This is a genomic window from Neobacillus nitrireducens (genome assembly GCF_030915405.1).
Classification (GTDB): domain Bacteria; phylum Bacillota; class Bacilli; order Bacillales; family Cytobacillaceae; genus Neobacillus.
Window position 1 is genome coordinate 1,845,483 of the sequence record NZ_CP133262.1, and the last position, 57,671, is coordinate 1,903,153.

Here is a 57,671-nt window from a genome sequence, read left to right on the forward strand (position 1 = left end):
GCAATGTCTCCAGTATAGAGCCATCCGTTTTTCAATACTTGATCCGTATCTCCCGGTCTTCGCCAGTAACCTTTCATGACTTGTGGACCGCGGAGGAGTAACTCTCCCGCCTCTCCAATAGGCACATCAACTAATCCTTCCGGTGTTTCTTTTACAATTCGCGCCTCGGTACCAGGGAGCGGGATCCCTACACTACCCAATTTCTGTGCAAGGAAGGGAGGTGTTGTGATCGCTGATGGTGCCGTTTCTGAGAGTCCGTACCCATCTACCACTCTTGCCCCTACTCTTTTCTCAAATGACTTTATCTGCTCGACAGGCAACGGTGCACCACCACTGTTCAAATAGAAAATTTCCCCAATATTGCTTTCTTCTAATAGTGGGTGGTTGTTTAAAGCAAAAATCATTGTTGGGACAACTGTCATATGGAATGGCTTCTCTCTTTTAATAAGCTCAAGCAGCTCGGTTGCATCGAATCGCGGCAGGATTAATTGATTACAGCCGATCCTGATTGCGGCAAGAGCATTACACGAGAGTCCATATACATGAAACATTGGAAGGACACTGACAAGTTTAAAGTTTTCCGGTTTCTCATCAACAGCATTATAAGTAAAATCACATACTTGAATAGTATTGGCAAGAAGATTGTAGTGAGTAAGCATTACACCTTTAGAAACCCCTGTTGTACCACCAGTGTATTGTAAAAGAGCTACATCTTCATGTATATTAATCGGAATTTCAGGGATAACATTGTCATGGGTAAGGAAGTCTTCAAAATAAATATCCCCAGCTTCAAGTGGTATTCTGTTGCCGCCAAAACCAACGACAATAACCTTTTTCAAAGAGGTTTTTGGCTTTACCTGAATAACTTTTGGATAAAAGGCTTCAAATACAACCATGTACTCTGCTTCTGAATCATTAAGAACATATTCAATTTCTCGCTCTACATACATTGGATTGACTTGAACAGTGATTCCACCCAACCGGAACCCGGCAAATAAACTAAAAATATAATGAGGACAGTTAGGAAGCATTATTGCCAGACGATCACCTTTTTTAAGACCTATCCGATATAAGGAAGCTGCAAACCATTCCGTGATCATTCTAGTTTCTTTGTAGCTCCAAGACCTGTCAAAAAAAGTAAGCGCCGGTTTTTCATTATGAATATTTGCCGCTTGCTTCAATAGGTCAAATAATGAATCGTAATCTACAGAAACTTGTTCACTAATTCGAGGATCATAACACTTCAACCAAGGTTTATTCATATATACCACATGTTTCCCCTCCTTATTTCTCCCTCTAATTTATTTAAAATAAAATTGAAAACTAGTTTGAGAATCAGTCCCATAATAGCCGGGACTGATTTTTTATAGCCTATTCTCCAAAAAATGCCTGGTGGTAAATTTCTTCCAGTTCGCTAATAAACGGTTGTTTCGGATTCGCAATCGTGTCTTGGTCGTCGAATGCAAGTTCAGCAAGAGCTGTTACTTTGCTTTCAAATTCTGTTTTATTGACTCCATTCGCTTCGATACTCATTGGAATTTCCAAGTCTTTAGCCAGCTTAATAATTGCCTGAATTAGGCTTTCAACACCTTCCTCTGTTGTTCCTGCAGGCAGGCCAAGCATTTTGGCAATTTCAGCATAGCGCTCGTCTGCAATAAAACTTTCATATTTAGGATAGGTCATGAATTTATTTGGTTTAGCAGCATTATAACGAATGACATGCGGCAAAAGAATCGCATTGGCACGTCCGTGCGGGATGTTAAATTCTGCACCTAAAACATGGGCAAGGCTATGATTAATCCCAAGGAACGAATTGGCGAAGGCCATCCCAGCGATTGTCGATGCGTTGTGCATTTTTTCGCGTGCAAGCTCATCACTGCCATCCCTATAAGCCATTGGCAAATACTTAAAGACAAGCTGAATTGCTTTCAATGCAAGTCCATCTGTATAGTCATTTGCTAAAACTGAGACGTACGACTCAATTGCATGTGTCAGGACATCCATACCTGTATCAGCAGTAACATGCTTTGGAACGGTCATGACAAACTGTGGATCGATGATTGCGACATCAGGTGTCAATTGGAAATCTGCTAGTGGATATTTCATATTTGACTTTTTATCTGAAATAACAGAAAAAGCGGTAACCTCTGAACCTGTCCCGGAAGTAGTCGGAATCGCAACAAATTTTGCCTTTTCACGAAGAACTGGGAATTTTACCACTCTTTTACTTGGGTCAAAGAATTTTTGTGTTAAACTGTGGAAATCTGTTTCTGGATGCTCGTAGAATAACCACATTGCTTTCGCTGCATCCATAACAGAACCGCCGCCAAGGGCAATAATACAATCCGGCTGAAACTTTCTCATTCTGTCAGCACCTGTCATAACCGTTTCAATGCTCGGTTCCGGTTCAATATCGGAGAAAGTTTCAAATTGGATTTTACTTGGATTCTTATTAAGATAATAAAGAACCTTGTCGACATAACCATTTTTCACAGGGCTTCCACTTGTAACAATAAACGCTTTTGAAATACCTGGGATTGAAGCAAGTGTTTGAATTGAATTTTTCTCAAAGAAAATCTGTGAAGGCACTTTAAACCACTGGGTAAACGTTCTTCTTTTGGCAACCTTTTTAATATTTATCAGATTTTCTGCTCCTACATTTTGCGACACAGAGTTCCCCCATAAGTACCACATCCGATTGTTAATGAAGGCAATGATGTGTTATAGATATCCCCAATCGCCCCATGGGTCGATGGTGTATTAACCATGATTCTGCCGGCTTTCATACGAAGTGCGAACATATCTACTAAATTCTGATCAGCTGTATGAATCGCAGCAGAGTGTCCAAGTCCACCGTATTCTAGCGTTTCCTCAGCAATTAGCATACCCTCTGCAAAACTATTAACCTTGTAACAAGCAAGAAGAGGACTTAGTTTTTCACATGAAAGCGGATATTTTGGACCTACTCCCTCTAATTCGGCTATGAGAATCTTGGTATTAACCGGGACGTTTACTCCAGCCAGTTTAGCAATCATCGCAGCTGGCAACCCGACGATTAAGTGATTGATTGAATTGGTTTTTTCAAAAACTGCAACCTTTTCCACCATTAATCTTTCTTCTTCATTAAGAAAATAACAATTATTTGCTATCATTTCTTGCTTAACTTCTTCATAAATTTCTTGATCGATAATAAGAGCTTGTTCGGAAGCACAGATCATTCCGTTATCAAATGTTTTGGACAAGATAACATCATTGACTGCCCTTTTAATGTTGGCGGTTTTTTCAATATAACAAGGCACATTTCCAGCGCCAACTCCAAGTGCCGGTTTACCGGAGCTGTAAGCTGCCTTGACCAAATTTGGTCCACCTGTTGCTAGGATCAAGGATACCTTCGGATGTTTCATTAAGGCCTGAAAGGCTTCGTGGGAGGGGACTTCGATCCATTGAATACAATTCTCTGGAGCACCCGCCTTAATGGCAGCTTCCTTAAGTAATTTTGCTGTCTCAGTGCAGCATTTTTGCCCAAACTGTGGGAATGCAAAAATAATTGGATTCCTCGTTTTAAGTGAAATCAGTGATTTAAAGATAACAGTAGACGTTGGATTTGTAATCGGGATGACCGCTGCGATCACACCAACTGGTTCAGCAATCTCTACCATTCCTTCATTTTGATTTTCACGAATAACACCCACAGTTTTCATATCTCGAATATTGTTGTAAATGAATTCTGTGGCAAACATATTCTTGAAAACTTTATCTTCATAAACTCCTCTTCTTGTTTCTTTAACTGCAAGTTTTGCTAAATTCTTATGATTTTGAAGGGCCGTAAGAGCCATTTGTTTGACGATTTCGTCGATCATTTCCTGGTTGAAACATCGAAAATCTTCGAGCGCCTCTGCAGCATTATTAGCTAATATATCAATCATCGAAGCAATCATTTGTTTTTCTTGTACTGCCTTTTCTTCAACTGCCATTTTATATCCCTCCGTATTCATTACTACTTTAGAAATTTGACTAGAATCAGGCTTGTTTACTAAGCAAATGGGTTTAAACTCACTCCCTTTTCTCTAATGGCTAAAATATATCACGATAGATAAATCGAAATTTGTCGAAGTGTGCAAAGAAATGAATGAGTAGCCATTCATTTTTAAAAAGTTCATAAAATGTTCATAATTATTCGGATCACTTAGTTATTCAATTCCGTTTCAGGCATGTTGGAATGAAAAAAAGCCATAAACTCCTTATTGGGAAGAGTTTATGGCTTTATCCTTATTATCAACCAGTATTTCGTAGCCCTGCAGAGATCCCACTAATTGTCAGCAATACTTCCGTTAGCAAGTCTTCATTAGGTTCGTCTTGATTTCGTAATTCTTTTATTAATTCTACTTGTAAAAAGTTAAGCGGATCGACATATGGATTTCTTCTATAGACCGATTCCTTAATATTCGGTGTGTGATCTAGCAATTCTTTATCGCCAGTAATGCTAAGAAGTATTTCTTTTGTTCTTTCATACTCTTCAAGAATATTCGTAAATATCCGTTCTGCAATTCTCTGATCCTCAACAAGCAATAAATATTCTCTAGCCGTTGTTATGTCTGCTTTCATTAATGCCATTTGCAGATTATCAATGGTTGATTGGAAAAACGGCCATTTTTCATACATTTCCTGTAGAAGTTGCAAATTTTGTTTTTCATTTGCTGCATAACCTGCTAAACCAGTACCGGCAGCGTACCATGCAGGCAGCAGCTGACGGCTTTGTGTCCAGGCAAATACCCATGGGATTGCCCGTAAATCTTCGAAACGGCCTTGGTTTTTTCTGCTCATCGGCCTTGAACCAATATTTAAATCCCCGAGTTCTCTGAGTGGTGTCGCTTCTGAGAAGTAGGTAAGGAAATCTGGATCTCCAAACACAAGTGATTGATATTTAGTCAACGCTAGGCTTGAGATTTCTTCTATCGCCTCTACCCACAAAGAGTCACGTGTCTGTCTTTGCTCCGCTTCTTTTGATAAATGTGTGGCTGCTAAAAGGAGTGTGGAAGTTGCCTGTTCTAAACTGCGATAGGCAATATCCTCGAGTAAATACCGTGATGATAAAACTTCTCCTTGCTCAGTGATTTTTACCCCGTCGCCAATAGTCTCTGGCGGTTGGGAGAGGATACTTTTGTTCAACGGACCACCACCACGTCCTAGCGAACCACCACGGCCATGGAAGAACTTCAGTCCGATTTTGTACCGATTCGCCATTTCATGGATTTCAATTTGAGCCTTATAAAGTTTCCAGTTAGCTGTCAATGTCCCCCCATCTTTGCTTCCGTCTGAGTAACCGAGCATAATTTCCTGCCGGTCGCCCATAATTTGCAAATGATTTCGATAGACAGGCATCTCAAATAGTGTTTCCATAATTTTTGGTCCGGCGGATAAATCGTCAATTGTTTCTAGCAATGGCGCCACATGTAGATGGCTTTCTAAGGTTCCATTTGCATGAAGGCGATAAATTCCTGCCTCTTTCGCAAAAACCAGTACTTCAAGCAAATCACTTGGTGATTTTGTCATGCTCACAAGATAAACGGATATAGCTCGTTTGCCGAATTCCTCATGTGCCTTCTTGATCATTTGAAACACTTTAATCATTTCTTGTGTTTGCTCCGAATAATCTTCATTTAATAATAGTAGTGGGCGAGGATCATTTAGAATATTTTGCAGTATTTTTAGTTTTTCTTCTTCGGTTAGCTCCGCATAATTTTCTGAGATACTAACTTTGCGCAAGATTTCCGTCATAGCTGCCTCATGTTCACCGCTATGATTCCGAATATCGAGTGTGGCTAAATGAAAACCAAACAATTGTACTTGTCGGATTAGCTTTTGAATCGTCCTTAATTCATGTGCAGCTGGATGATGCTTTTTCAAGCTCTTTCTAATAATAAATAGGTCTTCTAATAATTCATCGGAAGAATGATAACCCAAGTCAGTTTTCCCCACTTGTTTTACCCTTTCAATAATAATTGCAAATGCGCGGCGGTACACTTCCCCTTGTATTGGCCATTTTTTCTCTTCTGTTAAATAAGTATCTTCTTGTTCAATCAAATGAAGTAGCTCTGTACTTACCTCCACTCTTGAAGTGGAATGACTGTATCGTTTCATTAGATCTACCAGAACATTTTTATATTTTTTTAAGACGAGTCTTCTCTGCCTGTTTAGTGTCTCCCAAGTAACATCGTGTGTAACATGGGGATTACCATCGCGATCGCCACCGATCCATGAACCAAAACTTAAGAAATTCGGAACTTCCCATTGTGTTTGAGTGAAGTTTTTCTCTAAGCAATCTGCGACTTCTTGATGGATTTCAGGAAGAACCTCGAAAAGTGTCTGATCAAAATAATACAAACCATTTCGAACTTCGTCTAAAACAGTCGGTTTCGATTGCCTTAATTCATCCGTTTGCCAAAGAATGGAAACCTCATTAAACAAACTTTCTTCAAGTTTTTTTCTCTCTCTGCTTGTTAATAACGGGTGATTGAGGCTTTTTAGGATAACAGCAATTCTCTGCTGAATTTCAAGAATGGAGCGCTTAGTTGCCTCAGTTGGATGGGCTGTAATAACAAGTTCAAGTGACAATGTATTAAGGATATCTTGAATGACATCTTCCTTAATATTATTTTCTTTAAGCGAAAGGATTGCACTTTCTATTGATGAGGGTTGGACAATATTTTCATCCTCGAGTTGGTATTGTCTCCGTCTTCGGATACGATGATTCTGCTCAGCGGCATTAATCAGATGAAAATACATAGAGAACGCCCGAATAACTTGTTTCCTCATCGGTGCACTAAGACTAGTAATTTCTTCCTTCAAGGCATCATAGATAGCTTGGTCGAAATGTTCTCTTAATGTCTTACACATTAATCGAATTCTTTCCACTTTATCAAGTAAATCGGAACCACCATGATTGAGCAGAATTTCACCTAGCATTTTGCCAAGTAATTTTACATCCTGTCGCAACGGAAGACTGCTGTCAGTTAATTTCAATTCTGTAGTCATACGGCCACCTTCCTTTAATCGAAAAATTCGCTAAATTTTTATTTATTAATATAACATAATTTTTTACTTGATGTTAAAAAATAAATGTTCTTTTTTTAAAATAAAGTTTTTCTATTCAAAAAAACCTGCCAGGGCAGGTTTTTATAAAGTTATAAAAAATATATATTTTAAGATTCTTTATCAAACACAAGCACGTACGTTTTTCGATCATCACCGTTCGATACAACAATTGAAATAATTGTTTTCGAATCGTTTTCTACCTTAATCGTTTGACTAGTGCTGCCTTCAATCAAAATTTCTGAACTGCTGTATTCTGCAATTGGTTTTAGTGTTACTGCGTCCACATCATTTGAAACTTTTACATGGTAGGTAAACTCATCATTCGTAAAAGTGCTATCCCATGATCCTTCAGAAACTGACAGTGAAGAAAGCATAGCTTTACTTGTTTTTTCCTCGGGTGAATAACTCACTGGTTGTGTTGTTGAGTTGGAAGAATTCGTGCGATTATTTGGTTGTGTTGTTGGCTGAGTGGGACTCGGTTTAGGATTATTTATGGGATTCGTAGTTACCTCCGCAGCAGCTTTTGTCATGTGCAAGGTATAGGTTTTTTTCTCCCCATTTTCTGCCGTTACTACGATAATAGTATCTGACTTACCGACGGAAATTTCTACTACAACTCCATCTTTTGTGGCTGTTCTTTCATTCACCTTTATCGTTGATGTGTCTGCAACAGTTGTAGGTTTAATAGTAATTGCTTGAACGTCCTTTGGAACATCCACTTTATATTCCGTTACTTCAGAAGAAAATTTTGGTGATAACTGTCCCTTTGATAAATTGATACTTTGCAAGAGACTATTGGTGTTTTCCTCTCTCTTAATAGTCAGTGTATAAATATTTGTAGTGCCACTTCCATCATTTATAGATATAAGAAATTTATTCTCACCTGTTTGAATCGAATATTCCCCCGCAACTCCACTTAAAACCAGCTGTCCATTTATGGTTATCGATGAGTTGGTATTACTGCTTTCTACTACTAGCTTTATTGCTTGAACCTCATTTTTAACTGTTGCAGAGTATTCCTTTAAATTGGTAGAAAACAGCTGGTCCAGCTTAATCCCTTCTATTTCTAATTTTGATAGTGTATTTTCAAGTTGGTTTTCCTGGTTTGGAGCCGTATTAGTTTCCGCATATGCAGTGGATATGTAAGCCCCTCCCCCAATCCAAACCATTGAAATAACAAGCATCACATTTAGGGCTTTGTTTTGCATCGATTGTTTCATAGTCAATCCTCCTGTCTACTATCTCCTAAGGATAGTGGAATTTGGACTAACTTTATCAATCCTAGCTTAAGTTTAACTTAAGTTTATTTTTTACTTGCGATGAAATTCTTCCAACTTTGAAGAAATAACTGATGCTACCTCTTCATCCGATTTTTGGAGTGCTTTTTTGAAAAGAGAATTCGCTAATGTACCCATTGGCCCCGTTGCATTAATTTCAAGAAAGCCTGTCACACGTGTTTTATTTTTATTTAAAGCTTTTGCTTCAAAGTAACCTTCACCCAAATACTTTTCATTGGACCGTTTTAATTCAAAACTTACTCGGGCAGGTTCATTCCATTCTTTAATATCAATTAATAAACTTACCTTCTTTTTCATAACGCCGAGGTCACTTTTAAATTCCCAACAGATTTGACTGTCATTTATTTTTTCATGTTGAATATAACCAGGTACAAGTGGTGCCCAATTGTTTTCGTCTCGGATAAAGTCCCAAATTACTTCAATCGGGATATCTAATTCTAGATGTTGTAAATCGCTTAACATTTGTATCCCTCTTTCGTATTCAATATAAAAGACCTTCGAGTGGCAGAAGGTCCTTTCAAAAAATATATGTAGATTAACCATTGATTATTACCGAGCAATACCTTAGAATCTTATGATAGATTATAATATTCAGAAAATACATAAGAAGGGGGGGTACCTAAGGTTGAAAATCTTTCAATATTTCTTATTTTTTGGGGGTTTAACCTTTTTCGGATTAGGAAATGCAATTGCCGTAAAAGTAAAATATGTAGGGTTACACCCATGGGAAGTACTAAATGTAGCTCTATATGAACATTTTGGTTTAACTATTGGTACTTGGGGAGTGATTTGCGGGTTAATCCTGATTCTTATCTCTTTTTTGCTGCCCGGAGTTATATAAGCATCGGTACCGTCCTAAACGCCCTTTGTATTGGACCAATCATGGACTTTTTCCTCTGGTTAGATATTCTTCCAAAAGCAACGGGTACTTGGGTGGACTACCTCATTCTCTTCAGTGGGATTATCATTACAGGGATCGGTGGCGGAATGTATGTAGCAGCAGGAATTGGTGCTGGACCACGTGATGGTTTTATGCTATCCATTTCTGATAAAACAAAGCTGTCAGTAAGCCAAGCACGTATCATTGTCGAAAGCATGGTATTAATAATCGGTTTAATATTAGGTGGTCCTGTATTTATTGCAACTTTTCTATATACATTCATTCAAAGTCCAATTTTCCAGCATTCTCTTAAGCTATTTAAAATATTAGTGGAAACAGTCAAAAGGAAAAAAAGCAAAACTCAAGAAAGTATGGTTATCTAAATAAACAGAAGATGCCGGTGGCATCTTCTGTAATAAACTTTAGTCTGTTATTTTTTGCGAATTGCAATAATAATTGATGCTAAAGAAAGTAACGCAGCTATTCCTGATAAAATTAGCGATAAAGAATTGGAAGTTTCTGTTGTCTTCTTAGTTACTTCTGTTTTTGCTTTTTCAGTTTCTTGCTTCTGAGTCTTATCACTATCTTCTGTATTTTGAGTGGCATGGTGATCCATGGTTGTTGCCGTTACAATATCTGTAATCGAATGAGGTGCATCTGATCCTTCGTCACCTGTCCACTCGACAACACTGCCATCCTTGTAATATTGAAACGCATCCCACGCAGCTTTTGCGGCCTTTTCAGGGTTTTTCCCGACAAACACAAATTGTTGAAATTGACCAGCTTGAATTCCTTCCCCTGTCGCCTCAAATGTGAAGGTTTTAACTTTTCCACTAGCATCCTTTTCAGAAGAATAAGTCCATCCGGGAACAGGCTGATAGGACATAATCTCTACTCCTTGAGGAGCCTTGATGGTCACTTTCGTTGTAGCCGCTTCTTTTTCAACTGGCACTTTTAGAGTATAGGTTTCCCAAGCACCTGTTGTAGAAGTTTTTGGTATGACGGTAACATGAGCACTTGCCAAACTTGAAAAGAAAAATAAACTTACTACTGCTGGAATAAATAATTTTGAAATCTTAATCATCATTTTGTTCAATTGAATTCCCCTCAATTTTTTATTGACTTCCCACTAAAACTTTAAAATCCGTATCGATACTTTCTAGCGACTTTGTTAGCACATGGACATGTACATTCCATCGACCTGCCATGCTAAAATGCAAACCTTTTACTTCATATTTGCCTTCAGCAATTTTTGTTAAATTAACGGTTTCTTTTCCCATGTCCATTTCAAGCATGGTAAAGGTTAAGTGAATTTGTTCAATCTCCTTGATTGGCTTCCCTTCTCGGTCTTTTAAGGTAACCAAGAATAAATTCATTCCGATAATATTAGGCGTTGCTTTCAATGAAACTTGCATATCTTGATTTACTTTTTTGGTTTCATTGAAAGGTCCCGGTGACTGCATTGCCGTTGGCAAATTGGTTAAAACAACTGAAAGGACTAGGATGATCAATCCAAGTAAAAGTTCTCCCTTTAGTGTTGCCCATAGGCCTCCAGCTCTTCCGCTTTTTCCTTTAATAAAATTCAAGGCTGCCAGTATCAACATTAGCAAAAATAGGCTTACTTTGCACAATAACACCTGCCCATAGTTCGTTTGGAAAAGTGCCGAAAAGTTTGGAATATATAAAAAGCTGCCATACAATCCTGTTAACGTTAGAATAAGAACGAGCAAGATTCCCCATTTGGAGAAACTTTTGACCATTTTTAGATACTCCTGCTTTAATTCTGGCTTCTTACTGAATGATAGCAATCCGACAAAACCAATTAAACTTCCTATCCAAATCGATGCGGCAAGTAAATGGAGAAAATCCATTGCTGTCGCTAATACCTGATTGGTTTGCCCAGATGCATGACTTGTCACTGCTTTTGTCAAAACCATAGCTGCCCCTAAACAAAAGCAGGCCCACAATATGATTCGTTTTGTGCTGTCGGCCAAACCAATAAAAGAGGTGAGTAGGGTAAGAGTTAAAAGAAGGGCTATCTGTATAAGCCACGATTGACCATAATTTGTGTTCATTAGCATATTTTCGAAGGTTGAGAAGGTAAACACTTCACTCCAAGGAAGACCAATTTCAATCGTCGCCTGTAATGGCAGGCCAAGCAGTATAATAATGAATAAAAGTATCAAACCTGCGCTAATCAGTTTACGGAACCGCTTATCAACTAAACCTGTTTCCCTTAGTTCCTTAGGCAAAATAACCATATAAAAAAAAATGAGCCCGACGTAGCACGCATTGCTTAAATATTGCAACCAACGAATAATAATTAAATCTGCTTTCGGTGTGTAGCCTTTCGTTTCATTTCCTATCGCAGTAGAGTCTTGTCCTTTTTCACCAATTTGAAAAGGAATAACTCCTTCAACGGGATGACCGTCGCTTGAAACCACCTTCCACTTTATTCGATAAGAGCCATTGGGGAGATTCTTTTTTAAATCACTCTTTAAGATAAAAGGTTGCTTCGGATCAATCCGCCCATTTTTTTTATCGACTCGATTACCTTCTGAATCAAAAACCTTTATGGAGTTAAAGGAAGGCTGGATTGATTCATCAAATTTAATCGTTACTTTGGTTGGCACTTTTTCTACCGTCTCATTTTCTAATGGTGTAGATTTTTTAATATAAGCGTGTGCTGATGAAATAGACGGAAATAAAAATAAAAACAGCGATAGGATAACAAGCAATGAACTGGCTTTTTCTTTAATATGCAATCCATCACTCCCTTTACTTTCGAATCGTTATAGTGGTTCATAAATACATTAAATGTAATAAAATTTTCACTATCGATACTATGATAATGATAAATAAGAATATTAACAATATCTTTATAAGAACAACCTGTGAATAATTGTTGAACTTTCATCATTATAAGAAGGAGTAATCACTCTTATATAATAAATCTTCATAAGATTAACATAGAATCTCCCAAGTTTCTGCAAATTTTTGATTTATGATTAACTAAGAAAAGAAGGGAGTTGGAGAATAATGAAAAAATTTGTTGTTGGAACTCTTAGTGCTGCACTTATTCTTGGAGCTGGGACGGCTGTATTTGCAGCCGGAAATAGCCATTCTAGTGATCGTGTAAATTTTGAAAAGATGTTGCCGTTTATGCAAAAAATGCATCCAGATTCTTCGAAGGCTGAATTAAAAGACATGTACAAAGCTTGTCATGAAGGAGAAGGGATGATGGGTGATACAAAGGGAAAGGAAAATATGATGAATAGTTTTTAAATCCTTTATTAATTCATCTATACTATCTTCGAGGTTTGGTATTATTACCAGGCCTTTTTTGCATAGTATCTAATCCCTCAAAAAAACCCGTATAGAATTAATAATTCTACACAGGCTTTGGAAAATATATGAGTATAAAAAAAATCAGTGATTATTCAATTGATAATCACCTTTTTTTTACGTTTATTTTAATTTTCCAGTTGTAATAATTGGATCCCAATTCTTTCTTTCGTCTTTCGTTTCATATAAAGATGTGGCAAAAGTGGAGACCGCTATTGGTTTTTCATCCTTTTGATTAACTGCAATAGTCTAGGATTTCATGCCAATCCCTATTTTATTAAATAACTTCTTTAAAAAGTCTTGTGGTTGATTCTTTGCTTTTAATGTTGCCTTTCTTTCCCTCTCCATTTGGTGCAGAGTAAATTTCATCGGTTTCTGACACATAAAGAGCCTCCTCAGTAGTCCTTGGTAAATTCCTACAGCCTATCTTTTATCTGCTTTGAGTGTATTAAATAAGTTTGCAGAAAGTAACAAGAATCTATTACAATTTTTAAAACGGAGGGTTTTCAAAAAAGCCTAATTTATAGTTACTTGTAAACAAAAAAAACAACGTCATTCTAACGGGTTCCGTTTCCTATCGCAAAACGTCAATTTGCACAGTGAAATGCAAACCAAAATGTAATCCTTTTTGCACTATAAAATGTAGGGCAATTTGTAAGGCTAGAGGGATTAAAAAACATTGAAATAGCAAGGGTTTCTATCCTTGCCATTTTACTTTTAATGGCTAATTCATCGGATTGTGTATTACGAAGAAGTTGGCAAACCATTTCCTCCTTCTCGTATCGATTTTTCGTAGGTATGAGAATTCATAGGCGGAAAATTTCCGCCTAATGTTTATGGAGGAGGCTAAAGAAGCAGATATAAGCGGAGATATTCCGGTTAACTCCTCTAAATAAGACAAAATCTAAAGATTTGGATCATATAAGCGGAAAAACTCCCCTTATTTTTAAGGGAATATGGGTATTTCCCAATTTAGCAGGATTTTCTCCGTTTATTTTTCAAACACAATGAAATCAACATTCAGTTATAGCAGAGCCTAACCAATATCCTCTGTAAATAAATTTGTAAGTAAAAATGAAGTGTATTTTTCTGAGGTACACTGGCTATTGTACCCCCACATTTTAATATACAAATTCTCCCGAAATAATTATCGAAATCCCTTTTTATCAACAAAAATAGACCTCCAAATTACCATACAATTTGAAGGTCATTTTGTATTACATTTTTAATGTTTGCAGTAGTTAACGGAACCAGTTAACTTCATTCGTTGTTTTTTTTATCATTGTTATAAAGTCCAATAAGTTAATGTATCAAAAATTCCTAATAGTAACATCAGCACCCCAGCAATCCTTTGAACCACTATCCCAAACTTTCTCCCTATTTTCATTATCACTCCACTAGCGCCGAGGTACCAAATGATAAAAATAAAAATCAATAGTGGAATAGCCGTTCCAATGGCAAATATAGGTGGCAATATAAACCCATAGGCACTAGACAATACGACTGGCATTAAGGTGACAAAGAAAAGTATAAACATAGTAGGACAGAATGCTAGTGAAAAACTAAATCCTAACATAAAAGAACCCAGAGGATTATCACTCTTGTATTCTTTTGATCCTTTTAATAAATTTATTGTTCCTTTTAATTTGATAAAACCCAACATAAACAACCCAACAATAACTAATAAAGGTCCCATAATCTTCCGTAGCCATGGAAAATATAAAGTAAGATTTTGTTCAAATCCCCTTCCGAGCAGCCATACCAAAACACCTAACAAAGAAAATGCTACTACCTTCCCTAAAGTGAAAAAGAAAACATCTTTCCAAGCAATTTTCTTTTGAATAGAACGGTTACCATAAAGTGTTACAGCACTTATATTACCTGTGAGCTGACATGGTGCAAGAGCTCCTATTAGGCCTAGAATAAACGCAAAGACTATTGGCCATGATTCTAAGCTATAGGCTATATTGGTAAATGGTTTACTTACAACTGAGCTAAATTGACTTAAAATACCGTACATTTAATCACCTTAAATCATTAATTGATAGACAAAAGCTTAACATAAAGTGATGCAGAAATTATGAAGAACAACCTAAAAATCATCAATATTCTGTTGAATCAATTCTCACAAAAGGATCTAGATTTATTTATACCATTTTTATTTAGGCCCAAACCTCTTCAAGAACTTCTCGGAATAAATCATCCAAAAGTGGTGTCATATCCTCTTTGGACACTTTAAGCGTTTTGGTGTATTCCTCGAGCCGGTTGATTTCTTTTTCTAAAAAATCATTAATTACCGTCACCTTTGGCTCGAGATCTAACTCCTCCCCGCTGATTTTCCTCTCAAGCAAAGTATGGATTTCCTCCTTTAGCTGACCCTGTTCTAGAAGTTCTTCTACCAATGTTTGAAATTCAATCGGCGGAACCGAATTATACCTTTCAATCCAAATACATGCTAAAACTGGTCGAAGGACATAGAAGTACTTTTTAATCTTCACAGAATCACCACGGAGATAATCACGAAAATTACCTTTTGCCATATTTAAATAATGATAGAGTGCTGATTGCGGTAAAAACACTTGATTTTGGATGGCTTTCAATTTATCTGTTAATGAAAAAGCTTGATAATAAACAATGCCTGAATGGAGCCATTCCATTAGCGGCGGATTGGATTTGCGGAATAACTTGAGTGCTTTTCGTAATTCCCAGCCATTAATGTCAAGAAGGTTATTTATCGGAAGTTCAATGACATCACGCTTTTGATCAATGCTTAAATACCAGTCCTTTTTGTGGACATAAATAAACCGAACATCGTAATCACTATCCTTGGATGGAAAGCCCCATGCTCTGCTCCCAGACTCGACTGCGAGACAAATTTTCACATCAAACTGTTCTTCGATTTTTTTAATTTCTGTGAGGATTTTTTCTTTCATAGGTATTCACTCCCTAAACAATGCCTTGACCAAAGACTTTTACAATAATAGCGATAGTCATGATGGAGCTGTTGAACAATAGGTCCCTTTTTGCCAGGCAATTTATGCCCTTCAAAAGAAGTAATTGGTACGATTTCTTGAATGGAATTGGTGACAAACAGTTCATCTGCCTGAAAGGCGTTCTCAACGGTATAAAACCCCTCTGCCACACTTAAATTATGTTTCTTCCCTAATTCAATGACAAACTGACGCGTAATTCCATTTAATATACCGGTCTCTACTGCCGGGGTAAATATGACATTTCCTTTTAACCAAAAGATATTTGAGACAATCCCTTCAGCCAGATATCCATCTTTGGTTAAGAAAACTCCTTCCACGTCAGCGGCATTTCCGATTTCTCTTTTTGCCAGGATATTATTCATAAAATGATGGGACTTTATTCGTTCCTTACCTTCTGGGCTGTTTCGTCTTAGCTTCAATAAAACAGCCCTTTTTTCCACTAAGTCCCCAGCAGGTGGTAACGGCTTAGGAAAAATAAGGATGTTCGGTTTCATGTAAGGTTCCACCTGCAAACCAACGTCACCAATTCCTGCAGAAACATTTAAGCGGATATAGGCATTGGTTAAATTGTTTATTTCTAGTAACTCCTGCAAGTTTGAATACACTTCTTCTCTATCAAACCGGAAGTTAATGTTCAGCACCTCTAACCCCTTATTTAGACGCTCTAGATGATCATCTAATAAAAAGGGATGCCCTTCATATACTCTAAACGTCTCAAATAATCCCATCCCATATAAAAAACCATGATCAAAAGGTGAGATTTTTACCTCTTCTTTTTTTACCAATTGACCGTTAAAGTAGATATGCATTTTTAATACCCCTGATGAATGGGTGCCGGTTTATAGTGATGGACAAAGTTCTGCAAAAGCACTTTCCCTGAAGTAGTCATAATCGATTCCGGATGAAATTGAACTCCTTCAATAGGTAATTCCTTATGACGGATCGCCATAATCTCCCCTTCTTTTGTCCAGGCAGAAATCTCAAAGCAATCTGGCAGAGTCTCAGTTTTGACAATCAATGAGTGATATCGTGTTGCCGGAAAAGGATTCGGTAAACCTTGAAAGATCGTCTTTCCATCATGATACATATCAGATGTTTTACCATGCATAAGCCGTTCTGCTTGGACTACCTCACCTTGGAAAGCTTGGGCAATCGCCTGATGACCAAGGCAAACGCCAAATATAGGTATTTTTCCTTTGAATGCTTTAATTGCCTCAAGGCTGATTCCCGCTTCATTTGGACTGCAAGGGCCTGGAGACACCATTAAGAAATCAGGCCGCAGTTTCGAAATTTCCTCAATTGATGTTTGATTATTCCGTTTCACCACCAAATCTTCTCCTAGTTCCCCTAAATATTGAACTAGGTTAAAGGTAAAGGAATCATAATTATCTATCATAAAAATCATCGCTGCTACTCCTCTGCCATTTCTTTTGCCTTCCATAATGCGGCCGCTTTTTTCATCGATTCTTTATATTCATGCTTTGGATTAGAATCAATGACAATTCCAGCCCCTGCTTGAACATGTGCCATTCCATCTTTAACTAGCATCGTTCGGATAATAATATTTAATTCCAGATCACCGCTGAAATCAATCCAGCCAAGTGAACCTGTATAAATTCCGCGTTGGACAGGTTCAAGTTCCTCTATTATCTCCATTGTCCGGACTTTAGGGGCACCTGTGATTGTTCCACCTGGGAAAGCAGCATTAATAATATCAGAGTTTGATTTATCATCCGCCAATTCCCCTCTTACATTAGAAACGATATGCATCACATGGGAATATTTTTCAATCACCATAAATTCATTGACCTCAACGGTCCCATACTTACATACCCTGCCAAGGTCATTGCGCTCTAAATCCACCAACATGACATGTTCCGCTTGTTCCTTTTCATTTTCAATTAATTCATTCGCAAGCATCGTATCTTCTTGGTCGTCCTTACCTCTAGAACGAGTTCCAGCGATTGGACGTGTACTTACTTCCTGTCCGTTCTTTTTAACTAGAAGTTCTGGTGATGCACTTACGAGTTGAAATTCTGGTGTATGGAAATAGGACATGTAAGGTGATGGATTCAGGGACCTTAAGTGTTCATATACTTGAAGTGCCTTTACTTCTATCGGTTTTGATTGGCGAACAGCAAGGTTCACTTGGAACACATCACCTTGAGAAATCTATTGTTGAATTTTTATTACTGCTTGTTTAAATTCCGCTTCCGTTAATGATACCTCTAAATGGTCAGAAGTTATTTCTGTTGTCTTTGGCTGTTTATATTCGACTGGTTCTTTAAGCCAGCATTGTTCCCAATAAGATAACCGCTGATCAATATCGTGTTCATTTTCAGCCAAAATCATTATCCATAATTGTTCTTGGTCATGGTCATAAATAAACCATTCCTTCACAATAAAAAAGTAAATTTCCGGCATGCCTAAATCATCTTTTGCTATTTCAGGAAGTTCTTCTACGTATCTTGCATAATCATAGCTTATGTAACCAATCCCACCACCGAGGAAACTAGGCAAACCTTCTATTTTATCTACATGATACTGGCTTAGCCAATCTGTTAGTAAGTGAAGCGGATTACCAATTAACTGTTCCGTCTTATTTAAAGTATTAATTTCAAGCTGATTGTTTTTCCCTTTAATAATCGTTTCGGGTTGAAAGGCAGCAATACTATAACGCCCCCCACGCCCACTCTCCAATAACACAAAATGTGTACTATTCTCACTAAGCGAGCGGAACTGACTAAAGAACCTTGAATAAGAATAAGAAATTTTTTTACTGTACAAATGAAGTTGACGCAAACAATCCACCCCTTACTGTTTCTCTTTATCCATCATACTTGAAATGGGTGTCAGGCACCACTGAAGATTGGTGTCTGACACCGTGGAGTGAATTATTTTTTCGGTCATTAATGAAGGATTAATTGTACTAGCTGTGGAAATTGGTAAATGAATTATTTGAATTTTCTGGAGGTTCACTTATGAAGAAGGATTCCATTTTGATTGTTGAAGACGAAGAAAAGATTGCAAGGTTACTGGAACTAGAACTTGAATACGTAGGTTATCATGTTACGAAAGTAATGGACGGATTGGAGGCTTTTGCGGCCTATAAGAACGGAAACTGGGATTTAATTTTGCTGGATGTTATGCTTCCCGGCATAAGTGGGATTGAACTCCTTCGCCGTATTCGGCTAACTAACAAGTCTACACCGGTTCTTTTACTGACTGCTAAGAGTTCTGTAGAGGATAAAGTTTCCGGTCTGGATTATGGGGCAAATGATTATATAACTAAGCCATTTCAAATTGAAGAGGTACTGGCTCGAATCCGTGCTGCTTTACGGGTTAAAGTAGTCGAACAAACAGAAGAAGATGGCATTAATTTGACATTCGCAGACTTAAAAATCAATCCAAAAACAAGAGAAGTCTTTAGAGGTGAAGAATCAATTGATTTAACCCCTAGGGAATTCGATTTGTTGGTCTATTTAATGATGAATAAACGCCAGGTACTAAACAGAGATCAAATTTTAGAAGCTGTCTGGGGTTATGACTTTATTGGAGACACAAATGTAGTTGATGTCTATATCCGTTATGTCAGAAAAAAAATGGAACAGCCGAATAAACCGGCATTAATTCATACGGTCCGTGGTGTTGGATATGTCTTGAAGGAAGCAAAATGAAACTGAGCAATAAAATAAATTTGTACACTGCTGTATTATTTACCGCCCTATTAATTATCATGAATATTTCTGTTTATTTCACCTTTAGCAAATTAATTCTCGATAGTGAGCTAAACACCGCAACAAAGGAAATGGAAAAAACCGCGAATGATATTGGGAAATCACTAGGTTCCATTTCTGAAGGTGAACTTTTACGTTCTTACGTACCCCTTAATGGGATGATTCAATTTGTCACCACTGAGAACAAGCCCATATCAACAGTCACAAGTCCGACCGAAAAAAATTTAGTTGAACGAAAAGTGAAGTTTTCTAAAGGAGAAGTTAGTAACTTTATCGTTTTTCAAAAAAAGGATTATACCTTTGAGTCCGTGCCGATTATATTATTAGACGGAAGTGTAGCAAATCTTCAAATTACAAAAAGTATTAAATCGACAACCGATAACTTAGAAATTTTGCGGCTGGTCCTGGTTTTAGTGACACTTCTCGCGATAGTTCCAGTGGTTATTTCAAGCCGGATTCTTAGTAAACTGATAACTAACCCCGTTACTTCGATGATTAGGACAATGACAGAAATTAAACACAGCGGCCATTTTAAGCGTTTAACTCTTGAAAGAAAATCCAAAGATGAACTGAATCAAATGAGCGAAACCTTTAACCATATGATTGAATTACTTGAAACAAATTACGAAAAACAAAAACAGTTTGTTTCTAATGCATCCCATGAATTTAAAACCCCACTAACAATTATTGAGAGCTATGCAAGTCTTTTAAAGCGGCGTGGTTTAGCTGAACCAGAGCTTTTCAACGAGTCAATTGAAGCTATCCATTCGGAAGCAATTCGCATGAAAGAAATGACCGAGCAATTGTTACTGTTGGCCAAACATCAGGAGCAGTGGAATATCCAAAGAGCTCCCATACATCTTGGTGATTTCCTACTTCAAACCATAAAGGACTTCCAAAGTGCATATAAAAGAGAAATCCAATTTCAACCAGGAAACATTCTCCATAAAACTGTTGTTACCGATGAAAAAAAACTAAAGCAACTATTGTATATCCTGCTAGATAATGCCCGGAAATATAGTGATAAAGCTATAACAGTCAGTTCTGACCTGGAACAAGGTGAGGCTTTTATTAAGGTAACCGACAAAGGAATCGGCATCAGTAATGATGAAATCCCCAAGGTCTTTGATCGATTTTATCGTGTTGATCAGGCGAGAACCAGGAAAAAAAGCGGTTCGGGGCTTGGCTTATCATTGGCAAAGGAAATTGCCGATGCGATTGGTATCCGGATTCAACTTGAAAGTGAGGTGGGAGTTGGAACCACGGCAACTCTTTTTTTTAAAACAGATAAAAATTAATCCATTTCTTAGCATTTTCTAATCTTTATATTAGAAAATAAATGTACTAATCGTGGTGGGATGTGAAAAAATGAACAACAAAACAGGGATCTGGATTCTGTTAGCCTCTCTATTTATTGTTGTCCTTCTCTTTATAAGTTGGCAAAAATTCGGAAATACCAATGTATCTGCTCAAATTTTAACCAAAGAGGAAGCACAAAAACTGGTCCAAGACCGCTATCAGGGAACAGTTACACAAATAAAGCGAACCGACGAGCAATATGATATTGAATTAGAAAAAGGAGATAATTTATATCATATCAGTATTGATCCATTAAGTGGAAAAGTCTTACTGTTTTCAAAAAAAGGAACAAAGTCACAATCTCCTGTTCCTTCGACAACTACGCCCCGCAATGATTCTTCTAAAAAACTTACTGAGGAAGAAGTTAAAGAAATTGCAAAAAAACAAGTGGATGGCGCCGTCGATCATGTTTGGCTCGAGACAAAAGGGGAACAAACCTATTATCTTGTACAAATTAAAACCAAAGATGACCGAGAAGCCATTGTTCAAATACATGCGATTACCGGCAATGTTATGTCTGTTACATGGGATGATCATAGCAGAGATGATGATCATAAAAAGGATGACTCTAAAAATCGGAGCGAGGATGATAAAAAAGAAGATTGATGACTAATTAATCATAGAGTTGAAAGTTATACACAACAATAATTCTCACTAATTTCTAATGTTTCTCCCCTATTTGCTCTAATCTTCAGTGGATATTCTGTAAGTGTAGGAACAAATACAAAGGAGGAATTATTAATGAAAAACAAACTTATTGTTGGTGCTTTATCAGGGTTACTTATATTGGGTGGAGCATTGGGTGTGGGAGCTTCAAAAAATGATACACGAGTAGAGGACTCGATTCATAAAGAGGACAAAAACAGCAACACTAGGGATGATGCTAAGGCTGTTGATGGTGCTCATCAAAACAGACACAGCGGCTATGCCTATAACAAGGCCGCTGACGGCACTCATCAAAACAGACACAGCAGCGATGACGATAACAAAATCGATGACGGTGCTCATCAAAACAGACACAGCGGTGATGACGATACAAAAGCAGATGATGATAAATAAACAATGAAAAACTTGGGGAACATACCTCGGAATCTTTTTTAATAATGAAGGAGCCCATCCAATTGGATAGAGCTCCTTTTTTCACTTATTACATGTGTAAAAATTAAGATTTTAAAATTTTCCGTGCTTCCAATAATCGTTGGATTCCCGTTGTAATTTCAACACCAATAAAAATGATTGTCCAAAATACGAGATGGGATTGAAAAAGTACCAATAAGGAAAATAGGATAAAACCTTCTGTTCGTTCGGCTAAACCGGGCTGATAATAAAAAGATTTATAGCTTTCTTTTTCAGACAATGCCCCCACCGTAAGGAAAATGGTCATCGTAAAAATAATCGAAATAGCTAACAAGAGAAACAGGATTAGTACATTTGGTTCGGGGTGTCGAAGTGCTAAGGCAACTAGGATCCCTGCTTCAACTACACGGTCAAATGTGACATCAAGGACTGTTCCCCAGGAAGATGAAGTTTTGCTCTGCCTTGCCATACTCCCATCCACTGCATCAAGGAAACCAGATAACCAAAGCACTGCAACCCCCACAATCGGCTGTCCTAAATAGATTAGAACGCTCGCGATGATTCCAATAAAAAATGCAATATAGGTTACATGATTGGCACTTAAGCCAACTTTTAATAGGTTGTGAGCAGTTTTTGAAATAATAGGTTGAACGGCTGCACGTCCATGAGTATCAAGCATAATAATCCTCCCCCTTCCAAATTATTCAGTATACCAATGAATTTTCTCAAATGGCACGATAATGCTAATCTTCTCGTCTAGTTTAGGAATTTTATTCCACCCCAACGTATTAACATCAAGCAAATTGTTTTCCGATGTTACTTGGATTGAAAAGCCCTCCCTGTTAGGTCTTACTTTTGTGACGATACCTGATATGATGCACGATGAAACTTCTTTATTTATATCACTCAACTGGCAGCCTCTATCTATTACTTGTAGATGATTGGGGTCAATCCATCCTCTATTTTGTGTTGTCGGTAGATTTAATTCACTTTGAAACCATTTATTCCATTGTTTTCTGGAGATTCGATTTGGCAGCGATAAGAACTGTGCGATTTTTTCAGTGGCAGGATTTTGAAAAAGTGCAGCAGGTGCAGCTATTTGTTGAATTGCCCCTTCAAACATAATCCCGATACGGTCAGCAACCGAAAGTGCTTCATCTAGATAATGTGTTACCCATAATATTGAAAAACCTAGTCTTCTCTGCAGTTTAGATAACCACTCAATTAAATCTTGTCTAAGTGATGTATCCAAGGATGCAAACGGCTCATCCAACAAAAGCAGGTCAGGTTTTAAAATCAGCGCACGCCCTAAGGCAACACGCTGTTGCTGGCCTCCTGATAACTGATGAGGATAACGACTTTCCAAACTTTCCAACTGCAGATTTTTCAAGAAATCAAGTGCTTGGATTCTTCTTTCCTTTACTGGAATACCTTTGACTCTTAACCCAAACGCAATATTTTCCAATACAGTCAGATGAGGAAAAAGCCTGGGTTCTTGAAAGACAATTCCCGTAGTTCCATATTTATCTTCCCATCTTAGTTTCCCTGAGGTAAATGGGATAAGTCCTGCAATCCCCTTTAAAAGGGTCGTTTTACCACTTCCGGAAGGACCCATTAACACAAAAATTTCCCCTGAATTAATTTGCAAATCTATCGAACTAATAATTATAGATTGGTTTATTTGAATCTTTATTCGCTCTAACTGCACTCTTCCTCACCCCCTTTTCATGAATTGTTTTCTTGAATTTATCCGCAATAGAAGATAATAAACCAATAACAGAAACAAGATGGGGATAAAAAACATAAGACTATAGGCTGCAACAATCGATGAATTACCACTGTTGGCAAACGGAAAAATGACCAAGGGAATGGTCTGCAAAGTACCCCCGCTCATAATCCATGTCGGTAAATACTGACTAAAGGAAATGACAATGACTAAAAAACTCCCTAATAAGACCGACGGAATAAGCAATGGGGCTTCAATCCAGATAAAGACTTTCCATTCACTTGCACCAAGACTGAGAGCAGCTTCTTGAAGTTTGTTTCCAATTAAACGAAATTGAAACCAGATAGTCGCAATAAAATATGGCAGTGTTACTAAAAGATGGGCAAAGGCCACACTTACATACTCATTTAAAAAATCAAACTGAATCGCTAAATCATGCATGCCAATGATAGAAACGGTATAGGGAATGAACAAGGGGGCGAGTAGAATCGCAAAGATTACTCTCTTCCCTTTAAATTCATTCTGTGCCAAGCCTCTCGAAGCAGGAATTCCTAATAGTAAGTTTCCGATTAGTGTTAAAATAGCCACGATCCAACTGTTTAATAGACCTTCTCCTGCCCTGCCTGAAACGGAAAACAGGTAATTCCATGAATCCAAACTCCATTTTTCAGGTAGAAGTAAAGGCCAAGGCCACTGCTTCGTAAAACTCCAAATTACAAGGGGAATAAAGGGAAGAAAGAGAAAAAGTGATAACATCGATATGAAAAGAACTTTGGCTATCAAACTAGATTTTAGACTTTTCACCATACTCTCCTCCCCTGCTTGTACCATCGCAGTTGTAAAAATATTAATATACTGCCAACCAAGAAAGAAATGACAGCCAGTACCATATTCATTGCAATTGCAATCGGTTGGCGTTCCAAGCCAAATTGAGAATACTCCTGAAACGCTTCTACGGGAATGGAGCCGAACGATGTACTAGCTAACAGTGCGGGAATTTCATATGCGCCTAACGTGAAGGCAAATACTACCCACATCCCTCCAACCCACATCGGCAAAAGAATCGGCACGATGACCCAGCGGACGGTCTGTGAAAATGATCCTCCTAATGCGATTGATTGCTCTCTCCAGTCAGAGAGCAGTTTCAATATAAACGGACTTATTAATAAAATAATAAACGGAACTTCCTTCCACATATAAGCTAATATTACGCCAACACCCCACTCATCGTGGACCAGAACGGGAAATGCTTCGATTGAATCAATCCAGCCTATTTGATAAGCAAATCTAGAATACCAACCGCTTTGCATTAATACTTGCATGAAGAGATATGCGGATAATAAATGTGGAATACCGACCGGCGCTTGAAAAATAATATTTAGCCACTTCCAATGACGTGAACGTTCAACAAGGAATAATGACGCAATTAACCCGGTTACACCGGATAATACTGATACAGCCGCCGCAATCCCAATCGTGACACCGATTGATTGAAGAAATGTGACATTAAACAATTCTTTATATGCCCAAAATTTTCCCTCTTGCGAATCCAAAGAGAAAGTTTCCTGACTTTCAAAACTTAACGAAAGTGAATGCAATGTTCCACCTAGAAAAAAGATTAGCATAAACAAAAGGGCCGGCAGAATTCCCAGCAGCCCCTTATATTTATTTAATTGATTGCTAATTTTAGTCGTTCGCGACATTTTTCATCCATCCTCGTTCCAGCCATTGGACATATTCAGCACCAATCTCCGGTATCCGATGACTAGACAATTCCTGCTGGGTTAGGGTAGCAGGCCCTCTATCAATTGCATCCATTGTTTTTTTATCTTTTTCAGACAAGCGATCCACTGAAAGAGACATATTTTCTCCCCAATACTCCAGTTCCATTTTCTTCATTTGAGCAGAAGGTGAAAGCAGGGTATTAATGAGAATTAATGCGCCATTTGGATTAGGTGCATTATATGGAATAGCAAGAAAATGGGTATTCGACAGCGTTCCCTGGTCAAAGACAAAGGTATTAGTTGAAGCAGGAAATTCACCACTCTTGATTAAGTTAGAGGCATTGGCTTCATCGTATCCCATCGTCATCCAAACTTCACCATTCTTATATAATTGCTCTAACTGAGAAATGGATTGAGGATAAGATTTGCCTTCCCTCCACAAAAATGGTTCTAACTCGTTCAATGCATTCCAAACTTGGTCCGCATCCGCTTTAATCAATGCTTCATTGTACCCATTTAAATACGCATTATAGTCTTTACTTTCTTCATGGAGAACATGGCGAATAAATGCACTTCCCGTAAAATCCGGTGGAGCAGGATACGTAAATTTACCTGGATTTTTCTTTACCCATTCTTTTAATTCAGCAATCGATTTTGGAGGGTTTGAGATTTTGTTACCATCATAGGCAAAGACAAACTGTACCTTTCCCCATGGAGCTTCATAGCCTTCTGTGGGAAACCCAAAGTCGTAATTAATATCATTGCTTTTGGTATCAACAAATTGGTTAAAGTTAGGAAGCTTCGAAGTAAATGGTCCAAGGAGTAATTCTTGTTGCTTGGCAATTTTAAAATTCTCTCCATTCACCCATAAAACATCCATTTCTCCTGAATTTTTATTAGCACGCTTTTCAGTCATTAATTTATTGATAAATTCTGTTGCATCCATTGGATAGCGTTTAACTTCAACCCCATATTGCTCTTTTACAAGCGGTGCAACCCATTCGTCTATATAGCGATTAATGCCTTCATCCCCGCCCCACATAAAGAAATTAACCTTCGACCCTTTTGCCTGAGCAGTAATTTCTTTCCAATCACTTTTTAAACTGGTTTCTCCTGCTTGTTTGGTATTATTCTTTGCATCAGAACTACATCCTGATAAATTCAATAGAAACAATAAAACTACAATCATTAATTTTTTCATAAACATCCCTTTCTAGATTTTACAGCTAGAAATGCAGTTAAAATATCGTTCCCACATTCCTACGAAAAAGTATAATGCACTAACTAAACCATTGATAGGAAGAAATGATGACATTTCGAAGGCAAAATTCAAGCAATACAGATTATAAATCATAAGTCCGGTTAGAAGCAGCCACCGAAAATGCCAGAGGTTCTTTTGAACTAATTTTGCTGTTTTAACTTTCATTGTTTACCCTTCCCTTTCCATTTATAAGGAAGCTTCACGATCGTTTCCGGGGAATGAATCTCGCTTAAATAGTGAATCGCATCTTGGAGGATTTGAGTCTGCAAATGGTGTTCCCCTGCTCTTCCAAAGCTTCTTCCCAGCGGAAAACGTAAATGTAATGTCCTTGGAACCCTTACCTTTTTAGTTAAATCTGCTAAATGAGTAATTGAGATTGTCGGAATTCCTGCTTTTTCGATTGCATATTGAATCAATCCCACGGATTGATGGCAGATATATCAGCCTGGATTCAAAATAACGGCATCTACCTTGTCTTCGAGCAATTGTTTAAGAATTAACGGAATCGTCTCTTCAACCAGCGGTGTCGTATTAGGAATATAACCCATTAGTCCATAATGATGTCGAGCAACACCACCGATACTACCTTTAAGTGCTAGTTCTTTGAGGCGGAATAAAGGAAAGACACAATTAATGTCTTGGTCTGCATCCATTCGGTCAAAATGCGTATGGCTGATCATTAAATCCTTTTCTTGGATTGATGATGGAATAAACCGGACTGAGGAATCACCAGCTTCAACCTCAAAAACAGGCTGTATTTTCATATGGACACCAGCAGTTGTGATAAGGGCAAACACTGCTTCCTTTGCTGGCTTTGTGAAAGGTACTAAAGGAATAATCCCATGAATTGGGCTAACCATATGCTTTGCCTTTAGACTAACGAGTGATTCAATGAACCGATTTCCAGCTAGTTTCACTCTGTTTCCCCCTCTCTGCGATCCAAAATAAACCACCGGCTAAACTTGATATTGAAACAAAAATAAAAAATAATAGTGAAATAGTTAAGGCAATCTCAGCAGGTACACCCATCCCTTTAAAAAATAATACATAACACCCTTCGCGAACCCCTAAACCATTTACACTGATTGGCAGCATAGTGATCACTGAAATAAGTGTAATAATCATTAACAATTGAATCCACGGGATATTAATACCTATAGACAAAAAAAGTAAATCATTAATCCAAGCAAGACCGACCTGAAAAAAGATGGAGAGGATGGTAATCTTTAAACACCACTTATAATCTTCTTTTCGATAATTCAAGGCAATTTGACTTGTTTTAACAAGCGTGTTTTTAATTTTTAGGACCCAACGATTGGTACCAGAGTCAGTCATTTTCTTTTTATCTACTTTACACTTTTTTCTACGTTTGACCACTATACAAATTAGGTAAAACAATAGCAAAAGCATCCCTAAAACAAACAGGATTGGTAAAAGAAATGGTCTCGCATCTTCCACAAACAAGGATGAAAAAACGGCAATTACTACTAGTGCAGCCCCACTTGTTATCCGTTCGAATGCTACAGATGCGGTGGCGATGGGAACTCCTGTGATTCTTCCTAAATAGTAAACACGGACAACATCTCCACCCACACTGCCTGGTAAAAAATTATTGAAAAATAGACCTATATAGTAGAAACGCCCCAATTTAGATAATGAGGCGTCTCGCTTTATTTCTTCATTTAATGATGAATCGACAAGCAGTTTCCATTTTAAGATACTCGAGACAACGGTAATTTGAATAGCAATAAATGCTGCAATAAAATAAATGAACGAGCCCTCTTTTGCAACCTCAATAACCTTACTCCACTCAATTTTTAGTAGAATCCAATAAATTAAACAAGTGCTACCCAAAACCCTTATAATTAGATCTTTATTTTTCAAGATAGAGGCCATTACCCTTTTGCTCCTTGTTTTCCTTTACCCCAGGTTTGTAATTTTGGGCGCAGTATCATACCTAATACTGCTAATGCAATCACAATTGTAAAAACAAAGAACAATATTTTTACGGTGCTTGTTGCATTTTGACCAAGATAGGAATAAAGAAGGGTTGCAGGTAATTGACCAAGGCCTGTCGACCAGAAAAATTGCCAAAAAGAGATGGATGTTACACCTGCAGCGTAGCTAACTAAGTCAAAGGATACAATTGGTACAAGTCTGGCTATAAAAACCGCATGCTTTCCATATTTATCAAAAAATTGATCCCACCAGGTTAATGCTTTTTTCGTGACGATTTTTTCAACGACTGGTCTACCTAAAATTTTGGCTAAATAAAAACATAGGACTGCTCCTGCCATTGCGCTGCTCCAGGAGAGAATAGCTCCCCCAACCCAGCCAAATAATAATCCATTCGCAAAGGTAATTACAAATGCCGGGAGAGGTGCGATGATGGATTGGAAGACCATCAATAATCCAGAAACAACTGCAGCTAGAGAACCAAATGATAGAAGGTAATCACGGAAGCCCTCAACATCTGCCTCTTTTAAATATTGAATCGACTGGTTAAGCGAATTCTGAATTTCACCCTGGGCTAGATAGATTAGCAAAAACAAAGCAATGAGTCCATATAAAAACATCATTCCAAACTTTTGATACCTTGATAATAAATTCCAGCCTGTGTCGGACGCCATTTCGGGATTCCTCTTTTTCAAAAGAGTGATGACCATAATGGCAATACTAATTGGAAAAACAACTAGGAAAATCTGATTCATTTCGCTTAGAGTAAAAATTCCTTCTAAAAACAATGATTTCCTTACTACATAGGCGGGTAGAATTGCTAGACTCCCCTTAGTAATTGTAAAGTAGGCGATAATTGCCATGCTTGAGATTACAATTGCGGCTGTTGCCTTTGCAGACTCCCAGAGCGCAAGTTTTTTTGCGCCCATAAACGTCCTTAAAAAGTAAAACCATGCTCCAGTTAGAATTGAAATCGTTACAAAGTATTCACTATTAAAACGCATATCTAGCCATGAATTCTGAATCAACAGAATAGCAATCGCAAATCCCATAAGGAAGAAGAGGAATAACGACGCAATTAATTGACCGAAGGCACGAATGACGTTTTTCATTTTCTCACCCCTATTATTGTACGATTGAATAAGTTAAAACTAGCGGTGTGCCGTCCTCAGGCAGTACATCCGGATTACCATGGAATTCAGCATGACCACCTTCAAATGTTCCAACAGGGTGGGTAGAATTACTTGTAATACCAGCCGGGCAGCTATCGAAGCACATATAACAACCAGTCATTTTTGCTTCCTGAGTATCGTAGTTTCCACCAAATTTATAAACGATTTTTTTCCCTGAGCTATCAACCATTACATCATTAATGTCATACTCCTTACCCGCATTTTCCCAAGTCACTGTAACTTTTACTTCATCACCTAAGATATATTTTCCGTCAGCCTTAGCTTCAAACTCTTTACTTACATCGCCGCCTTTTGCAACAGCTGGCACTCCGCCAATTTCCAATAAAGCTTCATTGAATTTAAGAGGATTCGCATAAGCTTTCAAGACTGCTTGATCGCCATATTTTCCTTCTATCCAGTTTAGCCCATGGCGTGTTGGGCTTACTAAATACTTCCCATTCACAGTTGCATATACCTTTACAACTTTATTTTCTTTATCAACAAAAATAGGGTTTTCTTTGGATACTTCATTTTGGACCTTTTGTTCTGTCTTTTTCTCGTTTTTTGATGCTTTCGCAGTGGTATCGCTATTGGATTTTGAACTACATGCTGATAACACAAGCATTGTAAGTGTTGCTAGAATAATGAATTTTAATAAAATTGATGATCTACGTTTCATTGCCTATCTCCCTTAAAATAATGATTTCGATGAATAATGATGCGTTTAAACAAACTAATATTGCCCAATATTGTAAGTTTTTAACTTTACTAAGAGTAATATGATAATAACACTCCAATAAAAGGAATAGTTTAATTGCTGAATTTGTTCGAATTTTTGACAAAAACTTATTACAATATTGTTAAAACCTAATGCTCTATCAGTTAACCAATTAAAAACTTTTGAATCAAATCCAGCTATATCTTGAAAAAAGTAACACTTACATCTATCTGGGCTAATATATTATATTGAATTACTATGCTAAGATAAAATCATATTATCTATTTATCCGTTAGTGTGTAATCGCCTTTTTCGATATTTAAATTTCGGCTTGAGGACAGAAAGAAGCCCATCCAAGGTTTGGATAGGGCTTCTTTTTTAATAGTAATAAGTTCGCTAGGAAATGAGTTAGGAAATTTTCTTTAGTTCTTCTGTTAGCTTCAGGAATAATTCTTTATCCCCATGTTGTAAAGTGTGGTCGATTTCCTTGCGGATTTTCTCCCTCTTAAATTCTAGCAGGGCATTGTTTAGAAACATCTCAGCAACGACAGCATCTGTATTCTCATCCGAATGTTGTGGTGAATTAAGTAATTTCTTTTCCATGGAAATCAACTCCTTACGTTTTTTCTAATTATACAAGGAGTTTTCTAAAAATTCAAACACTTTATTTCAAAAATCAAAAAATAATTTTACAATATATTCAAAAACACAAAAATATAGTGTCAGGCACCACTTTTTTGGGAACATTATACTCATCTATTTTATTACAGAGCAGGTGACGGTTTTGATGGAACAAGCACCATTTGCAGGTGTTCAACCAATTAATAACATTAATGTTTATTATGAATTTTATCCCAATCAAGCATCGGAAGAAACGTTTGTTTTATTACACGGCTTTCTTTCGTCCACCTTCACTTTTCGCCACCTTATATCATTATTAAAAAAGAATTACCAAGTATTATCGATTGATCTTCCCCCGTTTGGGAAAAGTGCAAAATGTAACCGTTATGTTTATTCCTACAAGAATATAGCCCAAACAGTCATTAAACTTACAGAGTCTTTGGGGTTAAAAAAAATGACCTTTATCGGTCATTCTATGGGCGGACAAATTGTGTTAAATATCCTTCATATGACGCCTGAACTCGCAGACAAAGCTATTCTACTCTGCAGTTCCTCCTATCTTAAACGATCGAAATTGCCCTTAATCTTAACTAGTTACCTGCCCTATTTCCATCTCTTCGTAAAATATTGGTTTGCACGAACCGGTGTTAAAAAGAATCTTCAAGATGCACTTTTTAATCATACGATTATTAACGAGGAAATGATTAATGGATACTTACAACCCTTTTTAGAGGACGAGATTTTCGTCGCGCTTACAAGAATGATTCGTGACCGAGAGGGCGACTTACCCGTTGAAATCCTTAATGAAATCAAAACACCTTGTTTATTACTATGGGGGGACCATGATAAATCGATGCCGCTTAATGTGGGTGAAAAGCTAAATAAAGACCTGGTTAATTCTGAGCTGATTGTATTAAAAGATACTGGTCATGCCCTTCCGGAAGAGCGCCCAATGGAGGTGTTTGAATATATTAAGGGATTTATTGAACATTACAAAACGGCAGCTGAATCCTAGCTGCCGTTTTTGTGTTGGTATCCCTGAAGTATATTAGTAACGGTGCCTGACACCGTTAAAACATTCTTTATTTAAACCAGCCCTTTTCTTTAGATTGGGTGATAGCCTCAATTCGGTTTTTAACTTCGAGTTTGTCGAGGATAATGGAGATATAATTTCTGACTGTTCCTGTTTTGATGCTTAGCTCTTCAGCGATTTCTTTTGTGTTTTTACCATCTGCAACGAGTTCCAACACTTCTTTTTCTCTGTCGGTTAACGGATTTTCTTCCCCATATACATCGTCCATTAATTCCGGTGCATAAATTCGTCTTCCGGACATCACACTTCGGATGGAATTTGCCAACTCTTCACTAGGACTATCCTTCAACAAATAGCCGCTTACACCAGCCTTTATTGCCCGTTGGAAATAACCGGTTCGGGCAAATGTGGTTAAAATGATTACTTTGCAGCCCAAACCCTTTAACTCTTCAGCTGCCTCAAGTCCGCTCTTACCCGGCATTTCAATATCCATAATACAAACATCCGGTTGAAGCCTTTTTACCAGAGAAACCGCCTCTTCCCCATTTGATGCCTTACCGACAACTTCCATGTCATCTTCCAAATTTAGCAGCGAACCAAAGGCTCCCAAAAGCATTTGCTGGTCTTCAGCAATTACAATCTTAATCATTTTTTATCCCCCTGTTCTTGGCTTGACATCATTCGGTACACTAATAATTAATGTTGTTCCACCTTTTGTCAAAATGTCTATTCTTCCATTTATAAATTCCAGCCGTTCTTTCATGCCAATCAGCCCATGCCCTTCAGCTAACTTTTCCATCTCACCCTTAAAAATGCCATCATCATTAATTTTCATAACCAATTCCTTCAACGATTGCTCAATGGTTATGGAACACAATTTTGCTTCACTATGTTTAACGACATTATTTACAGCCTCTTTTAAACACATGCTTAGAATATTCTCTGTTAATAGCGAGACACAGGTTGGTGAAAAATCTCCATCCTTGAAAAAATTAATCTGTGCTGCCTTAAGGATTTGTTCCACCCGAAGGATTTCATCTTTCAAGCGGATCCCTCGCATCGAAGAAACCATCTTTCTAACCTCACTTAAAGCCGTTCGAGCGGTTTGCTGAACATCCCTCAATTCATTCCTTGCCTGTTCAGGGTCTTTTGAGATTAATTTTCGTGCTAAATCTGATTTCAACCCTATAAGTGAAAGTTTTTGTCCAAGTGTATCATGAAGGTCCCTTGCTATTCGCTGCCTCTCTTCTATTTTGCCAAGTTCCGAAATCCGCTTATTTGCATCACTTAACTTTTCTTCAAGCTGTCCTCTCTCCTTGCGATTATGAATGCTAAACGGGAGAAGGATCACACTAATCCAGATAATAATAACAAAGGGTAATTGTTGTAGAAATAATTTTTCATGCATGACGATGCTGAAGTTGATTGAAACAGATGTGCTAAACAAATGAATAAAATACAAGGTCAAAAAGGCAACCCTGTCTTTTATATTTCCTATAAAGTAGGCAAGGAAAAAGGCAAAATAAACGTAATTGAAAAGGCTGTTTGCAGTGATCGAAATTCCAATCAAAATCAACGTCCATAAATAAACCGGCCATCCTTTGGAAATAAACGCAATCCGGTAAAAGATAAAGAATAGCAGTGTCAGTAAAATCCCAACGACTATTTCAATCGTAGAAGGTGATTGAAAAATAAAGTAAAACGGCAAAATACCAAGAATCGTCCATATATACGGTGCAATCCCATTATTTTTTTGAAATGTCATATACTTTTTTATCATGAACGAAACCCCATTTTCACCTTTAATCCTTCATTCTCATATCATAACTCAAAGTAGCAATGGAATGAAAATTTGTTCTACCTAGCTCATTCCATATATGTTGTTTACACCCATATGTAATATTTTCCCACAGATAATTATATAATACACTAATCAGAACTTTATACCCGTTTAGACCGTTCGAATATTGGAAATAAAGGTTGTTATAAAACAACTAGGAGGAATGGATGTTGAGAGATGTATTCAAATGTTGCTCCGAAATCCCTTATTTGCGTCTTGGTGCCGGTGAACCATTAGTTTTTCTTCACGGACTTGGTGAAGTGAAGGAGGGGTGGGGAAATCAGTTTGAATTTGCAAATCAGTATGACTTAATTATCCCTGATTTACGAGGTCATGGAGAGTATATTACACCTGGAGAGATATCAATAAAAAACTTTGCTTATGATGTTATTAGCCTATTGAAAGGACTTGGGATTGAAAGCGCGCACATTTGTGGGTTATCCATGGGTGGAATCGTAGCGCAGGAAATCTATCGCCAAGCACCCGAAATGTGTCGTTCCTTAATGCTGGTAAGCACGTTACATTTTGCTCCGCATCATCTTGGCAAACTATTTTCAAACTTTCGGAAAAATCGATCAGAAAATAAATCTCTTGAGGATATAGCAGAAAGGTCTGCGAAGGTTTGCCTCTATTCTTGGACAAAAGAAAATATCGACAGCTTTTCTCAATTTTACAAACCAAATAAAGAATTCTTCTATAAATCCGCGGATGCCTGTCTAAAAGTAAATAATATCACATTACTACCAACAATAAAGGTTCCCACCCTAATTATCGGCGGCCAGTATGATTCGGTGATCCCTGTTTGGGTACAATTCATGATGCACAAACAAATTCGCCACTCCGAATTTGTTATTTTTAGGAATACCGGCCATATTGCAAAGTTAGAGGCGAAGGATGAATTCAATCAAGTTCTAAGGACATTTTTGAACAAACATAGAATGGCAAGTTAAAGGGGAAGGTTAACCTTCCTCTTCTCTTTGCCTCTACTTATTATATATTTCCTTGTACCATACTTTAGTACAAAATCATTTTGAGACCTGTTTTGAGCGACTGGATGCCCATTGATCAACAATGCCCGCAAACATGCCGGATAATGCAAGTCCAACATGCCCTGATTCCACGCAAAGATATGTTTTATCCTTACTTGATACTAAATCCATAATTGGCTTACTTTGATTTTCTAAAACTAAATTATCTCTAGAACCAGAGATAACAAATAGATTGGCATCAATATTACTTAAATCCGCCTTTTTATTTCCAACTAAAAATTCCCCTTTTACGAGCTTGTTATCTCTAACTAGGTCATTACCTAATTGTTTATAAGCCTCCCCCGTAAAAGAAACCTGATCAAGCGTCCACTTATTCATTCGACGCCATTTATCCACATAACGCTGATCGTGGGCTCGATTTAAAAGCATGGTATAGTTAGTAAAATAGATAGGTGATCCAACCGCTCTAAACATCATCTCAACATATTTAGGTGGGACAACTCCATAAATATCGAGGAGATGTTCTATCGCAAAATCCCCATTCCTGAAGCCCTCGGCCCATTTCTCCGGACCGATTATCGTGGAGAAATCGATTGGTACAGTAGCTACAATTAAATTTTTAATTGGTTCTTCCGCAATCGATGCATAGATAGATGCAATCGTACCGCCTAAACAGTAGCCAACTAATGTAATTTCTTCAACATCAGAATGGCGTATCGCGCGCTTAACAGCTATTTTTAAATATTTCTCAATATAGGTATCGAGACCGATTTTTTTATCCTCATAGCCTGGTGTACCCCAATCCAATAAATACACGTCATAACCCATATCCGTTAGTTTTTTAATAACGCTCGACTTTGGATCAATATCTAGAATATAGGGTTTATTAAAAAGTGAGTACACGAAAAACAATGGAATTTCATATTTTTTCTGTTTGGCAGGATAATACCATAACACTGATTTATTTTTTCTCCAAACTTCAGTTCTTGGAGTCTGACCTATCTTGGGCTCTGGTTCACTTAATAGCTTAAAGACATTAGCCCAACGTTCCATTTCTTTCTGGTAATCCACATCGGGAATTAGCCCTTTGAAAGGTGTTTCAGTTGCCACTATCCTACCTCCATTTCAATTTTATTTTGAAACTCCTGAACTGGTTAGCTCACGTTCCACACCTTTGTCTTTATTGATAAGAGATTTTAAACTCTCAAATTCCTCTTTGAAATTTGATAATTTAGAAAGTTCAAACCTCACTTCTTGAAGTTCTGCATGTAGTTTTTTTGATTCTACTTGCTCTTTTTTCGATTTAACTAACTCTGTTTTAAGCTGCTTTGTCAGTTTAATAATTTCTTTGGAAATTTCTACAACACTTTCAATTTCTTTACTTTGTGTTTTCATGGAATCCTGCAAGTTCCAAATTTGTTCCTCAAGAGCTTCAATTTTCTCTTCTGCTTGAATGGTTAGGTTTGCCACATTAGAGACATCATTTTTGGTTGGCAGATTTAACACATTAGCAAGTGCTTCATGATTCTTTTTAATTGCATCTAGATAACGGGATTTAAGTTCTGTTCCTACATTGGATATTTTTACGAAATCCTTGTTATCCGTCAAAAGATAGAAAAACTCATTCATCTGTTTTTCCCATAATAAACTAAGCTTATGAATGGATTCATATGGATCGTAAGGTTTATTACCCGACATTACTTCCACTCCTATGATGAAATTATTTAGATTGATTGTTTGTAGTTTTCATATAGTTTTGAAATGGGAGCATCGCACTTTTCACTTGCTTTGTAAACATATTCACAAATACTTTTTGATTTTCATATAGAACATTGCTAGTTTTCTTCACACTTTCAATATATTTTTCTCGGCCATTTTTTCGATAGGCAATATATTGTTCAACTGTTTCTACAAACTTATCTAGAGCTTCCAATTGACCCGTTATTAATGATTGGGTAGGGGTTAACAATAGATGAGCTGTTTTATTTTGAATGTCTTCCACTACTTTGTTAATTTCTTCATATGATTTCACTGGAAATAAATTCTGTAGGGAAGTTGTTGTTACAAGTAATTCTTCGCGAGCTGATTTTTCCCACTCCTTGAGTTCCATTCCAAATTGTGCCGAAACCGTGATAGCATTTTCCTGATTCTGTTTAAGCTTTTCCACATAGTTCTTTACATTTTCTAAGAAAAGTTCATCCCGTCTGTTAAAACGTTCTGTCATAGCATCTAATTCATTAAATCCAAGCTTCCATAGAAGGTCCAAACTTGTTAAATCCTTCTCCCCATCAACCTTCGTTTCTTGATTTTCAACCTCTAGTACAGCTTCAGTTTTTTTCGTCATTGTTTTTCTCCTCCATTTTCATGTGATCTGAATGAAATAATTGTTTTAAATCTAATAACTCGGATTCTAAGCTTTTTATCTTGCAGTCGTGGATATCCCTTGCCTCCATTTCTAAAACAGATAGCAGGGCTTCACATGACATCCGAACCATACTTAACTGGAGATTATTCTTTTGTTGGCTTTGTTTAATCTCATAGATTGTTTCATCAAGAAAATCTAATTTCCCCTCATAATCTACGATTCTTACAGAAATAGCACTTATTTCATCTTTATTCGGAAGGTCTAAATGCTTTAACCATCTTGTTGTTAACCTTCTGTGAATTCTTAATCGTTTCACGTGTGCATCCAGTGCCCTCCCAAGAGCCAATGTAAAGCTGCGTGTATTGGTATGGGCATGAATTTGTTCATTCCATTTTTTTTCTAACTTTTTATAAAAAGCATCCATTTCTTGGTGGGTGGACTTCATCTAAACCCCTCTTAACTAACTGGTCATTCTCTACTTATTACTGTACACTGGCAGTTGTGCCTCCGTCAACGACAAGTACATGACCATAAACATAGTTGGAGGCATCCGAAGCTAAGAAAAGTGCAGGACCTTTCATATCATCATCGGAACCAAAACGTCCCGCTGGTGTCCTCTCAAGAATTTTCTCACCTGAGTAATCCAGGATGGCTTTTGCCATTTTTGTTGGAAAAAATCCCGGGGCAATTGCATTCACATGAACATTAAAAGGAGCCAATTTAACAGCTAAATCCTTTGTTAATGTTATGACAGCACCCTTGCTTACAGCATAACCTATTGCATCCATGACTAGTGGATCTTGACCACCCATACCGGCAATCGATGCAATGTTGATAATCTTACCTGATTTTTGCTCTACCATAATTTTACCAACCGCTTGGGAAAATAAGAAGACTGCCTTAAGGTTAATATCCATTACCTTATCCCACTTTTCTTCAGGCATATCTAATGCAGGGGCTCCCCAGCTAGTACCACTGTTATTAACCAAAATATCAATCCGGCCAAACTCCTTCATGGTTTCGTCAACAACAAGTTGGATATCGGCGGGGTTAGCAACGTTACATTTTACTGCAAGTGAACGAACCCCTTTTTCTTTGAGCGCTTCGCAAAATTGTTGACAAGCATCGAGATTTCTCGAACAAACGACCACATTCGCTCCTGCTTCCGCATAAGCGACAGCGATTTGCTGGCCTAGACCTCTTCCTCCGCCTGTAATAATAGCAGTTTTACCTTTTAAACTAAAAAGTTCTTGAATATTCATCGGTTTCTCCCTTCCATTAAGCTTTAAGCTTTAACCTTTAATTTCTCTTGGTCTCTTAATACTCTTCTGAGTAGTTTTCCCACAGATGATTTTGGCAGTTCTTCAAGTATTTCTACTTGTTTTGGAGCCTTGTAGGGTGCAATGTTTTCTTTACCAAACTGCAGGATTTCCTCTGCGGTAAGGGAGAATCCCCCCTTTAGTTTAACGAAGGCTTTTACCGTTTCCCCACGGTAGGAATCAGGAACTCCAATGACAAGTGCTTCTTCAATACCTTCAAGCTGATATAGCACATCCTCAATTTCTCTCGGATATACATTGTATCCGCTTGCAATAATCATATCCTTCTTGCGGTCAACAATATAAAAATAGCCGTCCTCATCCATTTTGGCGATATCACCTGTAAACAGCCAGCCATCCTTTAATACATCGGCTGTATCTTCCGGACGGTTCCAATAGCCTTTCATAACCTGTGGGCCTTGAATAATTAATTCTCCTGCTTCTCCTATTGGAGCATCGACATACCCATTGGCTGTTTCATGAACGATTCTTGCAACCGTACTTTGAACAGGAATCCCAATACTCCCAAATTTTCTTGGTACGAACGGCGGACTAAAAATTGCCGTTGGGGCTGCTTCAGAAAGACCATATCCATCAAGCAGTTTTGCACCTGTTTTCTTTTCAAACATTTTTACTTGTTCTACAGGTAGTGGAGCACCTCCGCTGCTTAAGTAATACATGTCCTTAAAACTACAAGTAGCTAAATCCGATAAGCTATTTAATGCAAAGTACATGGTTGGTACAGCTGACATTTGGAACGGCTTTTCACGATTAACCGTTTCGATTACTTCCCTTGCATCAAATCGAGGTAAGACAATCTGATTTGCCCCTTCCCTTATTCCACATAGCGCGACACTTGATAATCCATACACATGGAACATTGGCAAAACGGTTATCATCTTTAAATTTTCCGGTTTATTCTCACAAGCTTTATAAGCAAAATCACAAACTTGATTGAAATTAGCTAGGAGATTACGATGAGTAAGCATGACACCTTTAGATACACCAGTTGTTCCACCAGTATATTGTAAAAGGGCAACGTCTTCGGATGGCTTTATCTCTACCTCTGGAATATTTACATCCTCTTCTAAAAATTCATCAAAATAATGATCTCCTTCTACAAGGTCGACTTTTGCACCACCGAAACTTACTGCGATTATCTTCTTCAAGGATGTATTGGATTGTAATTCCTTTATTCTTGGATAAAATGCATCAAACGCTACTATGTACTCAGAGCCAGAATCATTTAAAACATGTTCTATTTCTTTTTCTACATACATTGGATTAACTTGAACAGCTATTCCTCCTAAACGAAAGGTACCGAATAGCGTGAATATGTAATGCGGGGAATTAGGAAGCATAATCGAAAGTCGATCACCCTTAGTAAATCCTGCTCGATGTAAAGCTGCAGCAAATTTATCGGTAATCGCTTTTGTATCGTTGTAAGTCCAAACCTTTCCATAGAAGGTAAAGGCAGGATTAGTTTTATAACGATTGACAGAATCATGTAAAAAGTCATAAAGAGAATTATGTTCAATATTCACATGCTCGGTAATTCTTGGATCATAAATTTTTAACCACGGCTTTTGCTGATAAACCATTAGATACGATGCCTCCTCAGGAATACTAAAATTCAATAGTAATTATTCCATTTAAAAATGGTGCAATAACTTTGAAGCGTTCGTCTATATCAGTAATTAGAATATTAATATAGTTACGATTATTGTTGTAAAATGGGAATTTGTAAACCTTCCTCTTTCGACAAAATTCCGCAAAAAGTCTGTGATTCCTAAATAAATAAAAATACCAATCTCCATAAATTAACTATCAGTTTTATAGGCATTTCCAAAAGCATAAGAAAAATGACGAAAAGTGTCGGAATATTTTTTCAATCCAGCACACTCCCAAGAATAAAAATTCAATTAAATAAACAAACATACCTATTCCTAACCTCCTTCCAAATTAATACATACATAGAAAGTAGTATCTTTCTATAACATTCCAACTAGGTGTCAGGCACCAGAGGAATACATTTGTCCGCATAGAGAGGACATCAACAGAATGGCTCTTTTGTATTATTCTGAATTTTATGACAACAATTACTTTACAAATAGTGGTAACCCCCTTTATAGTAAAAATCAATAGGAGGGGTTAATTTTGAGTGAAATGATAATTCGTTACTCTGAAATTCCTTACTTACGTTTTGGTAAAGGTGAACCTCTGGTCTTTATTCACGGTCTAGGAGAGGTAAAGGAGGGCTGGAACAATCAGTTTGAATTTGCAGATCAGTATGACTTGATTATTCCTGATTTAAGGGGACATGGTGAGCATATCACTACTGAAAAGATTTCTATACCACACTTTGCTCGTGATATTATTAATCTATTGAAGAAACTCCAAATTGAAAGCGCACACATCTGTGGTTTATCCATGGGAGGAATGGTGGCGCAGGAGATTTATCGTCAAGCACCTCAGATGTGTCTCTCTTTAATGCTCGTAAGTACATTTCATTTTGTGCCAAAACCCTTAGCAAAGCTAATAATAAACTATCGAAGGGTTCGATCACTTTCGAATAACCCCAGTCTCCCAAAAGAAACGGCAGCACGTATTTCACTTAATTCATGGAAGGGCAAAGTTTATGAGGATTTCCTTAAATTTTACAAGCCTAATCATGAGGTTTTTCTTAAATCAGTAAAAGCATGTCTCGAAGTAAATAATTTAAAACTACTTCCTAAAATTAAGGTCCCCACATTAATCATGGGCTCACAATATGATTCAGTCATCCCTGTATGGATGCAACTTTTAATGCATAAAAAAATTCGTCATTCTGAGTTTGTTATTATCAGGAATACAGGCCATATAGCCAAGTTAGAGCAAAAAGATGCATTTAACAGGGTTCTCCGCAACTTCTTAAAGAAACACTCAAAAGTAAGTTAAGGGAAGAATTCTTTCTTCCCTTCTTCTAAGTTCTTTCCTACTACTAATAATCATATAATTTACCGTATCTTTAAAGAGGAGGATTATATTAAATGCCACAAACTACTGGGAATGGTATAAATCTCTATTATGAGGTTCATGGAGAGGGGGAACCCTTACTATTAATAATGGGGTTGTCGCTTAATTCAAAATCTTGGTTCAGAACTCTCCCTGCTCTAAGTGAGCATTATAAAGTAATTATTTTTGATAATCGCGGTACAGGTCTTAGTGACAAGCCTAATACCCCTTATTCAATCGCGCAAATGGCAGAAGATGCTAAGTGCGTCATGGATGCTGCCGGTGTCGAGTCTGCCCATGTTTATGGTATTTCCATGGGTGGGATGATTGCACAAAGATTAGCGCTTATGTATCCCGAAAGAGTCCGATCCCTTATTTTAGGTTGTACAACCTCTGGAGGGGTCAATCATGTACAGCCTGGTGCAGATGTCTCGATGTTAATGCTTTCGAGGGGTTCTTCTGTTGCAACACCGGAAGAAATGGCCTGGGCAACTGTTCCAATCCTTTACAGTCATGAATTTATAGAGAATCAGCGGGACTTAGTTGCAGAGGACATACAAAAAAGAATAGAGATCCCTGTGCTTCCCTATGCCTATGTGCTTCAGCTTCAAGCCTGCTTAGCTCATGATACCTACAACAAGATAGACCAAATTAAGGCTCCAACCTTAGTTATCCATGGCGATGAAGATAAATTAGTTCCCTACCAAAATGGGGTAACCCTTGCAGAAAAAATTCCAAATGCGGAATTTTTGACGATTCAAGGTGCAGGGCATATCTATGTAACCGAAGCCAATGATTTAGTAAATGAAAGAGTGTTAGAATTTTTAAAGAAACTCTAGTTTCTTTAAAAAATGCCCGGTCTCAAAGTGGATCGGGCATTTTCGTATAATAAGATGAGATTTTCCTGCTTTCTTTTAAGCTTTAACCTTCGAAATCGCTTCATCTCTAAGTACTCTTCTTAACAATTTACCCACTGACGATTTTGGTAATTCAGCAAGAATTTCAACTTCCTTTGGTGCCTTATACGGCGCAAGGTTATCCATTGCAAACTGTATGATTTTGTCCACAGAAAGTGTATAGCCTTGTTTAGGTTTTATATACGCCTTCACGGTTTCCCCGCGGTAGGTATCCGGAACACCAATGACAATGGCCTCTTCGACCCCTTCTAACATGTAGAGGACTTCCTCAACCTCACGTGGATAAACATTGTATCCGCTCGCAATAATCATATCCTTCTGGCGGTCAAGGATGTAAAAATAGCCGTCTTCACCCATCTTGGCAATATCGCCAGTAAATAACCAGCCATCTTTTAATACCTCTTCTGTATCCTTTGGCCGATTCCAGTACCCCTTCATTACTTGAGGACCACTGACGATTAGCTCACCAGATTCACCAACGGGAACATCAATATATTCACCGTCTTCTGTCTCGCGAACAATCCTTACCACCGTGCTTGGAACAGGGATCCCTATACTGCCGTATTTTCTTGGGACAAACGGTGGATTAAACGCCACTGTTGGTGCTGCCTCAGAAAGGCCATACCCATCAAATAGTGTTGCCCCAGTTAATTTTTCAAATGTTTTTGCTTGTTCAACTGGTAATGGAGCACCACCACTGCCAACATACCACATTTTATCTAACCAAGAATTCTTTATTAATTCCGGCTGGCTATTTAACGCAAAATACATAGTCGGGACGCCTGCAAAAAGGAATGGTTTTTCCCGATTAATCGTTTCAACTACTTCTTGTACATCAAACCGTGGTAAGACAATCTGATTGGCACCTTCTCGAATTCCACAAAGGGCCACACTCGAAAGTCCATAAACATGAAACATAGGCAGAACAGTAATTATTTTAAAAGATTCTGGGATATCTTCACATGTGTTATAGATAAAGTCGCAGACCTGATTAAAATTAGCTAATAGATTATAATGTGTCAGCATCACTCCTTTAGGAACACCCGTTGTTCCACCGGTATATTGTAAAACGGCTACATCTTCATGCGGGTCAATCTCAACTACTGGAATATCGATGTCCACCTGTAGTACCTCTTCAAAATATTGGTCGCCTTCTCCTAGTTCTTTTCTTTCCCCTCCAAAACTAACAACAATAACTTTTTTCAAAGTTGTGTCTGATTGAACTCTTTTGACTTTAGGATAAAATGAATCTAACGCTACCAAGAACTTGGCTCCTGAATCGTCCAAAACATAGGCAATTTCCCTTTCCACGGACATCGGATTCACTTGTACTGCAATTCCCCCTAACTGGAAAATAGCAAATAACGTGAAAATATAATGAGGACTATTGGGAAGCATAATCGCTACCCGGTCACCTTTTTTAAAGCCTTGCTTATGTAATGATGATGAGAACCGATCGACAATGATTTTTGTTTCTGTGAAACTAAAAACTTTTCCATAAAAAGTAAATGCCGGTTTATCTCCAAAACGTTGTACTGCGCCTTCTAAGAAATCATACAACGACTCATGCTTTACACATACATTCTCAGATACTCTTGGATCATACAATTTTAACCAGGGCTTTTGCTGATATACCATAAACAAATCCTCCTCAGGTATTCAAATTTTTAAATCCATTTAAATTATTGTTTCAATCGAGAATTTTGTAAACGTGACATTCTCGACAATATTCCTCAATAACTTCAGGGTTTTATAAAAATAAGAATACCGCTCAGTCTACTTCCCCGTTTTCCAAAGCGCATCTGTCGAACAATGCCAGAATTGTATCAATTGTTCACAAAATCATAACAATTATTTGTGAAATTTATTTGAATACCGACCGAATCGAATTTGTAAAAACTTCGTTAAATAAAGTGGAAATACTACCCGAACTAGTGAGCCTGAATCGTAATATCAATCGTCTTAAACGCAATCAGATAGGTTGCCAATGAGTATATTGCCTCAGTTAAACCAAGGATGGTAATGGAGAAAATAAAGATAAATAAGTTAAAGAATAAAATAAATTGTCCAATCGAAAAAGTGCTGCGTTTACTAAAAAGAATTGCTAAAACTTCCGTACCATCTAAACAGCCTCCACACCGAATCGTTATTCCGACCCCCAATCCCAAGCTAATTCCTCCAAAAATAATCACTAAAAAAGGGTTATGTGTAATGACAGGAAAATTCTCTAATAGGTGTGTTCCAAAGGATAAAACAAGAATGGCAAAAAGACTCAACATTAGAAATCTTCTTCCTAGAAATGAATAGGCTATTAAGAAAAAGGGAGTATTTAATAGTAATAGATATAATCCAATTTCTTGATTTGTAATATGGGAAAGAAGGATGCTAATTCCAATAATCCCTCCATCTATAACGAAATTTTCCACTAGAAATAATTGCAGTGAAATTGCAACAAGTGATACCCCGCATAAAATAAACCATAGCCGTTTAAAAAGAGAAGTTTCACTTGATCTAGAAAAGTCAGAATAATATTTTATGCGTTTCCTATTCATATTTACTTGTCCCCTTTTTGCCCTTAAATGAAGTGACACGTGTATTAAATATATTCGGTAAAAATATAATCATTCGCTATGACTTCAATTGTAAAAATAAAAGAGCCGCTAGGAACAAACTTTACATTTGTTACTAACTGCTCTTTAGGTGAATTTTTATGAAACAGATTCTAGTATAATGACTCTATCCAACTATTGAAACAACAAAAGGACGAGCCCTTTATCGACTTGTCCTTTTATGTGTGATTACTAATTTAGCATCTTAAATACTTGCTCCACATCTTTATCGCCACGACCTGATAGGTTAACAATCAATATATCGTCGGTAGCTAATTCTTTAGCCAGCTTTATCGCATATGCTACAGCATGAGAACTTTCTAGAGCAGGAATAATGCCTTCCGTCTTACTTAACACTTGAAAGGCCTCTAGTGCTTCCTGCCCTGTTACGGTTACATATTCAGCACGCCCGCTTGTTTTCAAATGGCTGTGCTCTGGTCCGACACCAGGATAATCAAGTCCTGCAGCAATTGAATACGTTGGTTTAGGCTCGCCCTTTTCATCTAGTAATGTTAAACATCTAAAACCATGGATTACACCTGGCACACCTTCAGTCAGAGTTGGTGCCTCCGCGGGTTCTACCCCAATTAAACGCACGTCTTTTTCATCAATATAATGGGCAAAGGCCCCAATGGCATTACTTCCGCCTCCCGCACAGGCAATCACCGCTGTCGGAAGCCTGCCTTCTTTTTCAAGAACCTGGCGCTTCGACTCTTCACTAATAATTGATTGAAAATGTTTGACCATCGATGGATATGGGTGTGGACCCACAGCTGAACCTAATAGGTAAAAGGTATTTTTATAGTTTTGGACCAAGTCGCCTAATGCTTCATCAACCGCATCCTTTAAGCGGGCCTGCCCTTTTTCTACTGGTACAACTTTCGCTCCTAATAATTCCATTCGAAAGACGTTAAGCGCTTGACGTTCCGTATCCAGCTTGCCCATATAAATGATGCATTCCATCCCGAACATGGCACATGCGGTTGCAGTTGCCACACCGTGCTGACCTGCTCCCGTTTCAGCAATAATTCGCTTCGCTCCCATTCGTTTGGCTAAAAGAATCTGACCGATGGCATTATTAATTTTGTGTGCCCCCGTATGATTTAAATCTTCTCGTTTCAGATAGATTTTTGCCCCTTGATTTTGTTTCGTTAAATTTTCAGCAAAGGTTAACGGATTTTCTCTGCCTATATATTCCTTTAAGTAATACTTAAATTCCTCAATAAATTCCGGGTCATCCTTATAACGGAAAAATTGTTCTTCTAATTCGTTCATTACAAGTTGTAGCTCCTCAGGTACAAAACTCCCGCCAAACTCTCCAAAATACCCTTTCTTCTCTACACTAACTCTTTCCATGCTCATCTCGACTCCTTCTAAACTATTATTTGAACTAGTCTCTAACTAATTAACTGAATATTCCTTTAATTATTTTACCATACTGTCTATTTTCTGCAACCAATAACTTTCCTGATCTAATTGAAAAAGCCTGCAAAGTAATATTTGCAGGCTTTTTCACTAGATTCTTGCATTTTCTCTTTATTCATATCTCAAGGAATCAATAGGATCTAGTTTAGATGCCTTATTTGCTGGAAGCAGCCCAAACAACACCCCAATGACCATCGAAAATAGCACTCCGCCTAGCACTACTTGCCAAGATACCAAGGCTGGCCAGCCTGCAAAGAAACTCACTATTGTTGACGTTCCCCAGCCAAGTAAGATTCCGAGGATTCCCCCAATAAAAGTAAGTGTCATCGATTCAATTAAAAATTGTGTTAACACCTGACCTCGTGTGGCCCCCAGTGCCATCCGGATTCCTATTTCTCTTGTTCTTTCGGTCACTGATACGAGCATAATATTCATGACGCCAATCCCGCCAACAAATAAAGATATCCCCGCAATACTGCCGATAATTAAGGTCATAATTTTTGTGATTTGTCCTACTCCTTGAGCGATTTCTTCCATATTGATAACCTGGTAAGATTTTTCCGTATTATGCAGGTTATTTAAAAGCTTTGCTGCCTTTTTACCTGCCACCTGCAATTGGTCAGCCGAAGCAACTTGCAGGGTTACTTGGGTAAAATCGCTGCTACCGTATATAGTTTTCCAGGTTTGGAATGGGATATAAACCTCCATTGAACCAAAGGAAAAGAGACCGGTTGGTTTTTCCAGGACCCCAATAATTTCGATTGGCTGGTTAGCAACCATAACAACATTACCAACTGGATTTTTCCCTTTAAATATTTCCTCTTGTAATTTATTACTAACTAGCCCTGCCCTCCGGCCGCCTAAAAAATCAGAAACAGAAAAATTCCTTCCCTTGTCAACCTTCAGCTCATTTAATTTAAGATATGCTTGATTAATACCCGTTGTCGATACATCCCCTGTTTCCTTTTGGAATCGAATGGCTGACAATTTAGTGCTGGATGCAACTACACTCTTTATTTCCGGAATTTGTTCAAGCGCCCTGATATCTTCCTGTTTGAAAGGAGCTTGTTGAAATATATTAGGGTTTGCTCGAATTTCCTCATCTGAAGGCTGATAAAACAATTGAATTGTATTTCCCGGACCTGTAATCTGTGTTTTTAACATCGCCTCTCCGCCCTGCCCGATAGCTACCACGATGATGACAGCACCGACACCAATAATAATTCCAAGCATCGTCAGAATACTGCGCATTTTATGAGCCTTAAGGGAGCTTAATGCCATAAACAGATTTTCCATAAAACTCATTTACTTTGCCCCCTTCCACCCTCAGAAGGAGACAGAATCCTTCCGTCTCTAACCATAATCGTTCTGTTTGCGTATTCCGCCACTTCAGATTCATGGGTAACAACGATAATGGTTACACCTTCCTCATTCAGTTCCTTAAATTGTTCCATTATGTCCTTACTGGTTTTTGAATCAAGAGCACCCGTTGGCTCATCAGCTAAAATTAGTTTAGGTGTATTGACAATCGCTCTAGCAATCGCAACCCGCTGCTTTTGTCCCCCTGATAGGGCATTAGGAAGATGGTTCATTCGATCGATAAGTCCGACTTTTATTAATGCTTCTTCCGCACGGGCCTGGCGCTCTTTTTTGAGATTCCGGCATAAATCATTGGTAGTTCGACATTTTTTAAAGCTGACAAACGTGGCAGTAAATGGAACTGTTGAAAGACAAATCCTATTGATTGATTTCTAACCCGTGCCAATTCCTTGTCATTATAATGCGATACATTTTCACCGCCAAGTAAATACTCTCCTTCAGTCGGTTTATCCAGACAGCCGATAATATTCATTAAGGTTGATTTACCTGAACCAGATGGACCCATAATGGCAGCAAATTCACCTTCGTGAATCATGAGATCGATACCGTTTAAGACAGGGACACTTTCTTTACCAAGCAAAAACGATCTAGTGATGGATTCTAGCCGGATCATTTGACTGTCACTTCCAACCCATCCTTAATAATATCAGGTCCATTAACAATGACTTGGTCTCCTTTTGAAACACCTTCAAGGATTTCAATCTTCTTCCCTGATGTAATGCCGGTTTTGACATTCTGCTTTCGGGCTTTTCCATCCTTTACAAGATATACATATGGCTTATCCCCATCGTCAAATAATGTATCTAGCGGCAGGACCATCGCTGTTTTTTTATCTGTTTCAATCTCCATGATGACTTGGAAGCCTGGTTTTAACGTTTTGGTATCACCAGAAATTTTTACGGTGACGGGATACTGAACGGCCTGGGTGCCATTTTGCAAACTCGTTTGGCTTTGATCAGGTAAAATAGCAGTCTTGGTAATAACACCTTGCCACTCTTTGCCAGGGACTGCATCCGATCGAAGAATCACTTTTTGTTCACTGCTAACTTTTAGTGTGTCGTATTCTGACAAAAGCCCCGATGCTGTCATTCCTTCTAACTTACCAATATGTATAATAGGCTCATTTGCTGCTTCGATCGAAGATGATGATGGCTTCTTTGCGGTTAATACGATACCTGCGATTGTACTCTTAATCTTTAATTCATCTTGTTTTTTACTTATCAGGTCTTTTTGAAGTTCTGTTTGCTCTAGTTCGATGTTAGCTAACTTTTTTTCCATCTCAAGCTGTTCAAATTCAGGAGCTAGCTGTTTCTTTGCTTCCTTTTTTCCTACTCCTACTTGCTCACTTAACGTCTTTTCTTTATCTTTCAATTGATCAAGTTTCTTATCTATTTGGTCGATCTTTAAATTTGCAGATTCGACAGATAATTTATTTTGCTCAATTTCAAGCTCAAGCTGTGCGTTTTGCAGTTTGGCCAGGACAGTGCCTTTCTTTACTGTCTGGCCTTCTTTGACTAGTAGTTCCTTGACTTCCCCTTTTTCAGGTGTTGCATATACCATTTGCTCCTCCGGAAGTTTCACCGTTCCAGGAATCATTAATAGTGAAGAGATTTCCTCTTGACTGATTTCTGTGGTTTTAACGGAAGGTCCTTTTGCAAAAACCTGCCGGTAGACACTAACGGAAATCATAGAAATGACCAAAATAATTACACCAAGCGCAATCCAAGTTTTCTTTTTCATTATAACTTCGACGCTCCTTGTAGGAGAGTTCCAATCAAACCAAAACCAATACTTATGAGGAAGAATATGATGGCTATCGTCCATGCGAGCCCTTTAGAAAATTGTGCTGTTTTATTAAGTCCAAGTGCAGTCAACACCACGGACCAAATCCCAAATACCTCGATGGAACCTAGTACACCAGCTTTTTCCTGATTCAGCACCCCTGCTAAACTAGTAATATATATTTCCGGATTTCCACCAATTGCATAGCTAATGGCCATATTTAAAATTAAACCAGTTGCCCCGATAATCATAATATACGTATTCATCGAGAGTAATTGTTTAAAAGAAACCGTTGAACTTGCAATTCTTGCAATCGCTAATTGAATAGCACAGCTGATTAACACTCCAATAATCGGCGTAATAATCCCTGTTACCATAACTGTTACTTTAGTAATTGTTAAAACCAAATCTATCTGGTCTTTTGGCACTCCCTGTTCAATTAAAGTATCTGCATCCAAAGACAGTGCCATAAAAGCCATACCTATCACATAGAGGAAACTAATTATAATAAGCGGTACCCATATTTTCGGGCTTTGCTTAATCCTCTCAAACTGCAAACCGGGACTTGTAAACATTCCCAATAACTTCGGGTTCTCATTCAAAATATTCACTTCTTTTTGCAATTCCATGTTTAACACCCCTATTCCACTTATGTAAAATATTCCTATTAAGTATACGATAAAATGAGACGAAAGTTTCATTTTTTTCTAGTGGTGCCTGACACCAAAAATGATTTCAAAAATATACTATAGTTTGGCTTCTATTCCATGTTTTTGATATAATTTTAGCTATTAAAAGTAAAAGGGGAATATAATGTCAAAAAGAAAATTTCAGTACGGGTTAATCCAAATACTTTTGATTTTAACAATCATCTTTGTTTCAACAAAGATATCATTCTTATTCATGCCCATTGGCATCTTTTTCTCGACTATTTTTTTTCCTATACTGATTACAGGATTTCTTTTTTTCTTACTAAATCCTGTCGTTAATCTCCTTCATCGTCACAAAGTGCCCAGACTACTTGCTATCCTCATTATTTATGTCGTGTTTATAGGCATTCTGGTATTAGCAATTGTCAATTTGGTCCCTGCCATTACAGAGCAATTTACCGCCCTTGCCAATGCGCTTCCTGACTATGCCAACAAAACAATGCAGTATTTTGACAAGTTATCACGAAGCACTGAATTCAAATGGGTCATGAACGAGCAAAACGACCTTTTAGAAACTGGGAAACAAAAACTGATTGCCTACGCAAACACCTTACCAGACAGAATTACCGGCGGTATTACAAATATTCTCGGTGTGATCTCTAATATTGCAATCATTTTAGCAACCGTACCTTTTTTATTGTTCTATATGTTTAAGGATGGACATAAGTTCCCTAAGGCAGTCACTAAATTCCTGCCTGCAACTTATAGAGAAGCCGGGTTGATGATGTTAAAAGAGACAGGTGAAACACTTTCTTCCTATATTCAAGGACAAGTCATTGTAGCCCTGTCAGTAGGAACACTTGCTTTTGTTGGTTACCTGATTATTGACTTGCCATTTGCGTTAGTTATGGCTTTGATTGTAGCGTTTACGAACATAATTCCTTATGTCGGGCCCATTCTCGGTGGTGCCCCGGCGGTGATTGTTGCTCTTTTTGATTCTCCTACCAAAGCCTTATTGGTTATCGTGATTATCGTTATTGCACAGCAAGTTGAAGGCAATGTTTTATCTCCGCTCATCCTCGGAAAATCATTGGATACCCACCCTGCGACAATCATTATTGTCTTGCTGGCCGCCGGAAATTTGGCTGGTATCTTGGGAATGGTTTTGGCTGTACCGTTTTATGCAGTAGTTAAGACGATTGTTTTGAACGTATTAAAGTTTTTAAAAGCTCGAAAAATGGCAACGATCACTGACCAACCCTAAGAATACAAAAAACTGTTAAGAGAAATGTCTCCTAACAGTTTTTTTACGAATTTCCAGCTAAGATGTTACCATCCCCGGCCTGCACCACCGCCACCGGACGAACCTCCTCCGCCCCCTCGAGAACCACCACCGCCTCCTCTGCCCCCACCTCTGGAGATAATAGACAAGAGAAGATAGGTGAGTGTACCTCCAAAAAACTTGAAATCTAAAAATACAACGCCAATAATAACAATGACCATTAACCAACCGGGAATACCTAATCCTTTTTCACCAGCTGCCTCTGTCTGCTTATTAACGTCTCCTTCTTTGCCATACTCAGCAAGGACTTCCTTTGCTAAAGCTTTATAGGTTTCAACAATAGCTGTGTTCGGTTGTTGATTTTTTAAATATGGAATGGCATATTCATCAAGAATCCGGCCTGCTTTTCCATCTGGAATTCTTCCTTCAAGTCCATAGCCTACTTCAATTCTCACTTTGCGTTCTTGCAAGGATATGACGAGCAATACACCATTGTTTTTCTCATTGTTTCCGATTCCATATTGACGAAAAGCAGCATTCGCAAACTCTTCCATCGGTCGATTCCCGATCGTACTTACAGTTAGAACAGCGATTTGTGCCGTTGTTTGGTCTTCAATGTTTCTGCCTAAATTGATTAATTCCGTTCTTTCTGTTTGGTTTAATACATTAGCAAAATCCTGTACATATATGTCTCCAACTGGAGCTGGAATTTGGACTTCTTCAGCATGTGTATTTACAGCACTTATAAAAAAAGTGAAAAACACCAATAAAAGGCTGAAGACCCGTTTCGCTTTCATTATTCATTGCCCCCAAAGTCAACTTTTGGCGCTTCTTGCGCACTAGGGTCGGCTTTAAAATATTCTTTTTCATCAAATCCAGTAATACCTGCAATCAAAGCACCTGGAAAGCTCTTTATTTTCTTATTATAAACAGCCACTTGATCATTGTAATCTTTGCGTGCGACTGAAATTCTGTTCTCCGTCCCTGCCAGTTCATCCATTAATTGAGTAAATTGTTGATTGGCTTTTAGATCTGGATAATTCTCAACTACGACAAGCAATCGGCTTAAAGCACCTGATAATTCTGAGTTTGCTGTCGCTTGTTCCTTTGGCGTATTCGCACCAGCCAGTCGGGCGCGGGCATCCGATATCGATGCAATCACTTCTTTTTCATGAGAGGCAAAACCTTTAACTGTATTTACTAAGTTCGGAATCAAATCAAGTCTTCTTTGCAGTTGATTTTCAATTTGTGCATAGGACTGATCTACATTTTCTTCTAAATTGACAAAAGAGTTATAGCTGGAAATAATCATGGCACCAAAAATAACAATAACCGCGACAATGATTCCAATCACCATATATCCTTTTTTCAAATTCATCACGTCCCTTCCTACTTAGTATATTTCAAAATTAAATATTATTCATTTATCAACACATATCATTTATACTTTATTTTACATTTCATTCGTAGATAACGAGAAATAGAGCCCAATCCAGTTAGAAATGGGCTCATTATTTTCAACCAATCATTCATATTTCGTTGGGTCAACAAAGGCGACATAGACCAAATAAATAACCATACAGATTGCTGTTGTAATAAATCCCCAGCCAAGTGTGATTTGTTCAATGATTAAATAGTTGTTACATAGTTGCACAGGGGAATCGATATATAACCAGCCCATTCCAAAAAACATGAAAATAAAAAAATAAAAAACGATATTTTTCACAATTGGTTTAAGTTTTTTCCAACTATCCCTTAGTGGCACGCCTGCTAATATTGGTAAACTGATAAATTTAAAAACTTCCATCCCTTGTGTCGTCAAAGCTTCATCCATTGATCGTGGCATTGTCCAATAGGTGACGATCATAACAAATAAGATAATTCCCGGTATTCCATTCCCATTCCATTTTTCAAAAAAGCGAGGCAAGCGCTGTTGGAACAAGCGAGCAAATAGAAAGCCTGTAAAAATCAAGAAGGGCATTTGCATATGCATGTGTATAATCATCACTGATTCCATTAAGTTCGCGACAGGAGGCAGTGCAAGGAAAACAAGGATCAATAGGCCATATAGGAATTGCTTCATGACTATTCACCTGCTTCCTTGTCAAGAATCCCTATGAGCTTATTAGCAGCTTCATCAATTCTTTTATAGTCTAAGACATCAAGCAGACTGCCTTTTTTATCCACTAAATAAAAAGCCGAATTATGTGCAAAGTTTCCATTTTCATCAGGAATCACAATGACTCCAAACGCTTTTAATAACGAATCTAACTCTGATTGATTAGCAATTCTCGCCATCCTCCAGGTTTCACCATCACTATTAAAATAGCCACGGTATTTTTCTAATGTCGATGGATCATCTCTAGTGGGATCGAAACTAATACTTAAAAAGACAACATCTTTGCCTATATATTTGGATGGTACCTTATCATAAACTTTTGACATGTTCATTTCCAGCTGCGGGCAAACCGTTGTACAGGATGTATATAAAAATGTAATAAAAACATATTTATCTTCAAATTCAGTAATCGAATATTTCCGCCCCTTACTATCTTCAAAGGTTACATCTGGAAATTTAGGTTTCTCGTCTATTAGTTTATTTACTCTAGCAGATTCCGCGGTAAATGCCTGAAAGCCATCGGTTCCAAAATAGAATAAGGCGAATCCAAATAAAAGGACAAGAAAACAAGCAAATGTATTATGCCAGGTTTTGATCATGAAGATCACTTCCCAAGTCTTTTGATTTTCCACTTGCATACTAGCTCTAAATAACTATAAAGAGATAGCCCAAAATCAACGAGCTACCTCTTTACTTTTATATCACCAAGTCTTAAATGGAGGTGACCCCGGTGGTGCATTGACGATAAATTCCGTTAATGGAATGACATAGGCCATTGCGACAACTAAAAGCATGACAACAATCCATAAGCCCCAGCGTTCAGTCCAATAGGGAGTTTTAGATGCAGTTTCTTCTTCCTCAGCAATCGGGAATTCTGTTTCCCCTTTCGGTGCAAAGAACATCATATTAACAACGGCATACACTTGAAGTAGAACGCCAATAAGTAACAGTGTTCCCCCTACCGCCAAGCACATTAAATAGGGACTCCAGCTTAATGCAGTTGCATTGTCTCCATACGTTGTAAATGAAGTTCTACGCGGAGAACCAAGTAATCCAACCCAATGCATCGAGCCCGACATAAATATCATACCTATTGTCCAGATCCAAGTTTGAATGACACCTAATTTGTTAATTTGTGGTGTTAAGACACGTTTTGAAATATATGGAACTAACCAATAACTAATTCCAAAGAATGTCATTACAACCGACATCCCAAGTGTTAAATGGAAATGACCAACAATCCACATTGTATTATGAACGACCTGATCTAGTTGATTGGTACTTTGAGCAATTCCACCTGCACCGGCTGGAATAAAAGCAATCATCGCAATCATTGGAGCTAGGAAACGAACATCCCCCCATGGCATTTTTTTATACCAGCCAATAAGTCCTTTTCCGCCTTGCTTTCTAGCTGTTTTCTCAAATACTGCGAACATAGCCCATGCTGTCATTAATGATGGGAAGCCGATAGCTAAGCTCATAAATACGTGCATAAATTTAACGGATTCTGCAATTCCCGGGTCAACAATTTGGTGATGGAATCCACCAGTAATGTTCATGACGACTAAGCCAATAATTACGACACGAGTTAATGTATCACTCCAGCGTTTTCCACCGATAATTTTTGGTACTACTACGTACCATGCCGAAACGGCTGTTAAATACCAAATATTAACTAATGTATGACCAAAAGCCCAAAATAGTGTACGAGCAACCATGACGTTGATGGTTTTAACCCAGCCAAATGACCAAGGAATAATCATAACGATTACTTCTATAGCAACAGGCACCGAACCGAAAAATAATAGGATAAATACACCAGTAGCAAAGTAAGCAAGGATTGGTACATGTTGCCCTTTGTTATTCTTTCTCCAATTCGCCACTTGGATAAAGGCACCGAACGCACACATCCAAACCCCAACCACAATTAATGCTAACCCAATATAAAACATTGGGGCAGCTGCCATTGGCGGATAAAAAGTATACATTACAGATGCATCACCCATGATGATTGGAATTACGGCCAAAACAAACCCGACAATCTTCAATCCAAAGCCAATCCACGCCATCGTTCTCACTTTTGGAAGAAGCCCTCCTAAAGTATGTGAAAGACTGGCATAAAAATAGCCAATTGTAAAGAAAGCAGTTAATACGACAACTAATATTAAACCATGAGCGGTTAGGACTTGATAATAGTTTAGCCAGGATGGCAATTCTAACAGTCCTGCACGGTTAAGCCCTTGGATAAGTCCTAAAATTCCGCCAAGCAGTAAGGCTGCAAATGCTACAAATATATATGATTTCGTTAATATGGCATCTTCTTTGCTTATTCCCATTACTTTATTTGCTTTATCTTTTAATGTTTGCGATTTTGCTGTTTGCATCTTATTTCCCCCCTTTATTTAACCGTAATCGTTGTACTCATTGCTTGGTGTCCAGCCCCGCAATATTCATTACATAACACTAAGTAAGTTCCCGGTTTATTAAACTTTTGTGTGATCTTTTGAATATGGCCTGGCATAACCATTGCATTCAGGTTTGTTCCGGCAACTTCAAATCCGTGTACAACATCTTTTGATGTTAAAGTAAAATGCACAGTTGATCCTGCTGGCACCTCAAAATTGCCTGGATTAAAACTGAACGCTTGTAATGTCATAACAACTTCATATTCATTTTCACCAATCTTATTAACACCTGGTTTATCGAATGGCGCTGTTTGATCTACTTTTTGTGGATCAATGATTTCCTTATTGCTTGGTGGTGCCATATCCAAGGCAAATGCCTGATAGCCTGTGAAAAACATAAACATCATAATTATCCCAAAACTTATGGTCAGCCAAATTTTTTCATCAAGATGCATCTTCATCCCTTTTCCCCCCTATACTCTCGCCATATAAAGCCCATATAATAGGAAATACGTAAGTACAATAACTGCTCCTACTACACTTACGGAAATCCATGTTCCTTTTAACGGTGCTTCTTGTGCTTCACCCGAATTCTTTTTGTTGTTCACTTTTGCAGCTCCCATCCAACCCCATCCCCTTTATGTTGTTTATACTTATATCATAGTTGGGAATTATTCTCATCGCAGTGAACCGTATCACACATTAAGGAATTTTTATAAAAATAAATAATTTAAGATATCCCTTTCATAAAAAAACAAAAAAGTCTGAACCTTATTTGGCGATACTGCCAATAAGGTTCAGACTTTTTCTTGATATTATCCTTAGCGATTGAATATCGGCAGGGTAACAATAATCATCATGAGGAAGATAATCGTTATATAATTAACAGAATATAGAAAATTAACATGTGCCCATTTAAGGTCATTTTTTGTAAAAAATCCGCTTATACTAACAACTAACCATCCAATGTTAAGTAAGGTAGCTATGACCATAAAGGTAATTCCTAGTGGCGCCAGAAAAAAAGGTAATGGGAATAAGCAAGCAATATATAACGCCATTTGCCGTTTAGTCACTGCCAACCCTCGAACAATAGGAAGCATCGCAACCCCTGCCGCTTTATATTCTTTATATTTCTTTACGGCAATGGCAAAGGTATGGGGCATTTGAAAAATAAACAAGATTAAAAACAAGATGATTGGTACCTTTTGAAATCCTGGTGCGATAGCAGCCCAGCCAATTAATGGTGTTACAGCACCAGAAACACTTCCGATTATCGTGTTAAAGGTATACTTCCGTTTTGACCACATGGTATAGGGAAAGCAATAGGTAAACCATCCCACGAAAGCGTACAACGCTGCTTCAACAGTTGTTAAAAGTAAAAGAATAAAACCTAGACCTGAAAGAGAAATCCCCATCGTTAACACAACTTTCAATGAAATATTCCCCGTTACGGTTGGCCGGCTCTTTGTTCGATCCATTACGGTATCAATATCAACATCGTACCAGTTATTAAGTGCAAGAGCACCTGCAATTACCATAGTACTTCCGAAAATTGTTAATAGTAATACATCAAGATTTGTTGAAAGTGAAGCGTTCGTAA

52 protein-coding genes and 4 pseudogenes (2 of these 56 cut by a window edge) are annotated in these 57,671 nt (G+C 37.8%); 11 read left to right on the plus strand and 45 right to left on the minus strand.

Annotation, left to right across the window (positions count from 1 at the left end):
- From RCG22_RS08880 to RCG22_RS08900, 5 genes and pseudogenes are all read right to left on the minus strand, one after another.
- Positions 1-1,262, minus strand: the 5' portion of a protein-coding gene (locus RCG22_RS08880; RefSeq protein ID WP_308107113.1) for a long-chain-fatty-acid--CoA ligase. 361 nt of this gene lie to the left of the window's left edge; only the first 1,262 of its 1,623 coding nucleotides appear in the window; it begins with the start codon at positions 1,260-1,262; the stop codon falls past the left edge of the window.
- 109 nt (positions 1,263-1,371) lie between these two features.
- Positions 1,372-3,974, minus strand: a pseudogene (gene adhE, locus RCG22_RS08885) (bifunctional acetaldehyde-CoA/alcohol dehydrogenase).
- Between the two features lie 301 nt (positions 3,975-4,275).
- On the minus strand, positions 4,276-7,035 hold the full coding sequence (gene ppc, locus RCG22_RS08890; protein ID WP_308106555.1) for a phosphoenolpyruvate carboxylase: 2,760 nt from the start codon (positions 7,033-7,035) through the stop codon (positions 4,276-4,278).
- Positions 7,036-7,202: 167 nt separating this feature from the next.
- A complete protein-coding gene (locus RCG22_RS08895) occupies positions 7,203-8,315 on the minus strand; it encodes a cadherin-like beta sandwich domain-containing protein (protein ID WP_308106556.1) in 1,113 nt (370 codons plus the stop codon).
- A 90-nt stretch (positions 8,316-8,405) separates the two neighbouring features.
- The gene (locus tag RCG22_RS08900; RefSeq protein ID WP_066252319.1) at positions 8,406-8,855 is read right to left on the minus strand and encodes an SRPBCC family protein; all 450 of its coding nucleotides are present in this window, start codon (positions 8,853-8,855) and stop codon (positions 8,406-8,408) included.
- A gap of 112 nt (positions 8,856-8,967) precedes the next feature.
- On the opposite strand from RCG22_RS08900, the pseudogene RCG22_RS08905 reads away from it, so the two are divergent.
- A pseudogene (locus tag RCG22_RS08905) lies at positions 8,968-9,656 on the plus strand (YczE/YyaS/YitT family protein).
- 47 nt (positions 9,657-9,703) lie between these two features.
- Here the strand turns inward: RCG22_RS08905 and RCG22_RS08910 are convergent.
- Both RCG22_RS08910 and RCG22_RS08915 read right to left on the minus strand, forming a co-directional pair.
- Positions 9,704-10,360: a YcnI family copper-binding membrane protein gene (locus RCG22_RS08910; RefSeq protein WP_308107114.1), complete on the minus strand. Its 657-nt coding sequence runs from the start codon at positions 10,358-10,360 to the stop codon at positions 9,704-9,706.
- A 28-nt stretch (positions 10,361-10,388) separates the two neighbouring features.
- On the minus strand, positions 10,389-12,038 hold the full coding sequence (locus RCG22_RS08915; RefSeq protein ID WP_308106557.1) for a copper resistance CopC/CopD family protein: 1,650 nt from the start codon (positions 12,036-12,038) through the stop codon (positions 10,389-10,391).
- Positions 12,039-12,312: 274 nt separating this feature from the next.
- On the opposite strand from RCG22_RS08915, the gene RCG22_RS08920 reads away from it, so the two are divergent.
- Positions 12,313-12,558 (plus strand): hypothetical protein, encoded by a 246-nt coding sequence (locus RCG22_RS08920; protein WP_308106558.1) that lies wholly within the window; start codon positions 12,313-12,315, stop codon positions 12,556-12,558.
- A gap of 1,345 nt (positions 12,559-13,903) precedes the next feature.
- On the opposite strand, the gene RCG22_RS08925 is transcribed toward RCG22_RS08920, so the two are convergent.
- The 5 genes and pseudogenes from RCG22_RS08925 to pabB all read right to left on the minus strand — a co-directional run bounded on the left by RCG22_RS08925 (position 13,904) and on the right by pabB (position 18,413).
- Positions 13,904-14,638 carry an urease accessory protein UreH domain-containing protein gene (locus tag RCG22_RS08925; RefSeq protein ID WP_308106559.1) on the minus strand — a complete coding sequence of 245 codons (735 nt, stop codon included), beginning with the start codon at positions 14,636-14,638 and terminating at the stop codon, positions 13,904-13,906.
- Between the two features lie 142 nt (positions 14,639-14,780).
- The gene (locus tag RCG22_RS08930; protein WP_308106560.1) at positions 14,781-15,551 is read right to left on the minus strand and encodes a nucleotidyltransferase domain-containing protein; all 771 of its coding nucleotides are present in this window, start codon (positions 15,549-15,551) and stop codon (positions 14,781-14,783) included.
- Positions 15,548-16,420, minus strand: coding sequence for an aminodeoxychorismate lyase (gene pabC, locus RCG22_RS08935; RefSeq protein ID WP_308106561.1), 873 nt, complete (start codon positions 16,418-16,420; stop codon positions 15,548-15,550). Before pabC ends, RCG22_RS08930 begins: the two co-directional genes overlap by 4 nt.
- Before the next feature lie 2 nt (positions 16,421-16,422).
- Positions 16,423-17,016, minus strand: a complete 594-nt coding sequence (pabA, locus tag RCG22_RS08940; RefSeq protein WP_308106562.1) for an aminodeoxychorismate/anthranilate synthase component II — start codon at positions 17,014-17,016, stop codon at positions 16,423-16,425.
- A gap of 5 nt (positions 17,017-17,021) precedes the next feature.
- Positions 17,022-18,413: pseudogene (pabB, locus tag RCG22_RS08945) on the minus strand (aminodeoxychorismate synthase, component I).
- A 179-nt stretch (positions 18,414-18,592) separates the two neighbouring features.
- Here pabB and RCG22_RS08950 point away from each other — a divergent pair.
- The 4 genes from RCG22_RS08950 (at position 18,593) to RCG22_RS08965 (ending at position 21,766) form a co-directional block, all read left to right on the plus strand.
- The gene (locus tag RCG22_RS08950) at positions 18,593-19,288 is read left to right on the plus strand and encodes a response regulator transcription factor (RefSeq protein ID WP_308106563.1); all 696 of its coding nucleotides are present in this window, start codon (positions 18,593-18,595) and stop codon (positions 19,286-19,288) included.
- On the plus strand, positions 19,285-20,646 hold the full coding sequence (locus RCG22_RS08955) for a sensor histidine kinase (protein ID WP_308106564.1): 1,362 nt from the start codon (positions 19,285-19,287) through the stop codon (positions 20,644-20,646). Before RCG22_RS08950 ends, RCG22_RS08955 begins: the two co-directional genes overlap by 4 nt.
- 70 nt (positions 20,647-20,716) lie before the next feature.
- Positions 20,717-21,313, plus strand: coding sequence for a PepSY domain-containing protein (locus RCG22_RS08960; protein ID WP_308106565.1), 597 nt, complete (start codon positions 20,717-20,719; stop codon positions 21,311-21,313).
- 135 nt (positions 21,314-21,448) lie between these two features.
- The gene (locus RCG22_RS08965) at positions 21,449-21,766 is read left to right on the plus strand and encodes a hypothetical protein (protein WP_308106566.1); all 318 of its coding nucleotides are present in this window, start codon (positions 21,449-21,451) and stop codon (positions 21,764-21,766) included.
- A gap of 103 nt (positions 21,767-21,869) precedes the next feature.
- On the opposite strand, the gene RCG22_RS08970 is transcribed toward RCG22_RS08965, so the two are convergent.
- From RCG22_RS08970 to RCG22_RS09015, 10 genes are all read right to left on the minus strand, one after another.
- Complete coding sequence (locus RCG22_RS08970; protein WP_308106567.1) at positions 21,870-22,463, minus strand: CDP-alcohol phosphatidyltransferase family protein; 594 nt, start codon at positions 22,461-22,463, stop codon at positions 21,870-21,872.
- 21 nt (positions 22,464-22,484) lie between these two features.
- Entirely contained in the window at positions 22,485-23,492 is a 1,008-nt protein-coding gene (locus RCG22_RS08975) for an ABC transporter ATP-binding protein (protein ID WP_308106568.1), read from the minus strand.
- A gap of 6 nt (positions 23,493-23,498) precedes the next feature.
- Positions 23,499-24,317, minus strand: a complete 819-nt coding sequence (locus RCG22_RS08980) for an ABC transporter permease (protein WP_308106569.1) — start codon at positions 24,315-24,317, stop codon at positions 23,499-23,501.
- Positions 24,311-25,213 (minus strand): ABC transporter permease, encoded by a 903-nt coding sequence (locus RCG22_RS08985; RefSeq protein ID WP_308106570.1) that lies wholly within the window; start codon positions 25,211-25,213, stop codon positions 24,311-24,313. The genes RCG22_RS08980 and RCG22_RS08985 overlap by 7 nt, the downstream gene beginning before the upstream one ends.
- Positions 25,197-26,435: an ABC transporter substrate-binding protein gene (locus RCG22_RS08990; protein WP_308106571.1), complete on the minus strand. Its 1,239-nt coding sequence runs from the start codon at positions 26,433-26,435 to the stop codon at positions 25,197-25,199. Before RCG22_RS08990 ends, RCG22_RS08985 begins: the two co-directional genes overlap by 17 nt.
- A gap of 221 nt (positions 26,436-26,656) precedes the next feature.
- A complete protein-coding gene (locus RCG22_RS08995; RefSeq protein WP_308106572.1) occupies positions 26,657-27,412 on the minus strand; it encodes a glycine/sarcosine/betaine reductase selenoprotein B family protein in 756 nt (251 codons plus the stop codon).
- The gene (locus tag RCG22_RS09000; protein ID WP_308106573.1) at positions 27,384-28,391 is read right to left on the minus strand and encodes a lysylphosphatidylglycerol synthase transmembrane domain-containing protein; all 1,008 of its coding nucleotides are present in this window, start codon (positions 28,389-28,391) and stop codon (positions 27,384-27,386) included. The genes RCG22_RS08995 and RCG22_RS09000 overlap by 29 nt, the downstream gene beginning before the upstream one ends.
- Complete coding sequence (locus RCG22_RS09005; RefSeq protein ID WP_308106574.1) at positions 28,391-29,563, minus strand: TVP38/TMEM64 family protein; 1,173 nt, start codon at positions 29,561-29,563, stop codon at positions 28,391-28,393. The genes RCG22_RS09000 and RCG22_RS09005 overlap by 1 nt, the downstream gene beginning before the upstream one ends.
- Positions 29,564-29,576: 13 nt before the next feature.
- On the minus strand, positions 29,577-30,302 hold the full coding sequence (locus tag RCG22_RS09010; RefSeq protein ID WP_098260983.1) for a YdjY domain-containing protein: 726 nt from the start codon (positions 30,300-30,302) through the stop codon (positions 29,577-29,579).
- Positions 30,303-30,749: 447 nt separating this feature from the next.
- Positions 30,750-30,944 carry an IDEAL domain-containing protein gene (locus RCG22_RS09015; protein ID WP_066252279.1) on the minus strand — a complete coding sequence of 65 codons (195 nt, stop codon included), beginning with the start codon at positions 30,942-30,944 and terminating at the stop codon, positions 30,750-30,752.
- Between the two features lie 184 nt (positions 30,945-31,128).
- Between RCG22_RS09015 and RCG22_RS09020 the strand changes: the two genes are divergently transcribed.
- Entirely contained in the window at positions 31,129-31,977 is an 849-nt protein-coding gene (locus RCG22_RS09020) for an alpha/beta fold hydrolase (protein ID WP_308106575.1), read from the plus strand.
- A 67-nt stretch (positions 31,978-32,044) separates the two neighbouring features.
- On the opposite strand, the gene RCG22_RS09025 is transcribed toward RCG22_RS09020, so the two are convergent.
- Both RCG22_RS09025 and RCG22_RS09030 read right to left on the minus strand, forming a co-directional pair.
- Positions 32,045-32,644, minus strand: a complete 600-nt coding sequence (locus RCG22_RS09025) for a response regulator transcription factor (protein WP_098260981.1) — start codon at positions 32,642-32,644, stop codon at positions 32,045-32,047.
- Between the two features lie 3 nt (positions 32,645-32,647).
- Positions 32,648-33,775, minus strand: a complete 1,128-nt coding sequence (locus RCG22_RS09030) for a sensor histidine kinase (protein ID WP_308106576.1) — start codon at positions 33,773-33,775, stop codon at positions 32,648-32,650.
- Between the two features lie 227 nt (positions 33,776-34,002).
- Between RCG22_RS09030 and RCG22_RS09035 the strand changes: the two genes are divergently transcribed.
- Positions 34,003-34,785, plus strand: a complete 783-nt coding sequence (locus tag RCG22_RS09035; protein WP_308106577.1) for an alpha/beta fold hydrolase — start codon at positions 34,003-34,005, stop codon at positions 34,783-34,785.
- A 75-nt stretch (positions 34,786-34,860) separates the two neighbouring features.
- Here RCG22_RS09035 and RCG22_RS09040 read toward each other — a convergent pair whose 3' ends face one another.
- From RCG22_RS09040 to RCG22_RS09065, 6 genes are read right to left on the minus strand one after another with little or no spacing between them, the layout of a single operon-like run.
- Positions 34,861-35,934: an alpha/beta fold hydrolase gene (locus RCG22_RS09040; RefSeq protein ID WP_308106578.1), complete on the minus strand. Its 1,074-nt coding sequence runs from the start codon at positions 35,932-35,934 to the stop codon at positions 34,861-34,863.
- A gap of 21 nt (positions 35,935-35,955) precedes the next feature.
- A complete protein-coding gene (locus RCG22_RS09045; RefSeq protein ID WP_308106579.1) occupies positions 35,956-36,522 on the minus strand; it encodes a polyhydroxyalkanoate biosynthesis repressor PhaR in 567 nt (188 codons plus the stop codon).
- Between the two features lie 22 nt (positions 36,523-36,544).
- On the minus strand, positions 36,545-37,168 hold the full coding sequence (locus tag RCG22_RS09050) for a hypothetical protein (protein WP_308106580.1): 624 nt from the start codon (positions 37,166-37,168) through the stop codon (positions 36,545-36,547).
- A complete protein-coding gene (locus tag RCG22_RS09055; protein ID WP_308106581.1) occupies positions 37,152-37,634 on the minus strand; it encodes a hypothetical protein in 483 nt (160 codons plus the stop codon). Before RCG22_RS09055 ends, RCG22_RS09050 begins: the two co-directional genes overlap by 17 nt.
- 37 nt (positions 37,635-37,671) lie before the next feature.
- Complete coding sequence (locus RCG22_RS09060; protein WP_308106582.1) at positions 37,672-38,451, minus strand: SDR family oxidoreductase; 780 nt, start codon at positions 38,449-38,451, stop codon at positions 37,672-37,674.
- Positions 38,452-38,474: 23 nt separating this feature from the next.
- Entirely contained in the window at positions 38,475-40,109 is a 1,635-nt protein-coding gene (locus RCG22_RS09065; protein WP_308106583.1) for a long-chain-fatty-acid--CoA ligase, read from the minus strand.
- Positions 40,110-40,674: 565 nt separating this feature from the next.
- Between RCG22_RS09065 and RCG22_RS09070 the strand changes: the two genes are divergently transcribed.
- Both RCG22_RS09070 and RCG22_RS09075 read left to right on the plus strand, forming a co-directional pair.
- Positions 40,675-41,445 carry an alpha/beta fold hydrolase gene (locus RCG22_RS09070; RefSeq protein WP_308107115.1) on the plus strand — a complete coding sequence of 257 codons (771 nt, stop codon included), beginning with the start codon at positions 40,675-40,677 and terminating at the stop codon, positions 41,443-41,445.
- Positions 41,446-41,537: 92 nt separating this feature from the next.
- Positions 41,538-42,341 (plus strand): alpha/beta fold hydrolase, encoded by an 804-nt coding sequence (locus tag RCG22_RS09075; RefSeq protein ID WP_308106584.1) that lies wholly within the window; start codon positions 41,538-41,540, stop codon positions 42,339-42,341.
- A gap of 75 nt (positions 42,342-42,416) precedes the next feature.
- Here RCG22_RS09075 and RCG22_RS09080 read toward each other — a convergent pair whose 3' ends face one another.
- The 7 genes and pseudogenes from RCG22_RS09080 to yknW all read right to left on the minus strand — a co-directional run bounded on the left by RCG22_RS09080 (position 42,417) and on the right by yknW (position 50,244).
- Positions 42,417-44,057 (minus strand): long-chain-fatty-acid--CoA ligase, encoded by a 1,641-nt coding sequence (locus RCG22_RS09080; protein ID WP_308106585.1) that lies wholly within the window; start codon positions 44,055-44,057, stop codon positions 42,417-42,419.
- Positions 44,058-44,350: 293 nt separating this feature from the next.
- Positions 44,351-44,971 (minus strand): YitT family protein, encoded by a 621-nt coding sequence (locus RCG22_RS09085; protein WP_308106586.1) that lies wholly within the window; start codon positions 44,969-44,971, stop codon positions 44,351-44,353.
- A gap of 249 nt (positions 44,972-45,220) precedes the next feature.
- Entirely contained in the window at positions 45,221-46,384 is a 1,164-nt protein-coding gene (gene trpB, locus RCG22_RS09090; protein ID WP_098260970.1) for a tryptophan synthase subunit beta, read from the minus strand.
- A gap of 180 nt (positions 46,385-46,564) precedes the next feature.
- A complete protein-coding gene (locus RCG22_RS09095) occupies positions 46,565-47,758 on the minus strand; it encodes an ABC transporter permease (protein ID WP_308106587.1) in 1,194 nt (397 codons plus the stop codon).
- Positions 47,755-48,446, minus strand: a pseudogene (locus tag RCG22_RS09100) (ABC transporter ATP-binding protein). Before RCG22_RS09100 ends, RCG22_RS09095 begins: the two are co-directional and overlap by 4 nt.
- Positions 48,443-49,573: an efflux RND transporter periplasmic adaptor subunit gene (locus RCG22_RS09105; RefSeq protein WP_308106588.1), complete on the minus strand. Its 1,131-nt coding sequence runs from the start codon at positions 49,571-49,573 to the stop codon at positions 48,443-48,445. Before RCG22_RS09105 ends, RCG22_RS09100 begins: the two are co-directional and overlap by 4 nt.
- The gene (gene yknW / locus RCG22_RS09110; protein ID WP_308106589.1) at positions 49,573-50,244 is read right to left on the minus strand and encodes a YknW family membrane protein; all 672 of its coding nucleotides are present in this window, start codon (positions 50,242-50,244) and stop codon (positions 49,573-49,575) included. The genes RCG22_RS09105 and yknW overlap by 1 nt, the downstream gene beginning before the upstream one ends.
- 184 nt (positions 50,245-50,428) lie before the next feature.
- Between yknW and RCG22_RS09115 the strand changes: the two genes are divergently transcribed.
- A complete protein-coding gene (locus tag RCG22_RS09115) occupies positions 50,429-51,529 on the plus strand; it encodes an AI-2E family transporter (RefSeq protein ID WP_308106590.1) in 1,101 nt (366 codons plus the stop codon).
- 65 nt (positions 51,530-51,594) lie between these two features.
- Here the strand turns inward: RCG22_RS09115 and RCG22_RS09120 are convergent, their stop codons facing one another.
- The 8 genes from RCG22_RS09120 to cyoE form a co-directional block, all read right to left on the minus strand.
- A complete protein-coding gene (locus tag RCG22_RS09120) occupies positions 51,595-52,344 on the minus strand; it encodes a TPM domain-containing protein (protein ID WP_308106591.1) in 750 nt (249 codons plus the stop codon).
- Entirely contained in the window at positions 52,344-52,904 is a 561-nt protein-coding gene (locus RCG22_RS09125; protein WP_176525496.1) for a LemA family protein, read from the minus strand. Before RCG22_RS09125 ends, RCG22_RS09120 begins: the two co-directional genes overlap by 1 nt.
- 168 nt (positions 52,905-53,072) lie before the next feature.
- Positions 53,073-53,630, minus strand: a complete 558-nt coding sequence (locus RCG22_RS09130; protein WP_308106593.1) for a hypothetical protein — start codon at positions 53,628-53,630, stop codon at positions 53,073-53,075.
- 2 nt (positions 53,631-53,632) lie between these two features.
- On the minus strand, positions 53,633-54,265 hold the full coding sequence (locus tag RCG22_RS09135; RefSeq protein ID WP_308106594.1) for an SCO family protein: 633 nt from the start codon (positions 54,263-54,265) through the stop codon (positions 53,633-53,635).
- A gap of 102 nt (positions 54,266-54,367) precedes the next feature.
- Positions 54,368-56,050, minus strand: a complete 1,683-nt coding sequence (locus RCG22_RS09140; protein ID WP_308106595.1) for a cbb3-type cytochrome c oxidase subunit I — start codon at positions 56,048-56,050, stop codon at positions 54,368-54,370.
- A gap of 14 nt (positions 56,051-56,064) precedes the next feature.
- A complete protein-coding gene (locus tag RCG22_RS09145; RefSeq protein ID WP_098260961.1) occupies positions 56,065-56,532 on the minus strand; it encodes a cytochrome c oxidase subunit II in 468 nt (155 codons plus the stop codon).
- Positions 56,533-56,544: 12 nt separating this feature from the next.
- Positions 56,545-56,694, minus strand: coding sequence for a cytochrome c oxidase subunit 2A (locus RCG22_RS09150; RefSeq protein ID WP_308106596.1), 150 nt, complete (start codon positions 56,692-56,694; stop codon positions 56,545-56,547).
- A 198-nt stretch (positions 56,695-56,892) separates the two neighbouring features.
- Positions 56,893-57,671, minus strand: partial view of a heme o synthase gene (gene cyoE / locus RCG22_RS09155; RefSeq protein WP_308106597.1) — the 3' portion only. 166 nt of this gene lie beyond the right edge of the window; the window shows 779 of its 945 coding nt (coding positions 167-945); its start codon lies beyond the right edge, outside the window; its stop codon occupies positions 56,893-56,895.

Bases quoted from the DNA above. Each gene is read 5' to 3' on its own strand.
- ppc (WP_308106555.1), bottom strand. From the start codon at position 7,035: ATGACTACAGAATTGAAATTAACTGACAGCAGTCTTCCGTTGCGACAG.
- RCG22_RS08930 (WP_308106560.1), bottom strand. From the start codon at position 15,551: ATGAAAGAAAAAATCCTCACAGAAATTAAAAAAATCGAAGAACAGTTT.
- RCG22_RS08920 (WP_308106558.1), top strand. From the start codon at position 12,313: ATGAAAAAATTTGTTGTTGGAACTCTTAGTGCTGCACTTATTCTTGGA.
- RCG22_RS09020 (WP_308106575.1), top strand. From the start codon at position 31,129: ATGGAACAAGCACCATTTGCAGGTGTTCAACCAATTAATAACATTAAT.
- RCG22_RS09150 (WP_308106596.1), bottom strand. From the start codon at position 56,694: ATGGGAGCTGCAAAAGTGAACAACAAAAAGAATTCGGGTGAAGCACAA.
- trpB (WP_098260970.1), bottom strand. From the start codon at position 46,384: ATGGAAAGAGTTAGTGTAGAGAAGAAAGGGTATTTTGGAGAGTTTGGC.
- RCG22_RS08895 (WP_308106556.1), bottom strand. From the start codon at position 8,315: ATGAAACAATCGATGCAAAACAAAGCCCTAAATGTGATGCTTGTTATT.
- RCG22_RS08960 (WP_308106565.1), top strand. From the start codon at position 20,717: ATGAACAACAAAACAGGGATCTGGATTCTGTTAGCCTCTCTATTTATT.
- RCG22_RS09130 (WP_308106593.1), bottom strand. From the start codon at position 53,630: ATGAAGCAATTCCTATATGGCCTATTGATCCTTGTTTTCCTTGCACTG.
- pabA (WP_308106562.1), bottom strand. From the start codon at position 17,016: ATGATTTTTATGATAGATAATTATGATTCCTTTACCTTTAACCTAGTT.
- RCG22_RS09105 (WP_308106588.1), bottom strand. From the start codon at position 49,573: ATGAAAAAGAAAACTTGGATTGCGCTTGGTGTAATTATTTTGGTCATT.
- RCG22_RS09095 (WP_308106587.1), bottom strand. From the start codon at position 47,758: ATGAGTTTTATGGAAAATCTGTTTATGGCATTAAGCTCCCTTAAGGCT.
- RCG22_RS09120 (WP_308106591.1), bottom strand. From the start codon at position 52,344: ATGAAAGCGAAACGGGTCTTCAGCCTTTTATTGGTGTTTTTCACTTTT.
- RCG22_RS08980 (WP_308106569.1), bottom strand. From the start codon at position 24,317: ATGGTGAAAAGTCTAAAATCTAGTTTGATAGCCAAAGTTCTTTTCATA.
- RCG22_RS09140 (WP_308106595.1), bottom strand. From the start codon at position 56,050: ATGCAAACAGCAAAATCGCAAACATTAAAAGATAAAGCAAATAAAGTA.
- RCG22_RS09135 (WP_308106594.1), bottom strand. From the start codon at position 54,265: ATGATCAAAACCTGGCATAATACATTTGCTTGTTTTCTTGTCCTTTTA.
- RCG22_RS09050 (WP_308106580.1), bottom strand. From the start codon at position 37,168: ATGACGAAAAAAACTGAAGCTGTACTAGAGGTTGAAAATCAAGAAACG.
- RCG22_RS08925 (WP_308106559.1), bottom strand. From the start codon at position 14,638: ATGTACGGTATTTTAAGTCAATTTAGCTCAGTTGTAAGTAAACCATTT.
- RCG22_RS08990 (WP_308106571.1), bottom strand. From the start codon at position 26,435: ATGAAAAAATTAATGATTGTAGTTTTATTGTTTCTATTGAATTTATCA.
- RCG22_RS09000 (WP_308106573.1), bottom strand. From the start codon at position 28,391: ATGGCCTCTATCTTGAAAAATAAAGATCTAATTATAAGGGTTTTGGGT.
- RCG22_RS09015 (WP_066252279.1), bottom strand. From the start codon at position 30,944: ATGGAAAAGAAATTACTTAATTCACCACAACATTCGGATGAGAATACA.
- RCG22_RS09005 (WP_308106574.1), bottom strand. From the start codon at position 29,563: ATGAAAAACGTCATTCGTGCCTTCGGTCAATTAATTGCGTCGTTATTC.
- RCG22_RS08910 (WP_308107114.1), bottom strand. From the start codon at position 10,360: ATGATGATTAAGATTTCAAAATTATTTATTCCAGCAGTAGTAAGTTTA.
- RCG22_RS09125 (WP_176525496.1), bottom strand. From the start codon at position 52,904: ATGGTGATTGGAATCATTGTCGCGGTTATTGTTATTTTTGGTGCCATG.
- RCG22_RS09075 (WP_308106584.1), top strand. From the start codon at position 41,538: ATGCCACAAACTACTGGGAATGGTATAAATCTCTATTATGAGGTTCAT.
- RCG22_RS09065 (WP_308106583.1), bottom strand. From the start codon at position 40,109: ATGGTTTATCAGCAAAAGCCGTGGTTAAAAATTTATGATCCAAGAATT.
- RCG22_RS09115 (WP_308106590.1), top strand. From the start codon at position 50,429: ATGTCAAAAAGAAAATTTCAGTACGGGTTAATCCAAATACTTTTGATT.
- pabC (WP_308106561.1), bottom strand. From the start codon at position 16,420: ATGCATATCTACTTTAACGGTCAATTGGTAAAAAAAGAAGAGGTAAAA.
- RCG22_RS09035 (WP_308106577.1), top strand. From the start codon at position 34,003: ATGTTGAGAGATGTATTCAAATGTTGCTCCGAAATCCCTTATTTGCGT.
- RCG22_RS09010 (WP_098260983.1), bottom strand. From the start codon at position 30,302: ATGAAACGTAGATCATCAATTTTATTAAAATTCATTATTCTAGCAACA.
- RCG22_RS08955 (WP_308106564.1), top strand. From the start codon at position 19,285: ATGAAACTGAGCAATAAAATAAATTTGTACACTGCTGTATTATTTACC.
- RCG22_RS08970 (WP_308106567.1), bottom strand. From the start codon at position 22,463: ATGCTTGATACTCATGGACGTGCAGCCGTTCAACCTATTATTTCAAAA.
- RCG22_RS09085 (WP_308106586.1), bottom strand. From the start codon at position 44,971: ATGAATAGGAAACGCATAAAATATTATTCTGACTTTTCTAGATCAAGT.
- RCG22_RS08950 (WP_308106563.1), top strand. From the start codon at position 18,593: ATGAAGAAGGATTCCATTTTGATTGTTGAAGACGAAGAAAAGATTGCA.
- RCG22_RS09060 (WP_308106582.1), bottom strand. From the start codon at position 38,451: ATGAATATTCAAGAACTTTTTAGTTTAAAAGGTAAAACTGCTATTATT.
- RCG22_RS09030 (WP_308106576.1), bottom strand. From the start codon at position 33,775: ATGATAAAAAAGTATATGACATTTCAAAAAAATAATGGGATTGCACCG.
- RCG22_RS08985 (WP_308106570.1), bottom strand. From the start codon at position 25,213: ATGTCGCGAACGACTAAAATTAGCAATCAATTAAATAAATATAAGGGG.
- RCG22_RS09025 (WP_098260981.1), bottom strand. From the start codon at position 32,644: ATGATTAAGATTGTAATTGCTGAAGACCAGCAAATGCTTTTGGGAGCC.
- RCG22_RS09070 (WP_308107115.1), top strand. From the start codon at position 40,675: ATGATAATTCGTTACTCTGAAATTCCTTACTTACGTTTTGGTAAAGGT.
- RCG22_RS09145 (WP_098260961.1), bottom strand. From the start codon at position 56,532: ATGAAGATGCATCTTGATGAAAAAATTTGGCTGACCATAAGTTTTGGG.
- RCG22_RS08965 (WP_308106566.1), top strand. From the start codon at position 21,449: ATGAAAAACAAACTTATTGTTGGTGCTTTATCAGGGTTACTTATATTG.
- RCG22_RS08900 (WP_066252319.1), bottom strand. From the start codon at position 8,855: ATGTTAAGCGATTTACAACATCTAGAATTAGATATCCCGATTGAAGTA.
- RCG22_RS09055 (WP_308106581.1), bottom strand. From the start codon at position 37,634: ATGAAGTCCACCCACCAAGAAATGGATGCTTTTTATAAAAAGTTAGAA.
- RCG22_RS09045 (WP_308106579.1), bottom strand. From the start codon at position 36,522: ATGTCGGGTAATAAACCTTACGATCCATATGAATCCATTCATAAGCTT.
- RCG22_RS09080 (WP_308106585.1), bottom strand. From the start codon at position 44,057: ATGGTATATCAGCAAAAGCCCTGGTTAAAATTGTATGATCCAAGAGTA.
- yknW (WP_308106589.1), bottom strand. From the start codon at position 50,244: ATGGAATTGCAAAAAGAAGTGAATATTTTGAATGAGAACCCGAAGTTA.